Source organism: Pseudarthrobacter sp. fls2-241-R2A-127, from assembly GCF_030209355.1.
Classification (GTDB): domain Bacteria; phylum Actinomycetota; class Actinomycetes; order Actinomycetales; family Micrococcaceae; genus Arthrobacter.
Genome location: NZ_JARVSF010000013.1, coordinates 1 through 57,311, shown reverse-complemented (window position 1 = coordinate 57,311; position 57,311 = coordinate 1). Strand labels below are relative to the sequence as shown.

At 67.4% G+C, this 57,311-nt stretch carries 48 protein-coding genes and 2 tRNA genes (1 of these 50 running past the window's edge); 19 read left to right on the top strand and 31 right to left on the bottom strand.

Annotated features, from left to right (window positions below):
- From QRN53_RS10505 to ilvD, 10 genes are all read right to left on the bottom strand, one after another.
- On the bottom strand, positions 1-150 hold the start of the coding sequence (locus tag QRN53_RS10505; RefSeq protein ID WP_285243957.1) for a branched-chain amino acid aminotransferase. Its footprint begins 963 nt before the window's first position; only the first 150 of its 1,113 coding nucleotides appear in the window; the start codon lies at positions 148-150; its stop codon lies beyond the left edge, outside the window.
- Positions 151-254: 104 nt separating this feature from the next.
- On the bottom strand, positions 255-1,307 hold the full coding sequence (locus tag QRN53_RS10500) for a 3-isopropylmalate dehydrogenase (protein WP_285243956.1): 1,053 nt from the start codon (positions 1,305-1,307) through the stop codon (positions 255-257).
- A gap of 89 nt (positions 1,308-1,396) precedes the next feature.
- Entirely contained in the window at positions 1,397-2,950 is a 1,554-nt protein-coding gene (gene metG, locus QRN53_RS10495) for a methionine--tRNA ligase (RefSeq protein ID WP_285243955.1), read from the bottom strand.
- A 35-nt stretch (positions 2,951-2,985) separates the two neighbouring features.
- Positions 2,986-3,741, bottom strand: coding sequence for an ABC transporter ATP-binding protein (locus QRN53_RS10490; RefSeq protein ID WP_285243954.1), 756 nt, complete (start codon positions 3,739-3,741; stop codon positions 2,986-2,988).
- Positions 3,738-6,536 (bottom strand): ABC transporter permease, encoded by a 2,799-nt coding sequence (locus QRN53_RS10485; RefSeq protein WP_285243953.1) that lies wholly within the window; start codon positions 6,534-6,536, stop codon positions 3,738-3,740. Before QRN53_RS10485 ends, QRN53_RS10490 begins: the two co-directional genes overlap by 4 nt.
- Positions 6,537-6,754: 218 nt before the next feature.
- Entirely contained in the window at positions 6,755-8,344 is a 1,590-nt protein-coding gene (gene serA, locus QRN53_RS10480) for a phosphoglycerate dehydrogenase (RefSeq protein ID WP_285243952.1), read from the bottom strand.
- 125 nt (positions 8,345-8,469) lie between these two features.
- A complete protein-coding gene (gene ilvC / locus QRN53_RS10475; RefSeq protein WP_285243951.1) occupies positions 8,470-9,495 on the bottom strand; it encodes a ketol-acid reductoisomerase in 1,026 nt (341 codons plus the stop codon).
- A gap of 83 nt (positions 9,496-9,578) precedes the next feature.
- Positions 9,579-10,091: an acetolactate synthase small subunit gene (gene ilvN, locus QRN53_RS10470; protein WP_018760055.1), complete on the bottom strand. Its 513-nt coding sequence runs from the start codon at positions 10,089-10,091 to the stop codon at positions 9,579-9,581.
- A 2-nt stretch (positions 10,092-10,093) separates the two neighbouring features.
- Positions 10,094-12,001: an acetolactate synthase large subunit gene (locus tag QRN53_RS10465; protein ID WP_285243950.1), complete on the bottom strand. Its 1,908-nt coding sequence runs from the start codon at positions 11,999-12,001 to the stop codon at positions 10,094-10,096.
- Positions 12,002-12,407: 406 nt separating this feature from the next.
- Positions 12,408-14,126 (bottom strand): dihydroxy-acid dehydratase, encoded by a 1,719-nt coding sequence (gene ilvD / locus QRN53_RS10460; protein ID WP_285243949.1) that lies wholly within the window; start codon positions 14,124-14,126, stop codon positions 12,408-12,410.
- A gap of 254 nt (positions 14,127-14,380) precedes the next feature.
- Between ilvD and QRN53_RS10455 the strand changes: the two genes are divergently transcribed.
- From QRN53_RS10455 to QRN53_RS10445, 3 genes are all read left to right on the top strand, one after another.
- Positions 14,381-15,382, top strand: a complete 1,002-nt coding sequence (locus QRN53_RS10455) for a sunset domain-containing protein (RefSeq protein ID WP_285243948.1) — start codon at positions 14,381-14,383, stop codon at positions 15,380-15,382.
- A 337-nt stretch (positions 15,383-15,719) separates the two neighbouring features.
- Positions 15,720-15,795, top strand: a tRNA-Lys gene (locus tag QRN53_RS10450).
- A gap of 214 nt (positions 15,796-16,009) precedes the next feature.
- Positions 16,010-16,738, top strand: coding sequence for a hypothetical protein (locus QRN53_RS10445; RefSeq protein WP_285243947.1), 729 nt, complete (start codon positions 16,010-16,012; stop codon positions 16,736-16,738).
- Between the two features lie 92 nt (positions 16,739-16,830).
- Here the strand turns inward: QRN53_RS10445 and QRN53_RS10440 are convergent, their stop codons facing one another.
- The gene (locus QRN53_RS10440) at positions 16,831-17,286 is read right to left on the bottom strand and encodes a MarR family winged helix-turn-helix transcriptional regulator (protein ID WP_285244035.1); all 456 of its coding nucleotides are present in this window, start codon (positions 17,284-17,286) and stop codon (positions 16,831-16,833) included.
- 96 nt (positions 17,287-17,382) lie between these two features.
- Here QRN53_RS10440 and bcp point away from each other — a divergent pair, with 96 nt between their 5' ends.
- From bcp to QRN53_RS10400, 8 genes are all read left to right on the top strand, one after another.
- On the top strand, positions 17,383-17,856 hold the full coding sequence (gene bcp / locus QRN53_RS10435) for a thioredoxin-dependent thiol peroxidase (protein WP_285243946.1): 474 nt from the start codon (positions 17,383-17,385) through the stop codon (positions 17,854-17,856).
- A gap of 97 nt (positions 17,857-17,953) precedes the next feature.
- A tRNA-Leu gene (locus QRN53_RS10430) sits at positions 17,954-18,035 on the top strand.
- Between the two features lie 233 nt (positions 18,036-18,268).
- On the top strand, positions 18,269-18,961 hold the full coding sequence (locus QRN53_RS10425; protein ID WP_285243945.1) for a fasciclin domain-containing protein: 693 nt from the start codon (positions 18,269-18,271) through the stop codon (positions 18,959-18,961).
- Positions 18,962-19,128: 167 nt separating this feature from the next.
- Positions 19,129-20,796 (top strand): ABC transporter substrate-binding protein, encoded by a 1,668-nt coding sequence (locus QRN53_RS10420; protein WP_285243944.1) that lies wholly within the window; start codon positions 19,129-19,131, stop codon positions 20,794-20,796.
- Between the two features lie 79 nt (positions 20,797-20,875).
- Positions 20,876-22,378: a malate:quinone oxidoreductase gene (locus QRN53_RS10415; protein ID WP_285243943.1), complete on the top strand. Its 1,503-nt coding sequence runs from the start codon at positions 20,876-20,878 to the stop codon at positions 22,376-22,378.
- A 68-nt stretch (positions 22,379-22,446) separates the two neighbouring features.
- Complete coding sequence (locus QRN53_RS10410; RefSeq protein WP_285243942.1) at positions 22,447-25,680, top strand: efflux RND transporter permease subunit; 3,234 nt, start codon at positions 22,447-22,449, stop codon at positions 25,678-25,680.
- A 192-nt stretch (positions 25,681-25,872) separates the two neighbouring features.
- Positions 25,873-26,982 carry an LLM class flavin-dependent oxidoreductase gene (locus tag QRN53_RS10405; RefSeq protein WP_285243941.1) on the top strand — a complete coding sequence of 370 codons (1,110 nt, stop codon included), beginning with the start codon at positions 25,873-25,875 and terminating at the stop codon, positions 26,980-26,982.
- On the top strand, positions 26,982-27,449 hold the full coding sequence (locus tag QRN53_RS10400) for a MarR family winged helix-turn-helix transcriptional regulator (RefSeq protein WP_285244034.1): 468 nt from the start codon (positions 26,982-26,984) through the stop codon (positions 27,447-27,449). The genes QRN53_RS10405 and QRN53_RS10400 overlap by 1 nt, the downstream gene beginning before the upstream one ends.
- A gap of 28 nt (positions 27,450-27,477) precedes the next feature.
- Here QRN53_RS10400 and QRN53_RS10395 read toward each other — a convergent pair whose 3' ends face one another.
- On the bottom strand, positions 27,478-28,284 hold the full coding sequence (locus QRN53_RS10395; RefSeq protein ID WP_285243940.1) for a transglutaminase-like domain-containing protein: 807 nt from the start codon (positions 28,282-28,284) through the stop codon (positions 27,478-27,480).
- Between the two features lie 71 nt (positions 28,285-28,355).
- Positions 28,356-29,162, bottom strand: a complete 807-nt coding sequence (locus QRN53_RS10390; RefSeq protein WP_285243939.1) for a hypothetical protein — start codon at positions 29,160-29,162, stop codon at positions 28,356-28,358.
- A 148-nt stretch (positions 29,163-29,310) separates the two neighbouring features.
- Between QRN53_RS10390 and QRN53_RS10385 the strand changes: the two genes are divergently transcribed.
- Both QRN53_RS10385 and QRN53_RS10380 read left to right on the top strand, forming a co-directional pair.
- Positions 29,311-29,973: a DUF1684 domain-containing protein gene (locus QRN53_RS10385; RefSeq protein ID WP_285243938.1), complete on the top strand. Its 663-nt coding sequence runs from the start codon at positions 29,311-29,313 to the stop codon at positions 29,971-29,973.
- Positions 29,974-30,073: 100 nt separating this feature from the next.
- The gene (locus QRN53_RS10380) at positions 30,074-30,562 is read left to right on the top strand and encodes a GtrA family protein (RefSeq protein ID WP_285243937.1); all 489 of its coding nucleotides are present in this window, start codon (positions 30,074-30,076) and stop codon (positions 30,560-30,562) included.
- 15 nt (positions 30,563-30,577) lie between these two features.
- Here QRN53_RS10380 and QRN53_RS10375 read toward each other — a convergent pair whose 3' ends face one another.
- Genes QRN53_RS10375 through QRN53_RS10355 form a run of 5 tightly spaced genes read right to left on the bottom strand, consistent with a single transcriptional unit; the run spans position 30,578 to position 36,399 of the window.
- Positions 30,578-31,744 (bottom strand): cysteine desulfurase family protein, encoded by a 1,167-nt coding sequence (locus QRN53_RS10375; protein ID WP_285243936.1) that lies wholly within the window; start codon positions 31,742-31,744, stop codon positions 30,578-30,580.
- Positions 31,745-31,747: 3 nt separating this feature from the next.
- Complete coding sequence (gene nadC, locus QRN53_RS10370) at positions 31,748-32,665, bottom strand: carboxylating nicotinate-nucleotide diphosphorylase (RefSeq protein ID WP_285243935.1); 918 nt, start codon at positions 32,663-32,665, stop codon at positions 31,748-31,750.
- Entirely contained in the window at positions 32,658-34,388 is a 1,731-nt protein-coding gene (locus tag QRN53_RS10365; RefSeq protein ID WP_285243934.1) for an L-aspartate oxidase, read from the bottom strand. The genes nadC and QRN53_RS10365 overlap by 8 nt, the downstream gene beginning before the upstream one ends.
- A complete protein-coding gene (gene nadA, locus QRN53_RS10360) occupies positions 34,388-35,692 on the bottom strand; it encodes a quinolinate synthase NadA (protein ID WP_285243933.1) in 1,305 nt (434 codons plus the stop codon). The genes QRN53_RS10365 and nadA overlap by 1 nt, the downstream gene beginning before the upstream one ends.
- Positions 35,689-36,399 carry an NUDIX hydrolase gene (locus QRN53_RS10355; RefSeq protein ID WP_285244033.1) on the bottom strand — a complete coding sequence of 237 codons (711 nt, stop codon included), beginning with the start codon at positions 36,397-36,399 and terminating at the stop codon, positions 35,689-35,691. Before QRN53_RS10355 ends, nadA begins: the two co-directional genes overlap by 4 nt.
- Before the next feature lie 274 nt (positions 36,400-36,673).
- Here QRN53_RS10355 and QRN53_RS10350 point away from each other — a divergent pair, with 274 nt between their 5' ends.
- The 3 genes from QRN53_RS10350 to QRN53_RS10340 all read left to right on the top strand — a co-directional run bounded on the left by QRN53_RS10350 (position 36,674) and on the right by QRN53_RS10340 (position 39,751).
- Positions 36,674-38,071 carry an amino acid permease gene (locus QRN53_RS10350; protein WP_285243932.1) on the top strand — a complete coding sequence of 466 codons (1,398 nt, stop codon included), beginning with the start codon at positions 36,674-36,676 and terminating at the stop codon, positions 38,069-38,071.
- 79 nt (positions 38,072-38,150) lie between these two features.
- Positions 38,151-38,978, top strand: coding sequence for an alpha/beta fold hydrolase (locus QRN53_RS10345; RefSeq protein WP_285243931.1), 828 nt, complete (start codon positions 38,151-38,153; stop codon positions 38,976-38,978).
- A 68-nt stretch (positions 38,979-39,046) separates the two neighbouring features.
- Positions 39,047-39,751 carry a phosphoribosyltransferase gene (locus tag QRN53_RS10340; protein WP_285243930.1) on the top strand — a complete coding sequence of 235 codons (705 nt, stop codon included), beginning with the start codon at positions 39,047-39,049 and terminating at the stop codon, positions 39,749-39,751.
- Between the two features lie 28 nt (positions 39,752-39,779).
- On the opposite strand, the gene QRN53_RS10335 is transcribed toward QRN53_RS10340, so the two are convergent.
- Positions 39,780-41,114 (bottom strand): MFS transporter, encoded by a 1,335-nt coding sequence (locus QRN53_RS10335; protein ID WP_285243929.1) that lies wholly within the window; start codon positions 41,112-41,114, stop codon positions 39,780-39,782.
- 256 nt (positions 41,115-41,370) lie between these two features.
- Between QRN53_RS10335 and QRN53_RS10330 the strand changes: the two genes are divergently transcribed.
- Complete coding sequence (locus QRN53_RS10330) at positions 41,371-42,105, top strand: IclR family transcriptional regulator (RefSeq protein WP_285243928.1); 735 nt, start codon at positions 41,371-41,373, stop codon at positions 42,103-42,105.
- A 30-nt stretch (positions 42,106-42,135) separates the two neighbouring features.
- Here the strand turns inward: QRN53_RS10330 and QRN53_RS10325 are convergent, their stop codons facing one another.
- The 4 genes from QRN53_RS10325 to QRN53_RS10310 all read right to left on the bottom strand — a co-directional run bounded on the left by QRN53_RS10325 (position 42,136) and on the right by QRN53_RS10310 (position 48,928).
- Entirely contained in the window at positions 42,136-43,482 is a 1,347-nt protein-coding gene (locus tag QRN53_RS10325) for an MFS transporter (RefSeq protein WP_285243927.1), read from the bottom strand.
- 83 nt (positions 43,483-43,565) lie between these two features.
- Positions 43,566-46,670, bottom strand: coding sequence for an AAA family ATPase (locus QRN53_RS10320; protein ID WP_285243926.1), 3,105 nt, complete (start codon positions 46,668-46,670; stop codon positions 43,566-43,568).
- Positions 46,667-47,845 carry an exonuclease SbcCD subunit D gene (locus QRN53_RS10315; protein WP_285243925.1) on the bottom strand — a complete coding sequence of 393 codons (1,179 nt, stop codon included), beginning with the start codon at positions 47,843-47,845 and terminating at the stop codon, positions 46,667-46,669. Before QRN53_RS10315 ends, QRN53_RS10320 begins: the two co-directional genes overlap by 4 nt.
- A gap of 57 nt (positions 47,846-47,902) precedes the next feature.
- Positions 47,903-48,928 (bottom strand): MIP/aquaporin family protein, encoded by a 1,026-nt coding sequence (locus QRN53_RS10310; RefSeq protein WP_285243924.1) that lies wholly within the window; start codon positions 48,926-48,928, stop codon positions 47,903-47,905.
- Positions 48,929-49,140: 212 nt separating this feature from the next.
- Between QRN53_RS10310 and QRN53_RS10305 the strand changes: the two genes are divergently transcribed.
- A complete protein-coding gene (locus QRN53_RS10305) occupies positions 49,141-50,220 on the top strand; it encodes an ADP-ribosylglycohydrolase family protein (RefSeq protein WP_285243923.1) in 1,080 nt (359 codons plus the stop codon).
- Here the strand turns inward: QRN53_RS10305 and QRN53_RS10300 are convergent.
- Both QRN53_RS10300 and QRN53_RS10295 read right to left on the bottom strand, forming a co-directional pair.
- Positions 50,201-50,680, bottom strand: coding sequence for a DUF4395 domain-containing protein (locus QRN53_RS10300; RefSeq protein WP_285243922.1), 480 nt, complete (start codon positions 50,678-50,680; stop codon positions 50,201-50,203). The two genes, QRN53_RS10305 and QRN53_RS10300, sit on opposite strands and share 20 nt — an antisense overlap.
- Before the next feature lie 79 nt (positions 50,681-50,759).
- The gene (locus tag QRN53_RS10295) at positions 50,760-51,827 is read right to left on the bottom strand and encodes a 3'-5' exonuclease (protein ID WP_285243921.1); all 1,068 of its coding nucleotides are present in this window, start codon (positions 51,825-51,827) and stop codon (positions 50,760-50,762) included.
- A gap of 83 nt (positions 51,828-51,910) precedes the next feature.
- Between QRN53_RS10295 and QRN53_RS10290 the strand changes: the two genes are divergently transcribed.
- Positions 51,911-52,705: a DedA family protein gene (locus tag QRN53_RS10290; RefSeq protein ID WP_285244032.1), complete on the top strand. Its 795-nt coding sequence runs from the start codon at positions 51,911-51,913 to the stop codon at positions 52,703-52,705.
- 69 nt (positions 52,706-52,774) lie between these two features.
- Here the strand turns inward: QRN53_RS10290 and rdgB are convergent, their stop codons facing one another.
- From rdgB to clpS, 6 genes are all read right to left on the bottom strand, one after another.
- Entirely contained in the window at positions 52,775-53,404 is a 630-nt protein-coding gene (gene rdgB / locus QRN53_RS10285; protein ID WP_285244031.1) for an RdgB/HAM1 family non-canonical purine NTP pyrophosphatase, read from the bottom strand.
- A gap of 14 nt (positions 53,405-53,418) precedes the next feature.
- Positions 53,419-54,177, bottom strand: coding sequence for a ribonuclease PH (rph, locus tag QRN53_RS10280; RefSeq protein ID WP_285243920.1), 759 nt, complete (start codon positions 54,175-54,177; stop codon positions 53,419-53,421).
- A 29-nt stretch (positions 54,178-54,206) separates the two neighbouring features.
- The gene (locus QRN53_RS10275) at positions 54,207-55,004 is read right to left on the bottom strand and encodes an MBL fold metallo-hydrolase (RefSeq protein WP_285243919.1); all 798 of its coding nucleotides are present in this window, start codon (positions 55,002-55,004) and stop codon (positions 54,207-54,209) included.
- Positions 55,001-56,029, bottom strand: a complete 1,029-nt coding sequence (gene murI / locus QRN53_RS10270) for a glutamate racemase (RefSeq protein ID WP_285243918.1) — start codon at positions 56,027-56,029, stop codon at positions 55,001-55,003. The genes QRN53_RS10275 and murI overlap by 4 nt, the downstream gene beginning before the upstream one ends.
- Before the next feature lie 105 nt (positions 56,030-56,134).
- Positions 56,135-56,701, bottom strand: coding sequence for a DUF2017 domain-containing protein (locus QRN53_RS10265; protein ID WP_285243917.1), 567 nt, complete (start codon positions 56,699-56,701; stop codon positions 56,135-56,137).
- A complete protein-coding gene (clpS, locus tag QRN53_RS10260; protein ID WP_285243916.1) occupies positions 56,694-57,077 on the bottom strand; it encodes an ATP-dependent Clp protease adapter ClpS in 384 nt (127 codons plus the stop codon). The genes QRN53_RS10265 and clpS overlap by 8 nt, the downstream gene beginning before the upstream one ends.
- Between the last annotated feature and the right edge of the window lie 234 nt (positions 57,078-57,311).

Below are 57,311 nucleotides of genomic sequence, written 5' to 3'. Positions count from 1 at the left end.
CGCGTCAACGCTGTAGTCGACGACGGCGGTGTGGTCGGTGAAGTAGTTGCCGAATCCCGGGTTTGCCAGGATGGCTGCACGCTCTTCGGCGGACTTCGGGTTCTCCGAAGGCTGCCGGGTGAATTCGACGCCATGGGCGGTCTGAGTCATGGTTCCTCCACGATCGGCCGCCCCGTGGTTCAGCACTGAACAGCGAGGCGGCATTTGGTGATTCGAGTCAAGCTTACGCCCGATGCCGGGCCCGCCGGCGTGGGCTAGAGCCCGGCGGCGATGGCGTCGCCGACGGCGGTGGTGCTGCGGGGGGTACCGTCGCGCTTTTCGACGTCGGCCACCACGGCGGCTTCGATCCTGCGGGCGGCTTCGGCGAAGCCCAGGTGGTCCAGGAGGAGCGCGGCGGAGAGGATGGCAGCGGTGGGGTCTGCCTTGCCCTGGCCGGCGATGTCCGGCGCGGAACCGTGGACGGGCTCGAACATGGAGGGCGCGGTGCGGTCCATGTTGATGTTGCCCGATGCCGCCAGGCCGATGCCGCCGGTGACGGCGGCGGCGAGGTCGGTGAGGATGTCGCCGAACAGGTTGTCGGTGACGATCACGTCGAAGCGGGACGGGTCGGTGACCATGAAGATGGTGGCGGCGTCCACGTGCAGGTAGTCGTGCGTGACCCCCGGGAATTCCTGGGCGACAGCTTCAACCGTGCGCTTCCACAGGTGCCCGGCGAAGACCAGGACGTTGTGCTTGTGCACCAGCGTGACGTGCTTGCGTTCCCGGAGGCTGGCGCGGCGGAAGGCATCGCGGACCACGCGCTCCACGCCGTGCGCCGTGTTCAGGGACACTTCCGTGGCCACCTCGTGCGGGGTTCCCGCCCGCAGCGAACCGCCGTTGCCCACGTAGGGTCCCTCGGTTCCCTCGCGCACCACGATGAAGTCGATGGTGCCGGGGTTTGCCAGCGGGCTGCCGACGGTCCCGTAGAGCCGCGAGGGCCGCAGGTTGACGTAGTGGTCCAGGCTGAAGCGGAGCTTGAGGAGCAGCTCGCGCTCGATGATCCCGGACGGGATGCGGGTGTCGCCCGGGGCGGCACCGACAGCGCCGAAGAGAATCGCGTCGCGCGTTTTCAGGTCTGCCAGGACGTGGTCCGGCAGGGTTTCACCGGTGGCGAGCCAGTGCTCGGCTCCGAGCTCGTAATGAGTCGGCTTGAGCTGCACGCCCTCCGCGGCCACAGCCTTTTCGAGGACTTTGAGGGCCTCGGCAATGACTTCGGGGCCGATGCCGTCACCGGGAATAACTGCAAGATCGATGGAGGATGCGCTCATGTTTTCAGCGTAGCCAAAACATCCATATGCTGGTCAACCTATCCCAGAATGTGGACAAGAGCGCATCCTCGCGCTTGGGTATTGCCGTCCTATTCGGCCGGTTCCTCGAATTTGGGGAACACGGGAGCGGGAGCGGGCAGCGCCGTGCCGGGAACGATCGGTGTTGCGATCGCCGCGAACTGGCGGGCGGCCTCGGGCTGGCCCAGGGCGTCCAGGATCTTCGCCGTGGCGCCGGGCATGACCGGCTGGGCGAGGATGGCCACGATCCGCAGCACCTCCAGCGTCACGTACAGCACCGTGTTCATGCGCTCGACGTCGGTCTTCCGGAGCACCCAGGGCGCCTGCTCGGCGAAGTAGGCGTTGGTGTCCCCCAGCACCGCCCAGATGGCCTCCAGGGCGCGGCTGAATTCCTGCTTGTCAAAGGCGGCACGTGCGGTGTCCAGCAGGCCGTTGGCCTGGGCCAGGATGGCGTTGTCGGCGTCCGTGAACCCGCCGGGCGCGGGTACCGCGGCGCCGCAGTTCTTGGCCACCATGGACAGGGAGCGCTGGGCGAGGTTGCCGAAGTTGTTCGCCAGGTCCGAATTCATCCGGCCCACGATCGCCTCGTGGTTGTAACTGCCGTCCGCCCCGAACGGGACCTCGCGCAGGAAGAAGAAGCGCACCTGGTCCAGGCCGTAACGGGCCACGAAATCGGCGGGAGCCACCACGTTGCCCAGGGACTTGGACATCTTGACCCCGTTGTTGTTCAGGAATCCGTGGATCATGACGCGCTTTGGCAGCTCCAGCCCGGCACTCATCAGGAACGCGGGCCAGTAGATCGCGTGGAACCGGGAGATGTCCTTGCCGATGATGTGCACGTCGGCAGGCCAGTACTTCCGGAACTTCTCCGATTCGACATCCGGGTAGCCAACGCCGGTGAGGTAGTTGGTCAGCGCATCCACCCACACGTACATGACGTGGTTGTCGTTGCCCGGGACGGGGACACCCCAGTCGAACGTGGTCCGGCTGATGGACAGGTCCTCCAGGCCGCGCTTGACGAAGCTGATGACCTCATTGAACCGGTACTGCGGGGCGCCGAATTCCGGGTGGGATTCGTAGAGGGCCAGCAGTTTGTCCTGGTAGGCGGACAGCCGGAAGAAGTAGCTCTCCTCCGCGGTCCACGTCACCTCGGTGTCCGTCTCTTTCGAGTAGCGCACGCCGTCGTCCTTCAGCACCGTCTCATCCTCGGCGTAGAAGGCCTCGTCCCGGACGGAGTACCAGCCCTCGTACTTGTCGAGGTAGATGTCGCCGTTGGCTTCCATCTTCTTCCAGATGGCCTGGGACGCAGCGTAGTGGTCCTCGTCCGTAGTCCGGATGAACCGGTCGTAGCTGACGCCCAGGGCAGCGTGCGCCGCCTTGTAGATCTCGGCGTTCCGGTTCACCAGCTCCTTGGGCGTGATCCCTTCCTTCTCCGCCGTCTGGGCAATTTTCATGCCGTGCTCGTCAGTGCCGGTCAGGAACATCACGTCATAGCCGTCCAGCCGCTTGAAGCGCGCCATGGCGTCGGTGGCTATGTACTCGTAGGCGTGGCCGATGTGCGGCACGCCATTGGGGTAGGTGATGGCCGTGGTGATGTAAAACGGCGTTTTCTCTGAAGCAGTCACGGTGCGGACGGTTACCTTCGGTGCGGTGGAGTGGGCTAGATCAGTTCTGTCAGGGTATCGCTCAGGCGGACCAGCTCGTGGTCGTGCGAGGCCACCAGGACGGCGATGCCGTCCGAAGTGGTGTCCTTCAGGATGCTGATGATGCGGTTGGCGGAGGCACGGTCCAATGAGGCGGTGGGCTCATCCACCACCAGCACCCTGGTGCCCAGGATCAGTGCGCGGGCGATCGCCACACGCTGGCGTTCGCCGCCGGACAGCTGCGCGGGACGGTGCCTCATGCGCCGGCCCAGGCCCACCAGGTCCAGCAGGTCCTTGGCCATGTCGCGCCGCTGGTCCACCTCGCCGTCCGGGACGGCCGGCAGGAGGACGTTTTCGAGGGCGCTCATGCCGTCAATCAGGGCACCGCCCTGGTCCACGTACCCGATCAGGGCACGGCGGCGGTCTGCGATTTCGTCGTCGCCCATGCTTTCGAGCGAATCGCCTTCCCAGAAAACCCGGCCCGACGTCGGGAGGGTGAGTCCGGCGCCGACGGTCAGGATGCTGGTCTTGCCCGAGCCGCTTCGGCCGGCGACGCAGTGCATCTCCCCCGCGTGCAGGGTCAGGTCGAAACCCTCCACCACGCTGACTGCCTCGGCGCCGCCCTTTCCGCCGCCGTACCGGATGGTGATGTCGCGCATCTCCAGCGGGGTGGCGTGATCGGCAGACTTGACGATGGTGTTGGCCCGGGTCTGCAGGGGGACCTCAGTGGAGCCGCTCCGGCGGCTGCGCTGGACATTCGTCGGGTTTGTCATTGGACCACTTTCGTTGCAATCGGTATCCAGCAAAGTACAGCCACCAGCCCGGCCACGGCGGCCCAGATGGCCGCGTAGGGTGCCAGCAGCAGGCCGATGCCCAGGGCGCCCAGCACGCCCAGGGGCAGGGCCACGGTTCCCACCAGTGCGTTTTCGAACAAGCGCACCTGGCGGAGCATGTCGGGGTTCCAGCCCATGGCCTCGAGGATGCCCAGGTACTGGCGCTTGGCGTTGAGTTCGAAGCGGCCGGTCACCAGGGTGAGCACCAGCCCCACAGCCACGCCGGCCACGGCCAGCAGGATGCTTGGCAGCGTGACGCTCGCGGCAGCCAGGCCGCTGAGGGCGCTGGCGCCTGCGGCCCGGGGAATGTCGATCAGCAGGGCGATCAGGCCGCCGACAGCGGCGCCGAAGACACCCACCGCCACGGCGAGGGACAGCGTGTTGAACTTGTTGGTGCCCAGCTGCCGGTTGGCGAAGGTCAGCGGTGAATCGACCGGGATGAGCCGCTCGTCATGCTGCGGTTCCTGGTCGATGACGTCGCGGTGGCGGAGCTGCTGCGCGGCGAACAGGGCCGCACCGCAGTAGAGGACCACGACGGCGGCGCACACCAGGGCGGTGGGCAGGCTCCAGCTCAACAGGCTCAGCACGATCCCGGCGGCGGCGAGCAGCACGGCGCCGACACCGAACTCCTCGAGGACCCAAGTGCGGATCCGCCGCTGCGTCCAGCCCATGGCACGGAGTGTTCCGGCCTCGCTGCGGCGTTTCCGGATGTAGCTGACGGTTGACGCCCCGGTGAGCAGGGCCGCACCGCAGAGGGTGAGGAACAGCAGGGTGACGTTGGTGCCGGACAGGGAACCGGCCACGGCGTCGGCGGCATTCTGCCGGACCCAGGACTGCTGGACGGTTCCCAGCGGGGACTCCTTGCCCGCTCCGTCCTTGGAGTAGCCGGGCACGGCGATGCTGGTGTCCTCGCGGGCCGAGCCCGCCACGATGGTGGCGTCCAGGCCCATGTCCCGGATTTCGGCGGCGAGCTTCTCCACCTCGGGCTGGGCTTCCTTCCAGCTGCCCGGAGCCTTGGCGCGGACGCGGACGGCGTCGATCACTGCGGCGTTCTGCTTGTAGCCGCGGGCTGCGGCCAGGCCGTAGTAGTCGGTGATCGCACCGGCGGACTGACTGGCCAGGCCGGTGGCACTCAGGGACGGCTTCAGCTCCGCAGCGGGGACGTCCTTGCCTGCGGCGTCCTTGACCAGGGTGAACGGGGTGGGGTCGTAGCCACCCAGCGGCAGCTTGTTGACGTCACCGGAGGCGGCGGCCACGGCAGCGGGGTCGAACGTGCCGTAAACCATGGGCAGCGGCTGCGCCGGCTGCTGCTGGCCGGTGGACAGGTTGTCCCGGTATGAGCGCTCGTCCACAGGGTCCCGCTGGGTCTGGTCCACGGGGGCACCGTTGGCGGCCTTGTCCGGCAACCGGTTTACGGTCACCCAGTCTCCCGGAACTGCGGTCTTGTCCACGGCGCCGTTGGATGCGGTGTCACCGTCGGTGTACTTGGGGGCGCCGGCGAAGTTGGTGCTCCACTTGGCGGGCGTGTACAGGCCCTGGTTGAAGTTGCCGTTGTTGCCCAGCAGGGACGAGTGGTCGGTGGAACCGGGCCAGGACAGCACGAAAGGGTCTTTGGAAACGAACGGCAGGTAATCCTTGCCCAGCGACTTGGACACGGTGCCGACGTCCTTGACGACCTTGCCGGCGTCGTCGATTTCCTCGATCTTGACGTTGTACTTCAGGTCCAGCGAGGTGCCCGAACGGACGATCAGGGGAACGGCCTGGGAGCCGCTGGTGAGCTGGCCTGTGCGCTTGGCCTGCTGGTACTGGGTCATCAGGGGGGCCCAGTACTTGAGCTTCACGCCCAGGAAGTCCGGTCCTTCCTTGAGCTGGTCCATGCTGATGCCACTGGTGAAGAGGCCTTCCAGGTACCTTCCCACGGCACCGGCGTCACGGGCGTCTGCGGGGGGCGCCTTTTCCAGCGGGGCCAGGAAGTCGCCTGCGGAGCCCAGCAGGGCCCGTTCGGCCGCAGGGTCCACTGCCACCACGGATTCGGTGACCTCGGGGGCGAGCGGCAGCGCTACGGAGAGGTTGAACAGGTTGTGCTCGGAACCGCCGGCGGGGCTGGGGAACTTGATGCCGGTCTCCCCTGCCGGCGCGGCGATGCGGATGCTGCTGCCGCCCGGGGCCTTCTCTTCGACGAGGCGGGCCTTGCCCAGGGTTCCTTCGGCGGTGGTCTTGAAGAGGGTTTGCTCGGAGTTGCCGTCGGAGCTCACGGCGCTGGCGGTCAGACGGTACTTCTTGGCTGTGTCGCTGAGGACTGATTCGGCCGCGGGCCACTGGTTCGGGGCGGTGGCCCCGGCGGCCTGGTCGGCCGTGGCGGTACCGGCGAGCCCGGCGTTGTAGCCGAGGTAGTCCATGGCGTCGAGCCGGGGCGTCTCCAGGTTCTGGGTTACCCGTGAGACAAGGCTGATGGGTGCGGCCACGGACGTGCCGGAGAGTTTCCGGATGGAGTCCAGCTGGTCGAATCCGATGCCGCCGGCACCATTGGCGATCTCCGGCTGGAGGAGCGCTCCGGACGGCGCCTTGGCCTGGACCAGGATGTCGTAGAGCCCCCTGGAATTTTCGTCGATTGTCCGGTTGAGCGCGGCCTGTGACTGGCTTTGGACGACGACCGACAAGCACATGGCTGCGATCAAGATGGCCGCGGTCAACAGCAGCACCCTGCTTCTGATGAACCTCTGGACGGCGTTCATGGAACTCCCTGAAACCTGGATTGCGTGCGCGCACTTCCAGCCGCCCGGGGCAGACGTGGGCAATGGCGGACGGATGTGCAAAAGGTATTGGCCGGCCTGCCGGCTACGGTCCTGAATCAGGACCAAGCCATTTTAAGCAGACCGGCCAATCATACGTGGCTCCGCCGGGGCGTGCCCGCGCGGAGGAGCGGCTTCGGCGTTTCGGCCGGTGTGTCGCGTTAGTCTTCCAGGTCCACTTCCCGGACCATTTCAGCGCCGATGCCGGCCTTGATGGCGTCCAGCACCTGCTGCGGAACGGAACTGTCGATGGTCAGCAGGGCCAGGACCTGGCCGCCCTCGTTGGAGCGGGCAACCTGCATGCCGGCGATGTTGATGTTGTTCATGCCCAGGATGTGGCCAATGGTGCCAATGACGCCGGGACGGTCGGTGTAGGCCACCACCACCAGATGCTCGCTGATGGGGATCTCAACTTCGAAGCCGTTGATGCCCACCAGCTTCTCCACCTGCTTGGGACCGGTCAGGGTGCCGGCCACGGAGATCTGGGCGCCGTCGCTGAGGGCGCCGCGCAGCGTCAGGACGTTGCGGTACGACTCGGTGTCGGGGGTGGTGATCAGGCGGACGTTGATGCCGCGCTGCTCGGCGATGACGGGTGCGTTGACGTAGGACACCTGCTCGGTCACGACGTCGGCGAAGATGCCCTTCAGTGCGGCAAGTTCAAGCACCTTGACATCGAGGGTGGAGATTTCGCCGGCCACCTCGACGTCGAACTGGGTCAGGGAGGCGTGGGTCAGCGCGGTGAAGATGCGGCCCAGCTTTTCGATCAGCGGGATGCCCGGGCGGACGTCGGGTGCGATGACGCCGCCGGCAACATTGACGGCGTCCGGCACCAGTTCGCCGGCGAGGGCCAGGCGAACGGACTTGGCCACGGAGACGCCGGCCTTTTCCTGTGCTTCGTCGGTCGAGGCGCCCAGGTGCGGGGTCACCACCACGTTGTCCAGCTTGAAGAACGGCAGGTCGGTGCTGGGTTCCTTGGCGAAGACGTCGACGCCGGCGCCGGCGATCTCGCCGTCCTGCAGGGCCGTGAAGAGGGCTTCCTCGTCCACGAGGCCGCCGCGGGCCACGTTGACCACGTAGGCGGTGCTCTTCATCTTCTTGAAGGCGTCAGCGCCGAGCATGCCCACGGTCTCGGGCGTCTTGGGCATGTGGATGGTGATGAAGTCGGACTGGGCAAGGAGCTCATCCAGGGTGACCAGCTGCACGCCAAGCTGCGCCGCGCGGGCGGAGGTGATGTAGGGGTCGTAGGCCAGGATCTTGGTGTCGAAGCCCTTGAGGCGGGCTGCCACGAGCGCGCCGATCCGGCCGAGGCCGATGATGCCGATCTTCTTTTCGAACAGTTCGATGCCGGTGTACTTGGAGCGCTTCCACTCGCCGTCCTTGAGGGCGGCGCTGGCCTGCGGGATGTGGCGGGCCAGGCTGAGGATGTGGCCCACGGTCAGTTCGGCGGCCGAAACGATGTTGGACGTGGGAGCGTTGACCACCATGACGCCGGCCTGGGTGGCGGCCTTGATGTCGACGTTGTCCAGTCCCACGCCGGCGCGGGCGATGACCTTCAGGTTCTTGGCCGCGGCAATGGCTTCGGCGTCCACCTGGGTGGCGGAGCGGACCAGGATGGCATCTACGTCACTGATCGCCGAGAGCAGCTGGGAACGGTCTGCGCCGTCGGTCTGGCGGATTTCAAAGTCCGGGCCGAGGGCCTCGACGGTGGCGGGGGAAAGTTCTTCGGCGAGCAGTACTACGGGTTTTGACACGGCTGATCCTCTGCGTTGCAGTCCTGGGGATGGAAACAAGTCTAGGCCGACGGAAAGGCCGGGCTCACATTGTTAAGTGTGAACCCGGCCTCACCATTGCGGTCTATGTGGTTGGGCTGGCAGCCTTAGCGGGCTGCGGAGCCTTCCACGTAGTCCACGTCCTGCTGCTGCCAGGAGAACAGGGAACGCAGTTCGCGGCCAACGGCCTCGATGGGGTGCTGCTCGGCCTTGGCGCGCAGTTCCTTGAACTCGACGCCGCCGTTGTCCTGGTCTTCGATGAAGCGCTTGGCGAAGGCACCGGACTGGATGTCGGCCAGGACGGCCTTCATGTTTTCCTTCACCTCGGGGGTGATGACGCGCGGGCCGGAGACGTAGTCGCCGTACTCTGCGGTGTCGGAGACGCTCCAGCGCTGCTTGGCGATGCCGCCTTCCCACATGAGGTCAACGATGAGCTTGAGCTCGTGGAGCACCTCGAAGTAGGCGATCTGCGGCTGGTAGCCGGCTTCGGTGAGGGTTTCGAAGCCGTACTGGATCAGCTGGGACACGCCGCCGCAGAGGACGGACTGCTCGCCGAAGAGGTCCGTCTCGGTCTCTTCGGTGAAGGTGGTCTTGATAACGCCGGCGCGGGTGCCCCCGATGGCCTTGGCGTAGGACTTTGCCAGTTCCCAGGCGGAACCGGAAGCGTCCTGCTCGACAGCAATGATGTCCGGGATGCCGCGGCCGGCTTCGAACTCGCGGCGGACGGTGTGGCCCGGGGCCTTCGGGGCGATCAGGATGACGTCAACGCCCTCCGGAGCCTGGATGTAGCCGAAGCGGATGTTGAAGCCGTGGGCGAAGGCCAGGGCCTTGCCGGGGGTCAGCTTGTCCTTGATGGAGTCGTTGTAGATCGCGCGCTGGTGCTGGTCCGGCGCCAGGATCATGATGACGTCGGCCCATTCGGCGGCGTCGGCAACGTTCTTGACCGTGAAGCCGGCGTCCTCGGCCTTGGCGATCGACTTGGAGCCTTCCTTCAGGGCGATGACAACCTCGACGCCTGAATCGCGCAGGTTCAGCGCGTGGGCGTGGCCCTGCGAGCCGTAGCCCACAATGGCAACCTTGCGGCCCTGGATGATGGAAAGGTCGGCGTCGTCGTCGTAGAACATTTCAGTCACTTGCGTAACTCCTCTTGAGTGGTTGTAGATAGTGGTCTTGCGGTGCTGCGGTTACGGGCGCCAGGTCCCGCCAGGGCTGGTGCCTAGGCGGAACGGAGGGCCCGGTCACTCATGGAGCGGGATCCCCGTCCAACGGCCAGGGTGCCGGACTGCACGATTTCGCGGATACCGAAGGGCTCCAGCACTGAAAGCAGGGCTGTGAGCTTTTCCGGGTGGCCGGTGGCCTCAATGACGACCGAGTCGGTGGACACGTCCACCACTGAGGCGCGGAACAGGTCTGCGGCCTGGGTTACCTGCAGGCGTGTTGCGGCATCCGCCCGTACCTTGACCAGGATGTGGTCGCGCTGTACGGAAGTTTCTGGGGTGAGCTCAACGATCTTGATGACGTTCACCAGCTTGTTGAGCTGCTTGGTGACCTGTTCGATGAGGTCGCCGTCGGCGTCGACCACCACCGTCATGCGGGACACGCCCGGCACTTCGGTGGGGCCCACGGCCAGGGAGTTGATGTTGAAGGCGCGGCGGGCGAACAGGCTCGCCACGCGGGTCAGGACGCCGGGCTTGTCCTCAACCAGGACGGAAAGTGTGTGGCGGCTCATGCTCAGTCTTCCTCTTCCCATTCCGGGGTCATGTTTCGGGCGACCTGGATCTGGTCGTTGCTCACTCCGGAGGGCACCATCGGCCACACCATGGAGTTGGGGCTGACGACGAAGTCGATCACCACGGGGCGGTCGTTGATCTCAAGTGCCTTCTGGATGGTGGCGTCGATGTCCTCGTCGCGTTCGCAGCGGAACGAGGCGCAGCCGTACGCCTCACCCAGCTTGACGAAGTCCGGGATGCGGACGGTGTCGTGGCCGGTGTTGAGGTCGGTGTTGGAGTAGCGGCCTTCGTAGAAGAGGGTCTGCCACTGCCGCACCATGCCCAGCGAGGAGTTGTTGATGACGGCAACCTTGATGGGAATCTTGTTGATCGCGCAGGTGGCCAACTCCTGGTTGGTCATCTGGAAGCAGCCGTCGCCGTCGATGGCCCAGACCACACGGTCCGGCTCGCCCACCTTGGCACCCATGGCCGCGGGAACGGCGTAGCCCATGGTGCCGGCGCCGCCGGAGTTCAGCCAGGCGTGCGGGCGCTCGTACTTGATGAACTGGGCGGCCCACATCTGGTGCTGGCCAACGCCCGCCACGAACACGCCTTCGGGGCCGGTCAGCTGGCCGATCCGTTCAATGACCTTTTGCGGGGCGATGAGGCCGTCGTCCGGTTCAGTCCAGCCCAGCGGGTAGGTTTCCTTGAGGTTGTTCAGGAAGGACCACCAGGTGGTCAGGTCCGGCGTGCCGGACGCTTCGAACTGGCTGCGGACGGCCTCTGTCAGCTCCGGGATGATCTCCTTGACCGAGCCGACGATGGGGACATCGGCGGTGCGGTTCTTGGAGATCTCCGCGGGGTCGATGTCCGCGTGGATGACCTTGGCATGGGGCGCGAAGGTGCGCAGCACACCGGTGACGCGGTCATCGAAACGGGCGCCGAGGGTGATCAGGAGGTCCGACTGCTGCAGTGCCGTGACGGCCGAAACACTGCCGTGCATGCCGGGCATGCCCACATGCTGCGGGTGGGAATCCGGGAACGCGCCCTTTGCCATCAGCGTGGTCACCACGGGCGCACCCGTGGCCTCGGCGAGGGCGAGCAGTTCCGCGGAGGCGTGCGCCTTGACCACGCCGCCACCGACATACAGGACCGGCTTGGAGGCAGCGGCGATGAGTTTTGCCGCCTCGCGCACCTGCTTGTTGTGGCCGCGGGTGACCGGACGGTAGCCGGGCAGGTCGATCCGCGGCGGCCAGGAGAACGTCATCTGCCCCACCTGGGCGTCCTTGGCAACGTCCACCAGGACGGGGCCGGGACGGCCGGTGGAGGCCAGGTGGAACGCCTCCGCCATGACGTGCGGGATGTCGTTGGGGTCGGTCACCAGGAACGAGTGCTTGGTGATGGGCATGGTGATGCCAACGATGTCGGCTTCCTGGAACGCATCGGTGCCAATGACGCCGCTGGCGACCTGGCCGGTGATGGCCACCAGGGGCACGGAGTCCATGTGGGCATCCATGATGGCGGTAACGAGGTTGGTGGCGCCGGGGCCCGAGGTGGCGATGCAAACGCCAACCCGCCCGGTAACCATGGCGTAGCCTTGCGCGGCGTGGCCGGCTCCCTGTTCGTGACGGACCAGCACGTGGTTCATGGTGGAGGCCATCAAGGGGTCGTAGGTGGGCAGGATCGCGCCACCGGGCAAACCGAAAATGTCGTCGACGCCGAGTTCTTCGAGCGAACGGACGATTGCTTGCGAGCCGGTCATCACCGTCGGGGGTACGACGTTGTTCGGCCCAAGGACAGGAGAGACGGCGGCAAGGTCGGCGACGACGGCGGCATGGTCAGCCGTCCGGTCGGCGCGTTCCGGAGCTTTGGCGGCTCCAGCGGACTTGGTGGCCATCAGCGAGGGGCTGATGGGCGATCCTTTGCTCATCGGACTCTTCCTTGTGGATCTTCTCTGGTGTTGGAACTTGACTGGAAAGGCGGGAAATAAAAAAACCCCTCAGCCGGGTGGCTCTGTGAGGGGTTCGCGCGTGACGGTTCGTTACCAGTCGAGGCTAATGTGCCACGCGCTTGGTAAGGACGACGACGGTGCCGGCGGTAACGAAAGTCATGCGTTCAGTTTTCCCTCTTGGCAAGACAGGTGTCAACGAGCAACAACCCTATCTCACCATGTGGACTACGCTGTCCACTCTTTGATCCTATCTCGGCAGCGGGATGATCCGCCCCCGGCCGCCCGGCGCGAGCGTCGTCCGACCGGGGCCCCTCGGATCAGCCCTTATTAAGCCCTGCCGCCTACATTGGGCAGTTTCTCCGCGGGAGGCACTGAGGAACTCACATCAGCCGGTCCATGCACCCTGGCTGGCGCTGTGGACGAGCTTGGCGTACTTGGCGAGCACTCCCTTGGTGTAGCGGGCCGGAAGCGGCTGCCAGCCCACCTTGCGGGCGGCCAGCTCGGCGTCGTCAACGAGCAGGTCGAAGGTGCGCGCGGCTATGTCCACCCTGATCCGGTCGCCGTCCTCGACGAAGGCGATCGGGCCGCCGTCGACCGCTTCCGGCGCCACGTGGCCAATGCAGAGGCCGGTGGTTCCGCCGGAGAAGCGGCCGTCCGTCAGCAGCAGGACGTCCTTGCCCAGGCCGGCACCCTTGATGGCGCCGGTGATGGCGAGCATCTCGCGCATGCCCGGGCCGCCCTTGGGGCCCTCGTACCGGATGACGACGACGTCGCCGGCCTTGATCCCGCCCTTGTCCAGCGCGTCCAGGGCGCCCTGCTCGCGTTCGAACACGCGGGCGGTGCCCTCGAAGACGTCGGCGTCGAAGCCGGCGCTCTTGACGACGGCGCCTTCCGGAGCCATCGAGCCGTGCAGGATGGTGATGCCGCCGGTCTTGTGGATCGGGTTGTCCAGGGCGCGGAGGATCTTGCCGTCGACGTCGGGCGGGTTGATGGCTTCCAGGTTTTCCGCCACGGTCTTGCCGGTCACGGTGAGGCAGTCGCCGTGCAGCAGGCCGGCGTCGAGCAGTGCCTTCATGATCACCGGCACGCCGCCAATCTTGTCGACGTCGGTCATGACGTAGCGGCCGAAGGGCTTGAGGTCGCCCAGGTGCGGAATCTTGTCGCCAATGCGGTTGAAGTCGTCGAGGGTCAGTTCCACCTCGGCTTCGCGGGCGATGGCCAGCAGGTGCAGGACGGCATTGGTGGAGCCGCCGAAGGCCATGGTGACGGCGATGGCGTTCTCGAAGGCCTTCTTGGTCATGATGTCGCGCGCGGTGATGCCCAGGCGCAGCAGGTTCACCACGGCCTCGCCGGACTTGCGGGCAAATTCATCACGACGGCGGTCGGCCGAAGGCGGGGCGGCGGAGCCCGGGAGGGACATGCCCAGCGCCTCGCCGATGCACGCCATGGTGTTGGCCGTGTACATTCCGCCGCAGGCGCCCTCGCCGGGGCAGATGGCCTTTTCGATGCGGGTGAGGTCTTCCATGCTCATCTTGCCGGCGGCGCAGGCACCCACCGCTTCGAAGGCGTCGATCAGGGTGACTTCCTTTTCGGAGCCGTCCTCGAGCTTCACCCAGCCGGGCATGATGGAGCCTGCGTAAAGGAAGACGCTGGCCAGGTCCAGGCGCGCGGCCGCCATGAGCATGCCGGGCAGGGATTTATCGCAGCCGGCCAGCAGGACCGAACCGTCGATCCGCTCCGCCTGCATGACGGTCTCAACGGAGTCGGCGATTACTTCGCGGGAGACCAGGGAGAAATGCATGCCCTCATGACCCATGGAAATGCCGTCCGAGACCGAGATGGTGCCGAACTGCATGGGGAACCCGCCACCTGCATGGACGCCTTCCTTGGCACCCTGCGCGAGGCGGTTCAGGGACAGGTTGCACGGTGTGATCTCGTTCCACGAGCTCGCCACGCCAATCTGCGGCTTGGCGAAATCGTCGTCCCCCATGCCGACAGCCCGGAACATGCCGCGTGCGGGCGCCGCATGGATTCCATCGGTGACCACGCGGCTGCGGGGCTTGATGTCCGGCGTGTTCTCGGTTGCGGTCTGGGCATCGCTCATAGGGGAAAGTCTAGGGCTCGCACCGTGGCCGGAGTACCGCCAACCGGGGTTCCCGTTGAAATACAGGCAAATATCCGCCAAATAGTGGACTGCCATCTCACATAATGAGATGGCGGAGGTGCCGGGCGCCTCGTTCACCGCGCCGCGCCGGCGGCGTTGATGCCAGTCCCCGGCCTGTGGCGTCTCTGGACAGCAATGGCCTCCCGACGTAGCGTCGGGGACAGGACACCCCCGCTCGGATCGAGAGGCCCGCCATGGACATTCTTTTCTGGATCATTCTCATCGTCGTTGTCGTGGCAGTCGTTTGGTGGCTGCTGAACCGCAACAAGTCGGCCGGCGCGCCGGGACCATCCGGCACGAGATCGGACGGCGCCCTGGAGGGAGGCAGCGCCGCGGCTTCTGCGGAGGCCGCCGCGACCACCGGGATGCCCACGGCAGCGGGCTTCGGCCGGGCCGCCGAACCTCCAGTGCCGGCAACGGCTGAGGAACCGGTGGATTCGTCGGCATCGCCGCGGACCGCGACACCTCCGGCCGACGAAGCAGCGGACACCCCGGACCAGGACCCTTCCGGCACGGATGCCGGCACTGCCCCATCCGGCGCCGACGGTGACCGCGAGGAACGCAGGCTGCAGGATGAGGCAGAGTGGGAGACCCAATGGTCGGAGGCCGGGCCGTCCGGGTCACGGCCCGCACCGGCAGCGGCCGCCGATGGCCCGGGGATTGGTTCAGCGTCCCACGCAACCCCGGCCACGGCGGGTGCCGCAGCGGGGGAAGCTGCCACCGCACAGCAGGAACGCGGGGAGGACGACTCCCCCGCACCTGACCAGCCTGCTCCGCCTGCCCAGCCTGTCCATCACGACGAATACACGGGACCCCACGCTCCGACGCTGCCCGGCGCCGAAACCGCCGCCGTGGAGGACGCGGCTGCGGCCGAAACCGTGGACCGCACCGAACTCTCCGGTCTCCTGGAGGACGAGGCAGGCCACCACGGGGCCGCTGCCCCGTTGCACAGCGATGAGCGGGGAGAGCCGGCCGGGCACCTCGCGGCAGGGGAACCCTACGGGGCAGGCTCGGCGTCGGCAGCCGCTGACGGAAGCGGCCCGGCGGACTACAGCGTCAAAGGGGACGCCACCGCGATGGTCTACTACGAAGAAGGACATCCGGAGTATGAGCTGGCCCGGGCGGAAGTCTGGTTTGAGTCTGCAGCCCACGCCGAGGCCGCCGGCTTCCGTGCTCCGCGCCGCAAACGCCTCTAGCCGTACGACGCCACCGCACGGTACTGCGCCCGCAAAGTCCCGGGCATGGTGCCTGCCAGCAAAAGAGGCCGCCATAAAACCGGGGCAAGCAAACCTGTGGTCTAACTCACAGGGGCGCAGGAGCGCATCAGGGAGGTGATCCGCACCCCGGAAGGCGGATTATGGCCGCTGACCACCAACGAAAACCCTGATTTTGTGCCGGTTTTAGGGCCCCGGCGCGGATGGGGACCCCTTGCCGGGCGCCGATTTCACTTGCACCAAAAGTTCGTGTAGAGTTTCATGTCGTTGCGGAGATCAACGGGAAAGAAAAAGCCCGAAAGATTGACGCAAAGAAGATGCACCTCTAGCTCAATTGGCAGAGCAATTGACTCTTAATCAATGGGTTCCGGGTTCAAGTCCCGGGGGGTGCACCACTGGGAAAACAGCCTCCGGCTCGCGGCAACGCGAACCGGGGGCTGTTTTGTTTTTCCTATGCCACTTCAGTGCCATTCAGGTCCCGCGATCCTGCCGGCGCCGCGTCTTTCCGGAAAGGCGACGGAGAGGTACAACAGTAAAAGAATAGGGACGGCGGAATCAGCTGTTGTCCGCCCGGGGAAACTCTCCGGGGCCGCCGTGCACATGAGGATCATGAACTTACGCCACACCCACCTCGTCCTGCCGGCCGCCTTGGTCATTTCCGCCCTGGCCCTCACCGGCTGCCAGCCAACTTCGCACCCCGCAGCGGACACGGGGGCAGCCACTGTGGCCTCTGCCGAAGCTGCGACACAGGTGGCGTCGCCTGCCACCCAAGGGGCGCCTCCCGCGACTGCGGCCGCCGCTGCCGCACCTCGTTTTGCCGGAGCGGCGGCAGCCTCGGGACTCAAGTCCGTCCACTCCCCCGGCATCGTTGCAATCGACGAGCAGCTTTCCGCAGGGCAGTGCACGGCCAGGACCGTTGACGCCGCCTCCGGGGAGTACCTGCCGGATCCAACGTGCACGCCAGGGAGTGCCGATCCGGCCGTCACCGAAAACAACATTGCCTCGACAATCTGCACGCCCGGCTACACGGCAACGGTCCGGCCGCCGGTCTCGGACACCGACAAGGTCAAAGCCGAGAGCCTGCGCGAATACGGCCAGGCGGCTGCGAAAACGACAGAGTATGACCACCTCGTGAGCCTGGAGCTGGGCGGCTCAAATTCGGTCTCGAACCTGTGGCCCGAGCCCAACAGGGCAGGCGCCACCGGCACCACGAACCCGAAGGACGGCGTCGAGGACACCCTTCACAACGCTGTCTGCTCCCATCGGGTGGTCCTTGCCGCCGCACAAAATGCGATCGCCCGCGATTGGGTCACAGCAGTCAAAGACCTCGGGCTCTAGGCCAGGGCCAGCCTGCGGGCTGGCACAAAAAACGCGGCCCCGGCCATTCACTGCCGGGGCCGCGCTTTATAATGCGGCGCAAAAATATCGTGTTACTGAGCCGAGTCCACCAGGGCCGAGGCATTGCTGGGCGTTGTGGCGAACTGGCTGGCAAGTTCGCGGACCACGGCCTTGAGCTCCTGGCGCAGGACCTCGGGATCGATCGAGGCGGAGGCCAATACCGAACGCTCCATCTCCACGGCCTGGGCCACCGCTTCCTTGCCGCGCTCGGTCAGCGAGACCACGTGGCTGCGTCGGTCCGAGGTGCTCCGCACCCGGGCAATGTGGCCGTGGGACTCAAGCCGGCTGAGCGTCTTGCCCATGGTCTGGGCCTGGACGCGGACGTACTGGGCAAGCTGTGCCTGGGTCATGGGCCCTTGGGCAGCCAGCACTTCTATGGCGATGACACCGGCGTGGGTGAGTCCGATGGCGCCAAGTTTCTCGTTCCAGGAGTGTTCAACGAGGCGCGCAGCAGTGGACAGGAGGCGCCCTGTGGGCCAGTGATCCATATCAGGCATAGCAGCCAGTATAGCCAAGTGCCGATTAGCACTCGCCCCACCTGCTTACTAGGCTGTTGTGTCCCGCCCGCTACCAGGAGAAAAACAATGGCTGAAAGACTCGTTACCGGCGACAAAGCACCCGCGTTCACCTTGCGGGACTCAAGCGGAAAGGACGTCAGCCTGGACCAGGCTTCCGGCCGCTCCACCATCGTCTACTTCTATCCGGCAGCGTCCACTCCCGGATGCACCAAGGAGGCCTGCGACTTCCGTGACAGCCTTGCCTCCCTGCAGGCCTCCGGATACGACGTCCTGGGCATTTCGCCGGACTCCGTCGAAAAACTGGCAAAGTTTGCCGCGAACGAAGCACTGACGTTCCCCCTGCTCTCGGATGAGGACCACGCAGTAGCTGAGGCTTACGGCGCCTGGGGCGAAAAGAAGAACTACGGAAAGACCTACCAGGGCCTGATCCGGTCCACAGTGGTGGTGGATCCCGACGGCACCGTTTCACTGGCCCAATACAACGTCCGGGCCACCGGCCACGTGGCCAAGCTGCGGCGGGACCTCAACCTGGACGCCTGACCGCGCCGCGCCCGCCGGAACACGCTGCCGGCGCGACGCTACAATGGACACTGGCATCCCGCCGTCGAACGCTCTGCGTTGATGGCCGGAAGCCTGCGCGCGAGTGGTGAAATTGGCAGACACGCAGGATTTAGGTTCCTGTGCCTTCGGGCGTGGGGGTTCAAGTCCCCCCTTGCGCACACAGCGGATCCCCCGGCTTCGGCCGGGGGATCCTTTGCTTTAAGCCGCGCCTTCTCCCGCCGGTTCGTGCCCCGAATCGAAAAACTCCAAAAATCCACCCATCCGCTTCCGCGCACCGGCCGAATAGCCATTGAGACACCAGCCAAGGGCAGGTGCCTACCCCCCAAGTCAGACTGCAAGCCACGGAAACAACTCCAAGGGCAGCAGGCGAAACGATCCAAGGAGAACTGAAATGCAGACCTTCAAGCGCACCACTCTCACCGTCGCAGGCATTGCAGCAGCCACTCTGCTGAGCCTCACCGCATGTGGCGGTTCGGGCAGCACCTCCGATTCCTCGGCATCTTCTGCGCCGATGTCCTCCGCCCCGAGCACCAGCATGGCATCACCGTCCGCCAGCGCCTCGGCCAAGTCCTCCGCAGGCACCATGGACCCCGCGGCCAACCTGGTAGGCCCCGGCTGCGCCGCTTACGCCCAGCAGGTTCCCACCGGCGCAGGTTCGGTAGCGGGCATGGCCCTGGATCCGGTGGCCGTGGCAGCATCCAACAACCCGATCCTCACCACGCTCACCGCATCGGTTTCGGGCAAGCTCAACCCCAAGGTCAACCTGGTTGACACCCTCAACGGCGGCGAATTCACTGTCTTCGCACCGGTGGATGACGCGTTCAAGAAGATCGACCCCGCCACCATCGACACCCTGAAGACGGACGATGCCCTGCTGAGCAAGATCCTGACCTACCACGTTGTTCCGGGCCAGATCACCCCTGACAAGATCGCCGGCACCCACGCCACGGTCGAGGGCGGCTCCGTCACCGTCACCGGCAGCGGCAACAACCTGAAGGTCGACAACGCCAACGTCATCTGTGGCGGCGTCAAGACCAAGAACGCCACGGTCTACCTGATCGACTCTGTCCTGATGCCCAAGTAGTCCACCGACTCAGGCAACAGGCGTTCTTCGACCAAGCCGGGTTCCACTGGTTTTCCAGGGGCCCGGCATTGGCGTGTCCGGCTACCGGCAGCGTCCAGGACCTGTCCATTAGACTGGGTCCCGTTCCGCAAGCGGCGGAGCCGGCAGGATCCAGAGGTGATAGACGAGTGCCCAGCAGTACATCGCGGCGGACGGCCATCAAGGCCGGCGCCGTCCTCATGGCGCTGGGAGTGACATCCTGCACAGGCACACCGTCACCCTCGCCCACATCCGGCCCGAACAACTCCACCCCGGCCGAGCCGGAAGCCACCTTCAGCTTCGGAACCGCCGCCCAGCCGCTGGGCCTTGACCCGGCATTGTCCAACGACGTCGAATCCCAGCGCATCACGCGGCAAATCATGGAAGGCCTCGTGGGCGTGGACCAGACCACAGGCAAGCCCACTCCCCTGCTGGCCACCGAATGGAACGAATCCAACGAGGGCCGCACCTACACGTTCAAGCTGCGGACCGGTGTCACCTTCCAGGACGGCACCCCCTTCAACGCCGACGCCGTCTGCACCAACTTCAACCGCTGGTTCGCCTTTCCCGCTGAACTGCGGAAGCAGGCACCGGGTAGCTCCTTCAAGGGCGTCTTCAAAGCCCACTCGGACGAAGCCGGCCTCTCAATCTTCAAGAGCTGCACCGCCGTGTCTGCGGACACCGTGCAGATCGACCTCACCCAGCGCTTCACTGCGTTCCTCCAGGCGTTGACCCTGCCCGCCTTCGCGATGGCCTCCCCTGCCGCCCTCGCTGCCGGCAAGGCCGACGTGCTGGACCAGAACCGTGCCGGCCAGGCCTTGTCCGTTTTCGCCACCAACCCGGTCGGCACGGGCCCGTTCTCGCTCGCCGCCTGGGGCAGCGACAACGTGACCCTGTCCAGCAACAAGACCTATTGGGGCGACCGCGGCCAAATCGCCACCATCAACTTCCTGGCCTACAACTACCCGCAAACCCGCCTCCAGGCCCTCCTGGACGGAAAGATCGACGGCTACGACGCCGTGACAGTGGGGAACTTCGACCAGCTGGTCAAGCGCGGCAAGCAGATCGTCCAGCGCGACCCCTTCTCCGTGATGTACGTGGGCATGAACCAGGATGTCCCGGTGCTGCAAAACCAGAAGATCCGGCAGGCGGTGGAGCTCGCCATCGACAAGGAAACCCTGATCCGGAAATTCTTCATCGACAACACGGCCAAAGCCACTCAGTTCGTCCCGCCCAAGATCAGCGGATTCAACAACGACGCCCCGGAGCTGGGCCATGATCCGGACAAGGCCAAGAGCTACCTCAAGGACGCCGGCTACGCGGGCGAGGAACTCAAGTTCTACTATCCCTTGAACATCACCCGCCCTTACCTTCCAACCCCGGAGAAGGTCTACGCCGAGCTCAGCCGCCAGCTCACCGCCGTCGGCTTCAATATCCGGCCCGTCCCTGTGGACTGGTCGGACGGCTACCTCCAGAAGGTCCAGTCCCCCGGCGACCACGCCCTGCACATCCTCGGCTGGAACGGCTCCTACTCGGACGCCGACAACTTCGTCGGCCCGCTGTTCGGGGAAAAGAACGGCGAGTTCGGGTACCAGGATCCGCAGGTGTTCTCGAAAATCAACAGGGCCCGCGGCCTGCCCGACGGCAAGGAGCGGGATGACTTGTATCACACCATCAACGCCCAGATCGCGGCGACGGTACCGGCCGTTCCCATCGCCTTCCCCATCTCCGCCCTTGCCCTTTCAGACCGGGTGGTCAGCTACCCGGCGTCACCGGTCTTAAATGAAGTTTTTACGAAGGTCCAACTAAAGCCTTGACGGGCCGCTCCAATTTCAGTATGTCGGCTGCGCGGGGATATTCTGTGACAGCCAGAGCCGCTGCAATCGGAGACTGATCGTGACCTTCATTTCCAAGACCCCACACGCCGACGTTGTCCTGATAGGCGGCGGCATCATGAGCGCGACGCTGGGGGCATTCCTCAAGCAGCTGGAGCCGGACTGGACCATCTCGCTGTTCGAACGGCTGGACCAGCCGGGGCTCGAGAGCTCAGATCCCTGGAACAACGCAGGAACGGGCCACGCAGCCCTCTGCGAACTGAACTACTCCCCCGCAGCCAAAGACGGCTCAGTCAGCCCCAACAAGGCGCTGCTCATCAACGAACAGTTCCAGCTTTCCCGCCAGTTCTGGTCCCACCTGGTGGACAACAAGCTGATCGGCTCCCCCAAGGGCTTCATCAACACCGTCCCGCACATGAGCTTCGTGATCGGCGAGGACCACACCCGTTTCCTGAAGACGCGGTATGAGGCCTTGAAGCCGCACACCCTCTTCCGGTCCATGGAATACTCCGAGGACCATGCACAAATCGCCAAGTGGGCGCCGCTGATCGTCAAGGGCCGCGACCCCAAACAGCGCGTCGCCGCCACCCGTGCCGCCGAGGGGACAGACGTCGACTTCGGGGCGCTGACCCGTGAGCTCACCGGTTACCTGGGGAACAACGGCGTCGAAATCAACTACGGCCACGATGTCACCGGCATCTCCCGCGCGTCCGACGGCGGCTGGGACCTGACGCTGAAGCACCCGCGTTCCGGGGAGCACGGCAAGATCCACGCCAAGTTCGTCTTCGTCGGCGCCGGCGGCGGTGCCCTGCACCTGCTCCAGGCCTCGGGCATCCCCGAAAGCAAGGGGTACGGAGGCTTCCCGGTCTCCGGGCAGTTCTTCCGCTGCACCGACGAGACCATTGCCGCCCAGCACAGCGCGAAGGTGTACGGCCAGGCCTCAGTGGGCGCCCCGCCCATGTCCGTGCCGCACCTGGACACCCGCTATGTCAACGGCAAGCGCTCGCTCCTGTTCGGCCCCTACGCCGGTTTCTCCACGAACTTCCTCAAGAACGGCTCCTACCTGGACCTGCCGCTGTCCATCCGCCCGGGCAACATCATCCCGATGCTCGCCGTAGCCAAGGACAACATGGACCTCACGGCCTACCTCGTCAAGGAAGTGGCCAAACGGCACGACCAGAAGGTTGAGGCACTGCGGGAGTACTACCCCGAGGCAAAGGGCGGCGACTGGGAACTTATCACCGCCGGCCAGCGTGTGCAGATCATTAAGAAAGATCCACAAAAGGGCGGCATCCTCCAGTTCGGAACCGAAGTGATCGCCGGCCGCGACGGCTCCATCGGTGCGCTCCTGGGCGCCTCGCCCGGAGCCTCCACCGCTGTCCCCATCATGATTGAACTGCTGCAGAAGACGTTCCCCCGGAACTTCAAGGGCTGGCAGTCCAAGCTCAAGGACATGATGCCCGGCTACGGGGTCAAGCTGGATGAAAATCCGGACTTGGCAGCGGAGCTGGAACGGGCCACGGCCAAATCCCTCCAGCTGGAGAGCGTTACCGCCAGCCATTGACCCTGCCTGGGCCAGCGGCTGGCACCCCAGGGCTTGTACCAGTCACTTAGACCCCCAGGAGACCACCCATGTTTCGGCTGGCCCATCTTTCCCTGGCGAACAGGGCCCTGATCGCGCTGATCACGGTCTTCGCCTCGGTCTTCGGCGTGATCACCATGTCGTCGCTGAAGCAGGAGCTCATTCCTTCGATTGAGTTCCCGCAGATCACGGTGCTCAGCGCGATGCCCGGCGCCTCGCCGGAGGTAGTGGACAAGCAGGTCAGCGGCCCGCTGGAGAAGGCGCTGAATGGCGTGGAGGGGCTGGAATCCACCTCCTCCACGTCGCGGACCGGTGTCTCGCAGATCACCATGGTGTTCACCTACGGTTCCAATCTGGACCGGGCCCGGAACCAGATTGACCGGGCAATCTCCAACGCCAAACGGACCCTGCCAAGCGACGTGCAGCCGCAGGCCATCGCCGGAAGTGTCAGCGACTTCCCCATCGTGTTCCTCGCAGTGTCCTCGGACAAGTCCCTGAGCGACCTGAACGCCGACCTGCAGCGGCTGACCGTACCCCGCCTCCAGAAGATCGACGGCGTCCGGAGCGCCGACGTGACCGGCGGCGCCTCCCAGCACATCGAGATCCTGCCACGCAACGATGCCCTCGCTGCGGCCGGGGTGAGCCTGACCGCCATCAAGGATGCCCTCTCCAACAACGGCGCCCTGGTCCCGGCCGGAACACTGCAGGACCAGGGAAAAACCCTCTCACTGCAGATCGGCAGCCCCGTCGATTCCCTCGACGCCATCAAAGCCCTGCCGCTGTCAGGGGCCAAGAACGCTGCCACCATCGGTTCGGTCTCCGACGTCTCGGTCAAGGATGACGAACGCACCTCCATCACCCGTACCAACGGGTCGGAGACGCTGGCCATCTCGGTCACCAAGAAACCCGAAGGCGACACGGTGGGCATCTCGCACGCCGTGCGGGACGCCCTGCCTGAACTGCAGGCGGAACTGGGTTCGAACGCAAAGTTCACCCCCGTCTTCGACCAGGCGCCGTTCATCGAAAAGTCCATCAAGGACCTCACCACCGAGGGCCTGCTGGGACTCGGGTTCGCGGTCGGCGTCATCCTGCTCTTCCTGATGTCGGCCCGCTCCACCCTGGTCACCGCGGTGTCCATCCCGCTCTCGCTGCTGATCACGTTCATTGGCCTGTCCGCCACCGGCTACTCCCTTAACATCCTGACTCTCGGCGCATTGACCATCGCGATCGGCCGGGTGGTGGACGATTCCATCGTGGTCATCGAAAACATCAAGCGGCACCTGAGCTACGGCGAGGCGAAGTCCGCGGCAATCCTGACCGCCATCAGGGAGGTCGCCGGCGCCATCACGGCCTCCACGCTGACCACCGTGGCAGTCTTCCTGCCGATCGCATTCGTAGGGGACCTGGCCGGAGAACTGTTCCGGCCGTTCGCCCTGACGGTAACCATGGCGCTGATCGCCTCCCTCCTGGTCTCCCTGACCATCGTCCCCGTCCTTGCGTACTGGTTCCTCAAGAATCCCTCGGGCGCTTCGGGCGGGGTTCCTGCCGGGTCCGCGGAGGCCCGCAGGATCACGGACGAGGCAAAGGCCAAAGCCCACGACGCCGAGCAGCGCAGCCGGTTGCAGCGCGGCTACCTGCCCATCCTCCGGTCCACCCAGAAACACCCAGTCATCACCCTGGTGGCAGCCGTCCTCATCCTCGGCGGCACTGGCGCCATGACCCCGCTGCTCGCTACGAACCTCTTGGGAAATTCAGGCCAGAACAGCCTCACCGTGCGCCAGGTCCTGCCGGCCGGAACCAGCCTGGCCGATACCAGCGCCGCAGCCATCCGGCTCGAAGAGGTGCTGCGCGGAATCGACGGCGTCAAGGATGTCCAGGTGACTTCAGGCAACGCCCAGTCCGGATTCGCCGCCCTCACTTCCACCGGGTCATCAAATTCAACGTTCACGGTGGTGACGGACGAAAAGGCCGACCAGGAGCGGCTCCAGGACACGGTCCGTTCCGAACTCGCCAAAGTTCCCGACTCAGGCAAGCTGTCCGTCGGCACCCAGCAGGGCGGCTTTGGGACCTCATCCACGGTGGACATCACGCTGAAGGCCGCCACCAACGCCGACCTGCAGGCCGCCAGCGACACCATGGTGGCCGCCATGACCGGGGTTCCGGGCACCAGCGAGGTGGCCAGCAACCTGGCCGCCAGCCAGCCCGTGGTGCAGGTCAAGGTGGACAGGGCCAAGGCGGTGGCCGCCGGGCTGAATGAGGAACAGGTGGCCGGGGTCCTTGCCGCCACGATCAGCCCCATCCCCGCCGGCACCGTCCGGATCGACACCAACGACTACCCGGTCCGCATCGGCCAGGGCACCCAGTTCTCCAGCATCGACGCGGTCCGCAATATTCCGTTGCCGGCCGGCGGACGTCCGGTGACGCTGGGCAGCATCGCCTCCGTGGAGCAGGTGGACGTCCCGGTCTCGATTACCGCCAGCAACGGCGAGCGGACCGCCAAAGTGTCCATCACGCCGTCGGGCTCCAACCTGGGCGCGGTGAACACTGAAGTCCAGAAACGCCTGGCGGACGTGCAGCTTCCGGCGGGCGTTACGGCCGAGATCGGCGGCGCCACCACCCAGCAGGCTGACTCGTTCCGCCAGCTGGGCCTGGCCCTCCTGGCTGCCATCGCCATCGTCTACGTGATCATGGTGGCCACGTTCAAATCCCTCGTCCAGCCGCTGATCCTGCTGGTTTCGGTCCCGTTTGCGGCCACCGGGGCCGTGGCGCTGCTGCTGCTGACCGGCGTGCCGTTGGGCCTGCCGTCGCTGATCGGCATGCTGATGCTGGTGGGCATCGTGGTGACCAATGCAATCGTGCTGATCGACCTCATCAACCAGTACCGCCAGCCTCACGAGGGCAAGCCGGGAATGAACGTGGCGGATGCGATCACTAACGGTGCCCGGCAACGCCTGCGGCCCATCCTCATGACGGCGCTGGCCACGGTCTTTGCGCTGACCCCCATGGCGCTTGGCCTCACCGGCGGCGGAGGCTTCATCTCCCAGCCGCTGGCCGTGGTGGTGATCGGCGGCCTGGTGTCTTCCACGGCCCTGACCCTGATCCTGGTTCCCGTGCTGTACCGGTTGGTGGAGGGGCGCCGGGAGAAGAAGGCACTGCTCCGGGACCTGCAGGCCCGGCCGGCGTTCGGGCCCGCGTCCGACGTCGACGCCGAGTTCAGGGACTGGACCACAGGGCAGGTTCCCAAGGTCAGCGGCCGGCGCGCCGCTCCCGGGGGAGCCGAATAGGACCTGCCCTTCCCTCAGTGCCCGTACCGCTTCGGCGGTACGGGCACTGGTGCGTTCCGGGGTTTCCGGCGTGCTGTGGCCGCGGGAATATTCCGTGCACCTGGACGTTACAGCAGGCGATAGATGCAAATGCATCTAATTTGGTTTACACTTAAACCCAAGCCAGCAAGTCCAGGAACGGAAAGGCACATCATGCAAATCGGTGTTTTCAGCGTCAGCGACATCACCACGGATCCCACCACGGGCCGTACCCCCACCGAACACGAACGCATCAAGGCGTCAGTGGCCATCGCCAAAAAGGTCGAGGAAATCGGCATGGATGTCTACGCCCTCGGCGAGCACCACAACCGGCCCTTCTTCTCCTCCTCCCCCACCACCACGCTGGCCTACATCGCAGCGCAGACCAAGCGCATCATCCTCTCGACGGCCACCACGCTGATCACCACGAACGACCCCGTGAAAATCGCCGAAGACTTCGCCATGCTCCAGCACCTGTCCGACGGACGCGTGGACCTGGTCCTGGGCCGCGGCAACACCGCCCCCGTGTATCCCTGGTTCGGCAAGAACATCCAGGACGGCGTGGAGCTGGCCATCGAGAACTACAGCCTCCTGCGCAAGCTCTGGGACGAGGACACCGTGAACTGGTCCGGCAAGTTCCGCACCCCGCTGCAGAACTTCACGTCCACGCCCCGTCCGCTGGACGGCGTGGCCCCCTTCGTGTGGCACGGTTCCATCCGGACGCCGCAGATCGCCGAGGTGGCCGCGTACTTCGGTGACGGTTTCTTCGCCAACAACATCTTCTGGCCCAAGGAGCACTACCAGCAGCTGATCAGCCTCTACCGCGAGCGTTACGAGCACTACGGCCACGGCACGGCGGACCAGGCGATCGTCGGCCTGGGCGGCCAGTTCTTTATGCGCAAGAACTCCCAGGACGCGGTGAATGAATTCCGCCCGTACTTCGACAACGCTCCGGTGTACGGCCACGGCCCCTCGCTCGAGGACTTCACCTCGCAGACTCCGCTGACCGTGGGCAGCCCGCAGGAAGTCATCGAGAAGACCCTGACCTTCCGCGAGTACTTCGGCGACTACCAGCGCCAGCTGTTCCTGATCGACCACGCCGGGCTGCCCTTGAAAACTGTCCTGGAGCAGCTGGACCTGTTCGGCGAGGAAGTCCTGCCCACGCTGCGCAAGGAATACGCGGCACCCAAGCCCGCACAGGTTCCCGAGCCGCCCACCCACGCCGGGCGGGTCGCGGCGCTGCTGGCCGCCCCGGACGCCGAAAAAGCCACGTCGGAGGCATGATGGCCGCCAACGGATCAGAATCGCCGGTCCGGCTCGCGGCCGAAACATGGGAGTCGCTGTTCCGGGCCCAGGTTGCGGTGATGCGCAAACTGCAGTCCGGGCCGGCGTTCCGCAAGCTGGCCGTCAACGAGTACGACGTCCTCTTTACGCTGTCCCGGTGCCCCTCGGGCTGGTTAAGGCTCAACGAGCTCAACGACAACGTCCTGCTCAGCCAGTCCAGCCTCAGCAGGCTGGTGGACCGGCTCGAGAAGCGCGGACTGGTGGCCAGGATGGCCGCTCCCCAGGATGGCCGGGGCGTGCTGCTTCAGCTGACGGAAGAGGGCAGGGAGCTCCAAAAGGAAATCGGCCGCGAACACGTCCGGGACATCTCCGCCCTGGTGGGTCCCGCACTGAGCGCGGCAGAGCAAAAGGAACTCATGCGGCTCACCGACAAGCTGCGGGCCTCGTTGGGCACCCTGCCCCGTTAAGCCTGACCCTGGGCAGGCGTGCCCGGCGTCAGCCCAGCGCCACCAGCCGGGACGGCTCCTCAACGGGCAAATCGCCGTTGACCACGGCCGTGACGCGGAGCTGGGTCAGCGTCAGGCTGCCGCCCACGGTGGAAAGGAACGCCGTGTCCGACGAGTCCCGTCCCGCGGTGATCCGGAGCATCGATTCCCGCGGGGCAAGCCCGGTGGGGTCGATGACGTGCCAGGCGCAGTCCACGTAGGCTTCCGCCACCGCGTGGAAATCCATGGGGCTCAGGCCGGGGGCGTAGACGGCCGCAAGGCGGGCCGGAACGTCCTTGGAACGGAGCAGGGCGATGGCCAAATGGGCGAAGTCGCGGCATACGCCGCGGCGGCTCAGCAGGGTTTCCACTGCGCCGTCCGTGCCGCGGGAGGAGCCGCTGATATAGCGCAGCTCGCCGTTGACCCAGTTCCGGACCGCATGCAGCAGGGCGGCTCCGTGGATTCCGCCGAATTCGGCGTAGGCGGTGGGCAGCAGCCGGTCGGATTCGGCGTAGCGGCTGGGGCGGACATACCGGATCCGGTCCGCCAGCTCCGCGTCTTCGGGAACGGCGCGTCCGGCCACCGTGGCAGTGTATTCCACGGCGACCTCGGTGGGCTCGTCGAACTCCATGTAGTGGAAGCGCCCGCCGTGGTGGTCGGAAAGCTCCGTGAGCGGCACGTCCGCTCCCCCGGCCGTGACGGACAGGGATTCTTCAAAGGATGAGTAGCCGCTGTTCCTCGCCGCGGCAATGGCCATGGCCACTTTGGTGTGGGCGGTGGTCCTGAAGGCCAGGCGTGCGGAAACAGAGCGTTCCATGTCTCTCCGGGGGTGTCGGGGGCGGACGGAAAGTCGTGGTCCCCGGCACCGGGTGAGTGCGGGCAGCGGGACTAGTTTTTGACCTTCAGCGACATTAGCATCCGCTGTACGTTGGCGAAGTCGGAACTCCCATTCACGTACTGCGCGGCCTGGGCAAGAGTATCGAACGGCATCGCCGGGGCCACTTTCTCGTCCGGGGCGAAGGCCTTCAACGACACCACGTCGCCAAAGGAGTAGTCGCCGGTGCCGGCCGGCCCGCGCACCACGTTGCGCAGCTCGCACGCCTGCCCGTCGGTTCCGCCCACCAGGTTGGTGATGCCGTAGGAGCCGAAGTAGCGGTAGCCCTGGATCACCCGGTAGACCATCCGCGGCGGGATGGTTCCCTCCCCGCCCTGGGCGGCCAGGTCGAAGGGCACGCTGCTGATCACCGTGTAGGGGTGCCTGGCGTTGTCCGGGCAGTCGGCGGAGGACGCAGGCAGTCCCGTCCGCAACGCAGCGACGAACGTCCCGTCGGGCTTCTTGACCTCGATTTTCAATCCGCCGGGCAGGACGCCTGCCTCCGGCGCCACCGACTGGGCTATCCAGTCCTGTGGAAGGTCGAAGGTGACGGTCTTGGCCGGGTCCGAGAAGGTCTTCCACGATGACGCCGTGGCGGCGGACTGGGGTTCGGTGGGGGTGGCTGACGCCGTGGCGGCGGCGCTGCCGGCCGCTCCCGGCGATGCCGTGGCCGCACCCGGGCCGGTGGCTCCGGAGGCGTCCGGCTGTGCCGTCCAGCCCGGTCCGCTGCCGGCCTGCGGTCCCGAGCACCCCGCGAGCAGGAGCGCCGCGCCGACCAGGGACATTCGGGTAAGAACGGTCAATGTTGCCTTGCCTGTCATGGCAGCCAGCCTAGCTGTGCCGGGCCGCCTTCCGCGGGTGGCCCGGGCCGTGTTTCCGGGCCAACATCCCGCGTCCTCCACCCGGGCACCCGGCCGGCGTGTCGCCGTCGGACGCTTCCTGCCCTGGCCGGGGACTAGGCTGGAGGCTATGGCGGAAGAGCAGCACGGCGCAGCCGAAGAGAATCCTGCGGAAATGTCCGCCCTTGACATCGCCGACTGGCGGCTGAGGACCTTTGCCCTCTACGCCAACGTCCGCAAGATCTCCGCGGACGACCCGGCCGAGGCGCACTCTTACTGGCGCCATCAACGCGACCTCATGTTCGCCACCCACCCGGCGTCCGCCCTCACGGCGGCGGACAAGGCACGCTTCTCCGGGCTGAAGACCGCCGACTACGATCCGATCTACCGGTTCCACGTCCCGCTGACCAAGGAGGGCGCCGGCCGGCAGATGAGCGTGGAGACCGGGACCGACGGCGTGGTCCACTTCGTCCGGCTGGGCACGTTCGACCTGCCGGAGATGGGCCAGCTGGGGGTTTGGAAGATCCACGGGTACGGTGGCGGCATTTTCGTCCCGTTCCGGGATGCGACCGCCGGCCAGCCGGGCGGTACCTACGGGGCCGGCCGCTATCTCCTGGACACCATCAAGGGCGCTTTCCATGGCGTCCAGGGCACCGGCCCGGACGCCACTTTCGTGGTGGACTTCAACTTCGCCTACAACCCTTCCTGTGCCTACAACGAGGCCTGGGCTTGTCCGCTGCCCGGCCCGTCAAACCGGCTGGCAGTGGAAATTCCCGTGGGTGAGCTGTACTGACCATGGCAGGCTCCCCCGCACGCAGCCGGCACGCAGTGCGGCCGCTGAACCGCCCGCTGCCCCCGGCCTGCGGCGCTAACGGCGCCCCCGGGGGAACCGCGTGAGGGACGGGACGTCCGCCCCGGCCATCCAGGAAACGCCGACCCGCCGTTTTCCCGCCACCAGGCACTACCGCGGAGTCCTGCGCTTTCCGGTCTTCCGGCAACTGCTACGCTTCACCGGCGTCGGCGTCATCTGCACCGCGGCCTCGCTTGGGCTGTATGCGCTGCTGCGTCCGTGGCTGGGCGCGCAGTTGGCCAATGCGGTGGCGCTGGTCCTCACCTCACTGTTGAACACGGCCTTGAACCGGCGGCTGACGTTCAAGATTGCCGGCGGCCAGCGGCGGACCCGCGATCACCTCAACGGCCTGGTGGTGATCGCCGTGGCGCTGGTGATCACGGGCAGCAGCCTGGGCGTGCTGCACTGGTTCAACCCGGACGCCACCGTAGGCGATGAACTGGTGGCAACCACCCTGTCAGGCTTCCTGGCCACCGCCGTGCGGTTCAGCATGCTGCGGCACTGGATCTTCCGCCGCGCACGGCACCGCTAGGCAGTCGGCGCCCGGTCAGCGGCTGTAGCCTGCACCGAGGTTCCGGACACCGGCGACGGCGGCCTGAACCGCCGCCGCTGCTGCCTCCAGGTCTGCCTGCGTCACGGCGGCATCGAAACTGAAGCGGACGGCGGTCTGAGCCAGCTCAGCGGGGACTCCGAGGGCCGTCAGAACCGGCGAAGGAGCGTCAGAGCCGGCAGCGCAGGCCGAGCCGCTGGAGCAGACCACGCCGCGGCGTTCCAGCTCCAGGAGGACGGATTCGCCGCTGGTCCCCGGGAAGCAGAACGACGCCACCGACGGCAGCCGCTCGGTGGGATGGCCGGTAAGGACGGCGTCCGGCACGCCGTCCAGGACCGCGACGATGAACCTGTCTCGCAGGGCAGCCACCCTGTCCCGTTGCTCCTCCTGCCCCGCACGGGCCAGCGTCAGGGCGGTGGCCAGTCCCACCGCCCCGGCCACGTTTTCGGTGCCTGAACGGCGGCCCCGCTCCTGGCCCCCACCGTGGATCACCGGTTCGAGCCTGATGCGGCTGCGGACATAGAGCACCCCGCATCCCTTGGGCGCCCCCAGCTTGTGCCCGGAGATGCTCATCGCGTCCACGCCCAGCGCCCTGGCGTCCAGCGGCAGCCAGCCGGCCGCCTGGACGGCATCGGTGTGGAACGGAATGCCCTGGCTGCGGGCCAGGGCCGCCAGGGCGGCGATGGGCTGCACGGTGCCGATCTCGTTGTTGGCGTACATGATGCTAACCAGCGCGGTTTCCGGCCCGAGCACCGCGGCGAGGGCATCCGGGCTGACCAGGCCGGACGGGTCCACGGGCACCACGTCCACCGCGAACCCGTGGAACCGTTCGAGGTACCGGGCGGATTCCTCCACGGCCGGGTGCTCTACGGCGCTGATCACCACCCGGTTCAGCAGCGGGTTGGCAGCCTGCCGGGCCAGGGCAATGCCTTTGACGGCAAGGTTGTCCGCTTCCGTCCCGCCGGAGGTGAACACGGCTTCCCCCGGCCGGCAGCCCAGGACGGTGGCCACAGCGGACCGCGCCCCCGCCAGTGCCGCCGCTGCTTCCTCACCGAGCGTGTGGTGGCTGGAGGGGTTTCCGAAACCGCCCGTGAGGTAGGGCCACATGGCGTCCAGCACCTCGCGGCGGACGGGCGTGGTTGCGGCGGCGTCAAGGAAGATCACGGGTCACCCGGCAGTCAGTTCGACGTCCAGGCCCAGGTCCAGGGCGGCGACGGTGTGCGTGAGTGCCCCCACCGAGATGACGTCCACCCCGGTGGCGGCGATCGCCGCGACGGTGTCCAGGTTGACGTTGCCGCTGGCTTCCACCAGGGCGCGTCCGGCAACCAGGGCAACTCCGGCCCGCAGTTCGGGCACGGTGAAGTTGTCCAGCATGATGGTGTCCACCCCTGCCGCGAGGACCGGCTCGATCTGGTCCATCCTGTCCACCTCCACTTCGAAGTGGGTGGTGTGTCCCAGCTGTGCCTTGGCCGCCAGCAGGAGCCCGGTGAGTTTGGCCGGGTCTCCGCCGGTCATCACGGCCAGGTGGTTGTCTTTGGCCAGGACTGCGTCCGAGAGGCTGTACCGGTGGTTGGAACCGCCTCCGCACCTGACGGCGAAGCGTTCCAGGACACGCAGGCCGGGGGTGGTCTTGCGGGTGTCCGTGATGCGGGCGCGGGTGCCTTCCGTGAGCCGCACGAATTCGGCGGTCTTGGTGGCGATCGCGGACATTCGCTGGACCAGGTTGAGCGCCACGCGTTCGGCCAGCAGGACCGAGCGTGCGGTTCCGCTGACCCGGGCCAGGTGCGTGCCGGCGTCGAACGCCTGGCCGTCCGCGACGAGCAGTTCCACCCGGGTGGCGGGGTCCACAAGTTCCATGGCGTCACGGAATACGGTGGCCCCGCTGAGGATGCCGGTAACCCGGGCGCTGAGGACGGCGGTGGCGCGCGCTCCGGCGGGGATCAGGAGTTGGGACGTGATGTCCCCGGAGGGTGCGTCCTCGGCGAAGGCCCGCTCCAGGATGTCCCGCACGGGGGCCGCCGGAAGCGTCAGGTCCAGGGGTGGGCGCACGGCTGCGGCGTGGTCGATTACGGCGGGTTCAGTCATGGAGCAGGCTCGCTTTCGGGCGCGGAGGGCAAGTGTTTTCAGGTTCGGCGGCTTCGTCGCTGCGGTAGTGGGCGCCCAGCGATGCAGTGCGGTTCAGTGCGGCGGCCACCAGCAGCCGGGCGGCCAGCAGAAGGTTCCGGTCCTCGTGCGCCACGGGACCCTCCGGGGATGCGTCAGCGGGATGGACGACGCCAGCCCACCGGTCGAGCGTCCGGGCAGCCTCAGCCAGCAATTCCCCGGACCGCAGCACCCCGGCGTGCGAGGTCATGAGGCGGCGAAGAGCCTCCCGGGAAAACGGCTCAGACCCGCCCGCGCCTTCTAAAGCAGCAGGGACGGTGACGTGCGCACTCGCGTTTCGCGGCAGGGGTGCGGAAGCGTGCGTCAAGCGGAGGCCGCCCGCGGCCGAGGCAGCACGCGGAGCATCACTGACGCGGGACGCGCCCCAGCCCCTGTCACCGGAGAGGAAGCTTTCAACAGCGCGGCGGCCAAAGACGAGTCCCTCGAGGAGGGAGTTGCTGGCCAGCCGGTTTGCCCCTTGGACCCCCGTGCACGCAACCTCGCCGGCGGCGTAGAGGCCGGGGACCGTGGTCCGGCCTGAAAGGTCGGTTTCCACCCCGCCCATCCAGTAGTGGGCGGCAGGGGCGACGGGAACCAGTTCACGGGTCCAGTCGATGCCGGCTTCGAGGGTTTTCCGGGTGAGGGTGGGGAACCGCCGGCGGAGGAAGCCGACGCCTTTGGCCTGCTCGATGCCGCGGGCGTCGAGGTAGACGTGGCCGTTGGGATCGCCGAGTTTGGCCAGGTGCAGGGCGATGCTGCGTGAGACGACGTCGCGGGGCGCGAGTTCGGCGTCGGGGTGGTAGGCCTGCATGAAGCGCCGGCCGCCAGCGTCCAGCAGGGTGGCCCCTTCGCCGCGGACCGCCTCGGAGATCAGCAGTGGACCGTCCAGCCGGCCGGGGTGGGCGGTGGCGGAACTGACCAGGCAGGTGGGGTGGAACTGGAAGAATTCGAGGTCTTTCACTACCGCCCCGGCGCGGACGGCGAGCGCCAGCCCGTCCGCGGTGGCGACGCTGGGGTTGGTGGTTTGGGCGAACAGCTGGCCTGCTCCGCCGCTGGCCAGCAGGACGGCATCGGCGGCCAGGAAGGACTGCCGGCCGGCCTGGAGGTATTCGACTCCGTTTACGCTGCCGTTCGTGGTGACCAGGGCGGTTGCCTGTGCCTGGGAAAAGACGCTGAGCTTGCCCTGGTCGCGTCGGGCCAGGACGGCCTGGATGAGCGCTGCGGCCACCCGCGCACCTGTGGCGTCCCCGCCTGCGTGCAGGATCCGCGGGGCACTGTGCGCCGCTTCGAGCCCAAGCGCCGGGCCGTCGTCGTGCGTTATGCCCTTCTCCCCGGCGTCGAAGCGGACCCCGTACCGCTGGAGCCCGGCGATATCCCGGCGTGCCTGGGTGCACATCAGGCGGACGGCTGCCTCGTTGCAGTGCCCTGCGCCGGCCCGGAGGGTGTCGGCGATGTGCGCGGCAACGGTGTCTCCGGGTGACGGTGCGTCGAGCACCGCCGAGATCCCGCCCTGCGCGTACCAGGTGTTGCTGTCCTCCAGGGCGCCTTTGGTCAGCAGCGCCACGTCCGCGCCGGCGTCGGCGGCGAGCAGCGCAGCGTAGAGGCCGGCGATGCCGCTGCCGACGACAGCGAGGCGCCGGACGGGCGTGCCGGGCTGGCCGGTCATTAGGGCCTCGCAGCGAGCATGCGCTCGAGGGCCGTCCTGGCGTTGGCCTGCACGTCCTCGTCCACGGTGATGCGGTTGACGATCCGGCCGGCCACCAGTTCTTCCAGGACCCAGGCCAGGTAGCCGGGGTGGATGCGGTACATCGTGGAGCAGGGGCAGATGACCGGGTCCAGGCAGAAGATGGTGTGCTGCGGGTACTCGGCGGCGAGCCTGTTCACCATGTTTATTTCGGTGCCGATGGCGAAGGTGGTGGGCTCGGTGGCGGCCGCGATGGCTTTTTTGATGAAATCGGTGGAACCGGCGGAATCCGCGGCGTCCACCACCTCCATGGGGCACTCGGGGTGCACGATGACCTGGACGCCGGGGTAGTCGGCGCGGGCCTTCTCGATCTGCGCCACGTTGAAGCGCTTGTGGACCGAGCAGAATCCGTGCCAGAGGATGACGCGGGAGTCCAGAAGGGCCTGCTCGTCATTGCCGCCGAGGTCCTTGCGCGGGTTCCACATGGGCATCTGCTCCAGGGGGACGCCGAGCGCCTTGGCGGTGTTGCGGCCCAGGTGCTGGTCGGGGAAGAACAGGACCCGCTGGCCTCGCTGGAACGCCCACTCCAGGACGGTCCTGGCGTTGGAGGAGGTGCAGACAATGCCGCCGTGTTTGCCGCAGAACGCCTTCAGCGCTGCGGAGGAGTTCATGTAGGTGACGGGGATGACGGGCACTTTGCCGTCGGCGTCGGGCTCGGTGCCGAAGATTTCCGCGAGCTGGTCCCAGCATTCCTCGACGGAGTCCTCGTCCGCCATGTCCGCCATGGAGCAGCCGGCCGCGAGGTTGGGCAGGATGACGGCTTGTTCCTGGGTTGAGAGGATATCCGCCGTCTCGGCCATGAAGTGGACCCCGCAGAAGATGATGGCTTCGGCTTCGGGCCGGGTCAGGGCTGCGTTCGCCAGCTGGAAGGAGTCTCCCACGAAGTCCGCGTACTGGACCACTTCGTCGCGCTGGTAGAAGTGGCCCAGAATGACGGCACGTTCACCCAGTGCGGCTTTGGCCGCCCTGATGCGTTCACCGAGTTCTGCGTCGCCGGCCAGCTTGTATTCCTCCGGCAGCTGGCCCTGGCGGGGTGTGGTGGCTGGTGCGGGGTCTGCGCTGGAGGCTCCCGGGCCGTAGGCGGGAACGCCTGCCAGCGCCTCGGCCAGGTCGTAGTCCCAGGGGCCCTTGGCCAGGGCCGGGCTGCAGGTGCTGCGTTCCGCGGCCGCGCCCTTTTCGGCTTGTTCGCGCGTGATCAGCTGGATGGCCGTGTTGACGCTGCTCATGGTGTGCTCCTGTTGTCTGGGTCAAGGCCTGGCCGGCCGGTGTAGCGGTAGAGGCGTGGCGGACGGTGCTTGCCGCCCTGGAGGTATTCCCCGGTGTCTTCGATTTCCGGGGTGGATTTGAGTTGCCGGCGGAAGTTGGCCGGATCCAGCTGGCGGTCCAGGACGGCTTCATAGACTTCGCGGACCTGGGCCAGGGTGAAGTACTCCCCCAGCAGGTGGTAGGCAATGGAGCCGTAGGCGAGCTTGTTGCGCAGGCGCCAGAGGGCATAGTCAACGATCGCGTTGTGGTCGAACGCCAGGTCTCCCAGGCGGTCGGCCCGGAACCACCGGACGTTCTCCGATTCGTCCGCGAGCGCCGCCTCGGTGGGCTGGACCAGGGCCCAGTAGACGATCGAGACCACGCGCTGGGCAGGCGAGCGGTGCAGGCCGCCAAACGCATACAGCTGCTCAAGGTAGCTGGGGCTCAGGCCGGTGGTTTCCCGCAGGTTCCTGGACGCGGCGTCCTGCAGCGACTCGTGGTGGCTCAGGGGGCCGCCCGGCAACGCCCAGAGGCCTTTGAACGGTTCCCTGATGCGGCGGACCAGCGGCAGCCACAGGGTGGGCCGGCCCGAGGTGGCGCTGGGACGCAGGGCGAAGATGACCGTGGAGATGGCCAGCGACGGCGGCGCGGCCTGCCGCTCGGACACGTTGGCTGAGCTGTAGTACACCGTCACACCGCCTTTCACACCCCGCCATCGGGACGCCCGCCCTAGTTATAGTCACTTTGACCAAAACTAATTTTACGGCCAGGCGGACGGAAAAGGAAATGTTTCCGCGGCAGCTGCCAAGCGCAGCCGCGGCAACGGGAAGCCCCCTATGGATGCCGGGAACGTGCACGCGTTTTTTGCCGGCTGCCGGAAGCGGTAAATTCAAGTGGTCCCACAAGGACCTCCGGCCTCCCGGACCGGACCACGAACCAACCCCAAGAAGGTTTACCGCCCCATGACGATGAAGTCCGCCCCGACCACATCCACCACAGCACCGCGCAAGGCTTCAGCGGGCCACACCATGAAGTCGCGCCAGCTCACCATGATGGGGCTCGGCAGCGCCATCGGTGCCGGCTTGTTCCTGGGTTCGGGCGCCGGGGTGCAGGCTGCGGGCCCTGCAGTCCTCGTCTCGTACCTTGTAGCGGGGACGCTCATCATCCTGGTGATGTGGGCCCTTGGTGAGATGGCAGCCGCGAACCCGAACAGCGGAGCGTTTTCGGTCTACGCCGCGCGCGCCCTGGGCCGGACCGCGGGAGCAACCATCGGATGGCTGTGGTGGCTGCAACTGGTGGTGGTGATCGCCGCCGAGGCCCTGGGCGCGGCCGGCCTGCTGTTCTCCGTCTGGTCCGTGGTACCGGTCTGGGCCCTGGCACTGCTGTTCATGGTGGTGTTCACCGGAATCAACCTGGCCGGCGTCCGGAATTTCGGCGAGTTCGAGTTCTGGTTCGCCATCCTCAAGGTGGCCGTCATTGTCCTGTTCCTGGCAGTCGGCGCCGCCTTGCTCCTGGGCCTGCTGCCCGGCGTCGACTCCCCCGGAGCGTCAAACCTCACCACCAATTTTGCGCCGCATGGCCTGGGCGGGGTGGCCGCGGCCCTCTTCGTGGTGATCTTCGCGTTCGGCGGCACCGAAATCGTCTCGGTCGCCGCGGCCGAGACCGAGGATCCTGAGCGCAGCGTCGGCAAGGCCATCCGGACCGTGGTGTGGCGGATCCTGGTGTTCTACATCGGCTCGGTCTTTGTCATCGCTGCGGTCCTTCCGGCCACTTCCGCGGGCCTCGCCTCGCCCTTCGCCGGAGTCCTCGACGCCGCCCGGATCCCCGGCGCCTCCACTGCCATTACCCTGGTGGCCGTCGTCGCCCTCCTCTCGGCGCTGAACGCGAACCTCTATGGCGCTTCCCGCATGGCGTACTCGCTGGCCCAGCGTGGCGAGGCGCCGCGCGTCCTTGCCCGCCTCAACGGTGCCGGCGTCCCCATGCTTGCCGTTGCGGTCTCGGTGGCCTTCGGTTTCATCGCCACCGTCCTGGAGCTGCTGTTCCCGGACCGGGTCCTGCCCGCACTGTTCCAGCTGGTGGGCTCAACGTGCCTGGTGGTGTGGGGCAGCGCGCTGGTGTCCCAGCTGATCCTCCGGCGCCGCGCCGACCGGGACGGGGTTCCGTTGCCGCTGCGGATGAAGGGTTTCCCCGGCTTGACCATCCTGGGCCTGATCCTGCTGGGCCTGATCTTCGCCGTCGGCTTCAGCGCGGAGGCCAGCCGCGTGCAGCTCCTGAGCACCTTGGGCCTGATCGCCGGCATCGCCCTGGCGTGCGCCGCCGCCGCCCGGCTCACCAGCCGGAACCGGCCTGCCAACAGGTAGAGTGAAGCTACCTTTCCAAGGAAGACGCACCGACGCGCCGGGTCCGCCTGGGCGCCGTACCTGATGAGGATCTGACACCATGAGCGGCAGGCACACCGGACAGCAGCAGGCGCACACCGTCGAGGGCACCGACCCGCAACTCTACGTGGCGGTGCACGAGCCCGCCGAGGACGCCGGGCTCCGGCCGGTGCTCCTGCTGCACGGGTTCTCCTCCTCGTCCAAACTCAACTGGGAGGACACCGGCTGGGTGGCCGCCCTGCTCGAAGCCGGGCGGCGGGTCATCACCGTGGACCTGCCCGGCCACGGCCGCAGCGGCGCCCCGGAAGACCGGGACTCCTACTCCCCCAGCAGGATCAGGGCGGATATGCTCCAGGCAGCGTTCGACGCCGGCGCGCGCCCGCTGCACGACGGCGATCCTTCCAGCGGGCTGGACGTGGTGGGATATTCCCTGGGTTCCCGGCTCGCCTGGGAGTTTGCCGCAACCCAGCCCGAACTCGTGCACAGGCTGGTGCTGGGCGGACCCAACACCGCCGACCCGCTGGCGGCGTTCGATCTTCGGGCCGCCCAGGACTACCTGGCGGACGGCACACCGATCGCCGACGAATCGACCGCCCAGCTGCTGAAGATGGCGCTGCTGCTGCCGAGCAACAACATCTTCGCGCTGCTGTCGCTGGTGGAAGCCATCAAGGCAGAGCCCTACGACCCCGCCGAGGCGGTGCCGCATGTTCCCATGCTCCTGGTTGCCGGCGACAAGGATGAACGGGCCGGCACGTTGCCGGACCTCGCCGAGCTTGCGCGCGGCGCCGGGTCCATGGCCGAGCAGTTGCTCCTCCCGGGCCGAAACCACACCAACGCCATCACCAGCAGGGCCTTTAAGCAGGCCGCCATCTCCTTCCTGGGTGTCTAGGGGCCGGCGGCGCCCGGCCGCGCCACGGGCTTTCGTTGACGTCGGGCCTGACCGCCGGGGAGGGACACATGGCCACGCGCTTTGAGGACCGCACGGAGGCCGGGTTGCGCCTGGCCGCCGCGCTTTCAGCGTTCCATGGGCGGCCGGACACCGTGGTCCTTGGCCTGGCCCGGGGCGGCATCCCGGTAGCGGCGGCCACCGCACAAGCCCTTCGCCTCCCCCTGGGCGCCGTGCTGGTGCGGAAGCTGGGAATCCCCGGCTACGAGGAAACCGCCTACGGCGCCCTGGCATGGGCGCACGGACGGATTGTCCGCCTGATCAACAAGCCCCTGCTGGAGCGGGTCCTCCAGCACGGCGTGAGCCCGGAGCGGCTGGACGAGGTGGAGAACCGCGAACGCACCGAAATCCTGCGCCGGGCCGGTTTGTACCCGGGAACCCTGATGGGCGTGGACGGCAAGACAGTCCTGCTGGTGGATGATGGCCTGGCCACCGGCGCCACGATGCGGGCCGCCGTCGAGGCCGTGCGCGCCGGCGGTGCCGCTACCGTGGTGGCCGCTGCTCCGGTGGGTTCCGTTGATGCCGAAGCCTCGCTGGAGCGCGTGTGCGACGCCGTCGTATGCCTGCACCTGCCGGGCAAGTTCCGGGCCGTGGGCAGCTTCTACCGGCACTTCGGCCAACTGACCGACGACGACGCCATCACCCTGCTGCACCCACAGCAACAGCCCTTGCCGCACGGCGCAGGCCCGGAGCGGAGTCCGGGCCTGCGGGGCTGAGAACCGGAGTGCCGGTTCTGCGGTGGCGCTAGTGGTGGCTGCTGACGCCCAGCGGCCGTCCCTTGGTTTCCTTGGCCAGCACGACGCCGACGGCGGAGATGACGCAGAGGATCATGATGTAGATACCGATCGAGCCGGTCCACTTGGTGCCCTGCAGCAGGGCCTCGGCGATGGTGGCCGCGAAGGCGCCGCCCAGGATCGCGCCGAAGGCGTAGCCGATGGAGATGCCCGAGTAGCGGACGTTGGCCGGGAACATCTCGGCGTACATCGCGGACATCGGGCCGTAGGACAAGCCGAGGCCGACGGTCAGCACGAACAGCGCGACCCCGTAAAGCATGATGTCCTTGGTGTCGATCAGCGCGAACATCGGGATCATCCAGGCGAAAACGATCGCGTAGCCGATCTGGAAGGTCTTGACCCGGCCGATCTTGTCCGAGAGCCAGCCTCCCACCAGCGTGAAGACCAGCCAGCCGAAGGATGCCAGCGTGGTGGCCAGGAGGATCTGCGGGGTCGGCATCTTCAGGGTTTTGGTGGCGTAGGAGATGAAGAAGGCGATCAGCAGGTAGCCGGCGGCGTTGTTTCCGATGAAGATCAGCGTCGAGTAGAGGACGGCCTTTTTGTGCTTGCGGACCAGCTCGCCCAGCGGGGCCTTGCTTTCCTCCTTGCGCTCCTGCATCTCTTGGAAGACTGGGCTTTCGGCCACGGCACGGCGGATCAGGTAGCCGACGACGATCAGGACGATGGAGAGCAGGAACGGCACCCGCCAGCCCCAGCTGGCGAAGTCTTCCTTGGACATGCCGGTGTTGAGGAAATACAGCAGGCCGGTGGCGAGGATCATGCCGACCGGGACACCGATCTGCGGGTAGGCGCCGAACAGGCCGCGGCGGCTGACCGGGGCGTGCTCGACGGCCATCAGGGCTGCGCCGCCCCATTCGCCGCCGGCGGAGAAGCCCTGGATGACGCGCAGCAGGATCAGCAGGACCGGAGCCCAGAAGCCGATCTGCGCGTACGTGGGCAGCACGCCGATCAATGCCGTGGCTGCACCCATCATCACGAGGGTGAAGACCAGCATGGCCTTGCGTCCCAGGCGGTCACCGAGGTGCCCGGCAATAACGGCGCCGAGGGGGCGGAACAGGAAGCTGATGCCGATGAGGGCGAAGGAGAGGATCTGTGCCAGGCCCGGATTGGACTCGTTCAGTGGTGCCAGGAACAGGGGTGAGAGCAGCGTTGCTGTCAGTTGGGCGAAGATGAAGAAGTCGTACCACTCGATGGTGGTGCCCACGAGGGTGCCTGCGAGGACCTTGCGCTCCTCGGTCCGGCTGCTGGGGCCGGCGGGTGTGTCCACCTTGGAAGGTGTGGTCATTTAAACTCCATTGTTTTGATGGGGCAGCGGTGCTGCCCGGACGCCTTCAGGATTACCGACAGAACGGTCAGTTAGTTAGTAGGGTACTACGACGGTGTGATGCGGAACACGAATTGGTCGGAATTTGCGGTGAACGGCTGGGGAAGCCCCTGGTTCTACTACTGAACTGCATGTTCACTTAGGGGACACGGAGTGCCGTTCGTGGGTGGAGGCAAGAGTCGCGGCATCACAGTGCCGCCCACCTAGGATGGACTTCATGACTCCTCCAGCCGCCGCAGCCCGGACGGGAGCGGTTCCGCAGGCTTCGCCCTCCCAGACCCTTTCGCGCGGTATCCGTGCCCTTGAGATCCTGGCGGCCGCGCCGGGACCCTTGACCATCGCCGAGCTTGCCGACGCCATGGGCGTGCACCGCTCCGTCGCCTACCGGATCCTGCGTACCCTGGAGGACCATTCACTGCTGGTGCGTGATGACGCGGGCCGGGTGCAGCCCGGACCGGGCCTTGCCGTCCTGGCCCGCGGCGTGTCGCGCAACTTGCAGAGCGCCGCCCTTCCGGAGCTGACCCAGCTGGCAAACTCGCTGAACATGACGGCGTTCGTGGCCGTCTGGGACCACCACGACTGCATCACTCTGGTCACGGTGGAGCCGCGTCACTCCGGAGCCACCGTTGCCCAGCACCCGGGTACCCGGCATCCCATCAACGCCGGGGCGCCCGGAATCGCCATCCAGTCTGCCCTGACGGAGGCGGAGTGGAACCGGCTGGAGACCGGGATCCCCTACCGTCCGGAGGCCGCCGAGGCGCGCCGGAAGGGATACTCCGCCAGCCATGACGAGGTCATTGCCGGCGTCTCCTCCCTGGCAGCGCCTGTGCGGGTTCCCGGCGGGCGGCCGGCCGCCCTTGCCGTCGTCTACATCCGGTCGGCCCACGATCCCGATGCCGTGGGCACCGCCATCGCCGAGAGCGCGGCCCGGATCGAGAGCCAGCTGGCCTGAGGCGGCGGCCCGCCGGCACCGGTGCGGGCGTCAGCGCCTCCGGCGGAGTACGACGGCGGCTCCCGCACCGAGCAGCGCCAGCGCAGCAGCCGCGCACACCGGGACAAGGAACGCCGCGCCGGCCCCATGGAGCTGGGCCAACTGGCCGCCAACGGCTGAGCCGACCGCCGTTCCAGCGACAATGCCGCTGGCAAGGCCGGTCATCACGGTACCCAGCCGGCCGGCGGGAGCCAGGGTGCCGCCAACAGCAAACACGGTGACCATGACCGGTCCCACCGGAAGTCCAAGGACCAGCAGGACTGCCGCCATCATGGGCAGGGTAGACGGCAACAGCAACAGGACAGCAAGGGCTGCCATGAGCACCGCACACAGCACCCAGCGCAGAGCCAGGCCTGCCCTGCGCGGCCAGTAGGCAACCGAGAGCGCAGCGGCAGCGGAGCTCAAACCCATGACCGCGTAAAGCAATCCCGCGATCTCCGTGCCCGCCAGGTCCGCGGAGAAGGCACTGAGGGCTGCCTGGGTGGAACCGAAGAACGTGCCCATGCAGACCATCGCCACCACGGGCAGTGCCACGGCCACGGGCAACTTTCGGGATGTCGCAGCACCGGCGCCTGCCCTGCCCCGCACGTGCCGGGTGACCGGCACGGCCCGGTGGGTAGGGTGGACGGCGAAGGCGGGGACCAGCGTGATAGTCATGGCTGCGGCCAAGGCAAGCGGCAGCCAGGGCGCCACCAGGCTGGCCAGCATTCCCACCAGCGCGGGCCCCAGCACAAAGGTGACTTCGTCGGCCGTACTTTCATAGGAGAGGGCGGTGTCAAGGTCTCGTTGGGCCAGGACGGCGGAGGAGCCGGCACCGTCCGCAGCAGCTGTCAGCGACATCCACCGCACCCTGGCCAGCGGGCCAACCTGCGGGCACGTCGCTCCGGCAGCAAAGGCCGCGGCCAGGACTGCCAGCGGGAAGCCGCCGGTCCTTCCCGTGGCAAGGGCAGCCAGTAGCAGTACCAGCACAGCTACCGTGTTAAGCGCTGCCGATACCAGCAGCACGGGGCGTTGTCCCCGCCTGTCGGCCAGCGACCCTAGCATGGGCGCCCCCAGCGCCGAGCCGATGCCGACCGCGCCCGCGGCCGTCCCGCCAACGGCAAAGGAGCCGCTGACGGAGGTGACAAGGGTAAGAGTGCCGACGGTCAGCATGGCCAGCGGCAGCCGCGCGAAGAGTCCCAGCGGGAGGAATGCCGTGCCCGCGAGTTCGGGGAGGCGCGCGAAGCGGCCTGCTGTTGCCGTTGCGCCGGAATCCGGGGCAGCGTCTTCGCGGGCGGAAGGATCCGTGCCGCCGGCCGGGACGTCGTGGGAGGTTGAAGGGGTGGTATGCGATGTCAATTCCGGGCTCGTTCAGTCAGTGCGCATCGTCCCTCCTCCCGATGCGCGCAACCCGGTAACGCGGTCAAGTATAGCGGCCGGGTTCAGGAGAGCGCGTCCATGCTTACAGAAATCCGCAGGGTTGAGCCGTTCCGGCTCTTCAGCACCTGAAGCTGGGTGCCGATCCGCTGCTTCATCTCGGCCACGTGGCTGACCAGTCCCACCACCCTGCCGCCGTCGCGGAGGCCTTCCAAGGCGTCCATGACTTGTTCCAGGGACTGTTCGTCGAGGCTGCCAAAACCCTCATCAACGAACAGGGTCTCGATTTCCACCCCGCCGGACTCTTGTTGCACCACATCCGCCAGGCCCAAGGCAAGTGACAGCGAGGCCATGAAGGATTCACCGCCGGAGAGCGTGGAGGTGTCGCGGCGATAGCCGGTCCATTGGTCCACCACTTCAAGGCCCAGCCCCGATTTGGCGCCGCGCGCCGCCTTGGCGTCGGTATGCTGCAGCAGGTAGCGGCCATCGCTCATGGCCACCAGGCGCTCCGAGGCGGCGAGGGCCACCTGTTCCAGCCGGGCGGCCAGGACATAGCTGTTCAGGCTCATCCGGTAGGTGTTTTCGCCCCTGCCGGCTGCGGCTTCGGCGAGTCCGGCGAGCATCTGTGCCCGCTCTGCTGGCTCCCGGGACGAAGACAGCAGGTCCTCATATTCCGCTGCAATGGAAGCAAGTGATGCCAGGCACCGGCGTGCCAGGCCCGCTGCGAGATCGGCCTCCCGTGCATCATGGTGCGCGGCGGCAGCTGCGGTGCGAAGTCCTTCCAGCCGTTCATCATCGGCTGCAAAGCCGTCCGCGGCTTCAGCCATGGCCAGCACCAGGTCTTCCGACTCGAACAGCCCGGCAACCCGGGCAGCCTCATCCCTGGCAGCGCGGACGGCAGCTTCCAGCGCTGCCACGTCCGCGGCTTCCAGGAGTTGGCTGCGGACGTCGCCGGCTGCGGCGAAACCCGCCCCCGGGAGGGCCAGCTCAAGGTTCTCCTGCGCTTCCGCGGCCTGCGACCTGGCGGTGTCCAGCCGTGCTTGCGCTTCAACGGCTTTGTCCAGCACCGCCACGGCGTCCTCGAGCACCCGCAGCCGCCGGCCCAGGCTCCGGTGGTCCCCCCGCAGGCCGGCGAGGGCGGTGTCCAATGTGTCAGCCTGTTCGGCGAGGTCGGTCAGCAGGACAGCGGTGTGGGACAGCTCAGCCTCCGCGTCCGACAGCGCTGCGCGGGCTTGTTCGATGCCGGCATCGAGTGCGTCCAGCCGTTGCCGCTTTTCCTGGAGCTCCTCCGCTGCCTGCTCGGCAGCCCCTGCCGCAGCCAGCGCCTCCCCAGCCATTGCGCGAGCCTCGGCCACGGGGGTGGTGCCGCCCTGTCCGGCGAGCACGGCCACCGCTTGGTCGGCCTCGGCACGTTCGGCGCTGGCCGTGGCGTGTGCTGCCTCGGCCGCCTCATAGGCGGCGTGGGCGTCTTCCTCGGCTTGGGCCAAAGCCGGGCCGCCTGTGCCGGATTCTGCCGGCCCCGGATGATCCCCGCTTCCGCACACCGGACACGGCTGGCCGGACACCAGCTGGGCAGCAAGCTCGGATGCGGCATTGGCGAGCCGAGCCTCCCGCAGGTCCAGCCAACGGCCCTTCGCATCCAGCAGGTTTTCCCGCGACTCTTCACAGCTGGCGTTGACGAGGTCCCGGACCTCCACGGCCGCCACGTACCGCTGGACCACGTCGAGCAGTTCCGCGGCCGCATTTGCTTCCTTGCGGCGGAGCGCGGCTTCGGCAGCGCGGGACTCCAGCTGGTCCAAGGTTCCTGCCAGCAGTCCCCGGTCCGCCAGCAGCTGCGATGCCCGGCTTCGCAGTGTCTCCACCTGGAGCCTGAGTTCGTCCTGCCTGCCGGCCAGGCTGCGGTGCCGCCCCCGCAGGTCCTGCAGCCTCTGCTCATCCGGCAGCCGCGCCTCGACGACGGCCAGGAGCGAGCGGAGCCGGCCCAGCTCCGCCGCGGCTCCGGGCACAATTTCCCCCGCGGCGGCGCCGGTCCCGGCACGGCCGGCCTGGCCCGGCCCGGCGGCGGCAGCTTCTGCCTCGCCGAAGCCGAGCCGGGAGAGTTCGGCACCGTCCGCTGCAGCCATCCTCAGGAGGGTCATGGCGGACTCAGCGGCGGCCTGGGCGCTGCGAACCTTGCCGGCCGCGGCGTCCACTGCCTGCAGCTGCCCCTGGAGGACCTCGGCGTCGCGGTGCCGGCCGAGCCGGGCGGCAAGTTCTTCGTACCGGGGTGCGCCGTCCGTCACGGCCTGCTGCCGCGCGGTGGCGGCCTGGAGTTTCCGGGCCCGCTCGTGCCGCGCGGTTTCCCGCTCCACTTCACCGCGGCGGTCCTGGCTGAGGGAGGCCGCCTTCGCAGCGTGGTCCGTGAGCTCCGCCAGGCGCGCCGCAACAGCAGCCTGCAACCAGACAAGCCGGCCGGGGGCATCTTCCGCCGCCGGGGACCCGTCCTGCGAAAGCTGGAGCGGGACGGTCTCGGCTTCGGCGCGCGCAGCAAGGATGCCCAGCTGCCCGTCCAGGGCCGCGACGTCCTCCTTGGCCGCGGCGGCCTGCCGGGACAGCTCCTGTTCGAGCGCTTCAAACCGCTGCGTCCCGAAAAGCCTCTGCAGCAGGTCAAGGCGGTCGGCAGCCTTGGACCTGAGGAAGGCAGCGAAATCGCCCTGCGGCAGCATGACCACCCGGGTGAACTGCTCACGGTCCATGCCCAGCAAAGCCATGATCTCGGCGCCTGCTTCGTCATTCCGGGCAGATTTTTCCACCCAGGTCCCGCCGACCCGTTCACGGAGCAGTGTTTTGGCCTGCTGGGTGGTGAAGCCGTTCCTCCCGCGTGCACTGGGCTTGTCCCATGCGGGCGAACGGGTCACCTCGAAATGGCGGCCTTGGGCCGAGAACTCACAGGTAACGGCCGGTTCCTGGCCTGGCTCCGCATGGTCGCTTCGGAGCCGTTTGCCGTCCTGCCGGGCACCGGGAACGGATCCGTAGAGGGCAAAGCAGATGGCATCGAGGACGCTGGTCTTGCCGGCGCCCGTGGGACCGTTCAGCAGGAACAGACCGTGCGCGCTGAGGCGGTCGAAATCGATGGATTCGGTTCCGGCGAACGGGCCGAAGCCGGAGATGCGAAGATGATGGATCCTCACCGCGAGGCCTCCAGCAGCCGGACATTTTCCAAGGCGGCGGCGAGCGCCGCCTTCTCGACCTGGTCAGCGCTGCGTCCACGCACATGTTCCAGGAAGCCGCAGCACACCGCGAGGTCGTCCGGGGCGTCTGCGAGCCTGCTGCTGTAGCTGGCCTGGGCCGTGTCACTCCCGCCCTGTGGGTCGAAGGCCAGGACCAGGGTGCCAGGGAACCGTGCGCGGAGTCGGTCCATCGCCCGCAAGGGACGCTGGGCATCGGTAAGGGTGACCTGGCAATAGGCGGCTTCGGCCCCGGCATGCCCGGGATCTTCAAGGAGTTCGTCCAGGGTGCCGCGCAGCACGGCAAGGGTTCGCGGGGCATCCCACACGACCTCCTGCACCGACGTGACTCCGTCCGGCCCCAGGTCCACGAGCCAGGCACCTTTTCGGTGCGTGGCTTCGGAGAAGGAGTAGGCCAGCGGGGACCCCGAATAGCGGACGCGGTCAGACAGCGCCTGCCGTCCGTGAAGGTGCCCAAGTGCGGTGTAGCTGAATCCGTCGAACAGGTCCAGGGGAACGGCACCCACGCCGCCGATGCTGAGGTCCCGTTCGCTGTCAGAGCTGATGCCGCCGCTGGCGAAAGTGTGGGCCAGCACTACCGAATGGATGGTGGCGCCACCGGTCCGCCGTGCGATATCGGCCCGGATACGGCCGGTGGCTGCCCGGGTCACCTCGAAGTGGCTTGCAGTCTCCACGCCCAGTTGGTCGGCAACGAGCCGGGGCTCAAGCCAGGGAATGCCGTACAGGGCCAGGATTGCTTCGTCTCCGGCGGCGTCCGTGCCGAGCGGCAGCAGCAGCGGTTCGTCGAGCTCGGACACCTTGGTGCGAACGTGGACTCCCCCGCGTTCCAGCAGCCGGGAGGCGAAACCCAGCCGGATCGCGGAATCGTGGTTGCCACTGGTGAGGACCACCTTGGCCCCGGCGGAGGTGAGCCTGACCAAGGCGTCATCGAGCAGGTGTACGACGTCCACCCCGGGCAGTGCCCGGTCATAGACGTCGCCGGCGATCAGGACGACGTCGATGCCCGCCCGTTCCACCATTGCCACCAGCTGGTCGACGAAGGCCCGCTGGGCATCCAGCATGCCAACGCCGTGGAAGGATCGGCCCAGGTGCCAGTCCGAGGTATGAAGTAACCGCATATTCCTACGCTATCGGCAGCCACTGACAGTGGCGGAAAACGCCGCGGCGCGGACCGCTCAGGATCGCTTGCCCTCGAAAAACTCCTGGGCCTCGCTGACGTTGCCCGCCTGCTTGTCCGGTGCGGCGCCAGGGGCCTCAGGGAGGTGCGGTTCCGCTTCCGAAGGCTCACCGGCGTCGTCATCCCCGGCCTGGACCGCCGATGCCCCAGCCCCCGGTCCGGCGGTCCCGGCTGCTTCCGCGCCCGCGGCGTCCGGGTCCTGCGCGGCGTCGTCCGCCGCTGCGGCGCTCTGGGTGGCGTCGGCCGTGCCTGAAATCCGGAACACCAGGCCTGCGATGGCCGCGCCGGCCAGCGGAGCCACCAGGAAGATCCATACCTGTCCCAAGGCCGCGCCGGAGCTGAAAACGGCCGCGGCGAGAGCCCGGGCCGGGTTGAACGGCAGGTTTCCAACGGACTGGCCTACCTGGAGAAGCGCTGCGAAGGACAGGCCCACGGCAACGGCAGCCACCGTCCGGCTGCCGGTGTCCGTGCCGGCATTGCCCTGCAGGCCGCCGTTGTCGCGGCCGGAAGCGCCCAGGACGATGGCCACGACGATTGCGGCTCCCAGCAGTTCCAGGAGCACCACTGCGGCAAGGGGCGCCTGGATGATGGAATGTTCGCCAAAGCCGGCGGCCACCGTATCGAAGGCGGTGCGGCTGTCGGGAATGCCGGGCAGCGTGCGCAGGATTCCAAACAGGGCAACGGCACCCACCAGGGATCCCACGACCTGGGCAGCGGCGTATGCTGCCGCCGCCCCCGCCCGGATCCGTCCGGCCAGGAGGTGCCCCAGGGTGATGGCCGGGTTGAAGTGGCCACCGGAGATATGCCCGAAGGCGAGCATGGCGGCCGTGACAGCGAGGCCGGCAGCCAAGGCGGCGGGCATGGGGCTGGACTGCGGGATGCTGAACAGCGGTACGCCCAGCCCGACTACCGCAAGGAAGAGGCTGCCAAACGCCTCCGCTGCCAGGCGGGGCATCAGTCCGCTGCGGGCGGGATCCGCGCCGCCGGGCTGCAGTGCGTCGCGGGCTGGGACAGGGGTGCTCATGGTGGGACCTTTGCTCGTCGGGTGCTCTGTTGGGTTTCCGAGCCGCCCCGGCCGGCAGGTCCGGCGGGCAGCGCCAGGCAACCCGAGCAGTATTCCAGCCCAGGCTGGGCGTTTGCTGGACACCTGCTGTCCGCACCCGTCTTGCCCCGCCTTCCCCGAGCAGGCCGCCGCCGCAACCGGGCCGGGCGCGTCCGGACGGTAAATTTGTCTCCATGAGCATCGACCACGCCACCCCCACTCCCAAATCCCGGATCCATGGCTCCCTCCTGGGCGGGGCGCTGGGCGATGCGCTGGGCTACGCCGTGGAGTTCGATTCCATCGAGGAGATCCGCCGGCGGTTCGGTGCCCGCGGCCTGACGGGCTTTGAAGACCTCTCCGGCCCCTGCCACTTCTCTGACGACACGCAATTGACCCTGTACACCGTGGACGGGCTGGTGGAGGCTCTGGAGTGGGCCAACTCCGGCGTGGGCGCGGACGTAAATGCGTGTGTATGGCTGGCCTACCTGCGCTGGCTGGCCACCCAGGGCACTGACGCGGGGCCGTCCGCACCGGCTCCCCAGCCCCGCTGGATCGACGGCAATGAAGTGCTGCGGCAGCGTCGGCACCCTGAGCAGGACTGCATCAGCGCACTGGCCACCGGGGAGATGGGAACCTCGGTGCGCCCCGTCAACCCGGACTCGAAAGGTACCGGCACGGTGATGCGCTCAGCGCCGTTCGGGCTGATCCCGCATATCTCGCCCGAGGCCGCCTACAAGCTGAGCTCCGATGCCGCGTCACTGACGCACGGCCACCCGGCAGCACGCCAGAGCTCCGGTGTCTTCAGCCTCCTGATCCACCGGCTGGTCGCCGGAGAGGACCTGCGGGAAGCCGCCGCCGCCGTGACCGCCCATGCGGCCACCCTTCCGCACGTGGCACCGGAGCTGCCCGACCGGCTTGGGGCTGCCCTGCGGCTCGCGGACACCGCGGGCGTTCCACCCGAGGAACTGATCCCGGCGCTGGGCGGAGGCTGGCTCGCGGAGGAGGCACTCGCCGTCGCACTTTACGCCGTCCTCGCGACGCTTCCGGCTGACGCGGCGGGGGTGCTGCCGGAGCAGCACTTCCGGGACGCCATGGCTGTGGCGGTGAATCACAGCGGTGGCAGCGACACCGCCGGGTCCCTGGCGGGCAACATCCTTGGCGCCTGCTACGGAGAGGACTGCCTGCCCGCACCCTGGCTCGCAGCCCTGGAAGGCCATGACGTGGTCCGCGGGATGGCGGATCAGCTGGTGCGGGTCACGACCGGCGAAGGCTGATGTTGTTGCAGGCCTCGCAAACGTCTTCCGGGATGACGCCGCGGCGCTGCAGGAAGCCGAAAATCGTGCAGCCAAGGCAGAATCCGGCAAAAGCCTCGAGCGATGCCGCCACCACCAGAATCCCCAGCAGCAGCCAGGCTGCCAGCCCCATGCCGGACGCGAGCAGCAACAGCGCGGTGGTGGACACGGCGGCGCCGATGCCCTGGGCAAAGCGCTTCGGCGGGCCGGGAACGAGCTTCACCTTTCCCAGCCGCGGGGTGATGACCTTAACGGAGAGGACCGCCAAGGGTGAGATCCGCGGGCCAAAGAGGAGGCGGAGCCAGAACCCGACGGCGATGGCAACCAGGCCCCACAGAGAACCGGTCACGGCGGTAACCACAGCGAGCAAGACCACCAGGGCTGCCGTGGTGCGGGCCGCGTACTCGTTGACGGGGTTGGGGAAGGCGAACAAGGAGCTCATCACGCAAGGCTAAGAGCGTCGGGCCCGCCGGCCAAGATTTGTTGCGCCGGATTAACCGGACAGGGCCTGCGGGGCCGCCTCAGGCATTGACGGCGGGCGCGAAGGCAGCCCTGCCGGCCGGTGCGGTGAAGGGCCGGGGTTCGGTGGAAGGCACAGCCGCACTGCCCACCATTTGCAGGAACTCGCCTTCGGACAACACCTCGATGGCCTGTCCGCGCTCATGGAGTTCCAGGACGCGCCGCGCCTTCCCGGTCAGCCGTCCCGAGCGCAGGTCCGAGGCCACGAAGCCGTCCCCCACCACCAGGACGGTGGTGCGGCCGGTCACCCGGCTTTCGGTGCGGGCACCGTGGTGCGCCGAGCGGAGCTTGGCGTCCGGGCGGCCGATGGAGAGCTGTCCGGTGAACACGACAGTCTGGCCGTACAGCGGGTGGCCGGGCTCGGCGTCGGCGTTGGGTTCGGGATTGATCCCTTCCTCCGGCCAGCCGGACTGGAAACGGCGCACCAGCGCCGCGCCGTTGCCGGAGGCGCCGGACATGGCCGCCAGGCTGGGCTTCGACAATTCACCCGCGGCCGGATCAAACGCCTGCTGCCGCGACATGGCCAGGCCCAGGGAGAGATACAGTTCGGCGATACTGTTTGCACCGTTGCGGGCGGCGATGTCGATGAGGATCCCGGCGCAGGCGCGGGCATCCTCCGCGGCGTCGTGGTGGTTCACCAGCGGCACACCCGCTTCCTCCGCGGCAAAGGGAAGGGAGTTGGAGACCAGCGAGTAGCAGCGGCGCGACAACATCACCGTGCAGACGTAGTCGTAGGCCGGCCCGGGCAGCCCGGAGACTTCGAGCGCGGAACGGATCACGCCGAGGTCGAACGCCGCATTGTGGGCGACCAGAATGTCCTCGCCGATAAACGCCCCGATTTCCGGGAACAGGTCACCGAATCGCGGCTGCACCGCGACGTCGGCAGGGGTGATTCCGTGGATCCGGACGTTGTGGTGGTCAAAGTGGTCGTAGCCGGCCGGTGGCTTCATCAGCCAGGAGGCCTCGGCAACAATTTTCCCGCCCCTTACCTTCGTCAGGCCCACGGAGCACGGGGAGCCCCGGAAGCCGTTGGCTGTTTCGAAGTCGATCGCCGTAAAGTCCAAACCCACGGCCCCCACCTTACCGCCGCCGGCCGCCCGGGCCCGGGAAAGACAGGCCCGTCCAGTACGCTTGGGGGGTGAACTTTCCTGTGATGAACCACCTCGCTGTGTCCATGCTGGGCGGCGCGGGTCCGGTGCAGCCGCCCATGGCTTCCTTCCTGCCCGACTGGCTGAACCCCCAGGTCTTCCTGGCCGATCCGGCGCTCGCCCCGTGGGTAGTCCTGCTGGTGTGCGGCATCATCTTCGCCGAGACCGGCCTGCTCATCGGTTTCTTCCTGCCCGGCGATTCCATGCTGTTCACGGCGGGCCTGCTGGTGGCCACGGGCACCATCAAATTCAACATCTTCGCGTTCGCCGCGTTGATCGTGGTGTCCGCGATCATTGGAAACCAGGCCGGCTACCTGATCGGCTCCAAGGCGGGGCCGGCCATCTTCAACAGGCCCGACTCCAAACTGTTCAAACGCGAGAACATCGAGAGCGCCCACGCATTCTTCGAAAAGCACGGCGGCAAGGCGCTCATCCTGGCCCGCTTCGTTCCCATCATCCGGACCTTTGTCCCCGTGATTGTCGGCGTTGCGCAGATGAGCAAGCGCAAGTTCTTCATCTACAACGTCATCGGCGCGGCCCTGTGGGGCGGCGGCGTGACCTTGCTCGGATTCCTGCTGGGCGACACCGTTCCCTGGGTCCGGGACAACCTGGACATCATCTTCATCGCCATCGTTCTCGTCTCGGTAGTGCCCATCGGCATTGAACTCCTCCGCGGCATGTCGGCGAGGCGCCAGGCGCAGGACTACGGCACCGACAGCGTCGACGAATTCATCGAAGAGCACGAACCGGAGGCCGAGCAGAAGACGCCGCGCAGGTTCCGCGGCGGCCGGCAGGAATAGTCCGGCCCCACACACGAAAGAGGTCCGCACCCCGCCGGGGTGCGGACCTCTTCTGTTCTGCCGCTTCCGTCAGTCTGTTGCTTCCAACGCAGCCACGATGGAGGGAAGCAGGGCACGGAAAGCCTTGCCGCGGTGGCTGATGGCGTTCTTTTCATCGGCGGACAGTTCGGCGCAGCTGCGGTTCTCGCCGGCAGGCTGCAGGACGGGATCGTAGCCAAAGCCGCCGGCTCCGCGGGGTTCGCGCAGGAGCATACCCTCGAGCTGGCCGTACTCCACCACTTCGCGGCCCGCTGCGGCACCGCCGGCGGGGACCGCCAGGGCGGCCGCACAGACGAACGCCGCGCCGCGATGCTCGTCGGGAACGTCGGACAGCTGGTTCAGCAGCAGTTTCAGGTTGGCGGCGTCGTCGCCGTGCCGTCCCGCCCACCGGGCGGAGAAGATTCCGGGCGCCCCGCCCATGACATCCACGGCCAGCCCGGAATCGTCGGCAATGGCCACCAGGCCGGTGGCCCCGGCCACCGCCCGGGCCTTCAGCAGCGAATTCTCGGCGAAGGTCACGCCGGTTTCGACGACGTCCGGCGCACCTGCCGCCGCCGCATCCACCACCTGGGTGTCGACGTCGAGCCCGGGCACCTGCCCGCGCAGCAGTTCACGGAGTTCACGCAATTTCCCGGCGTTGTGCGTAGCGAGCACGAGCATGGGTGCGGGTGCACTCACAGGGCGTCCGCCAGGGTTTCGCGCTGGATGGCGGCCAGCTGCGTGGTGCCCAGCAGGGCCAGGTCCAGGAGCTGGTTCAGCTCCTCCCGGTCAAACGGGGCGCCTTCGGCGGTGCCTTGGACCTCGACGAACTTGCCGGAGCCGGTGACCACGACGTTCATGTCGGTTTCGGCCCGCACGTCCTCCACGTACGGCAGGTCCAGCATGGGAACGCCGTCGATAATACCGACCGAGACGGCGGCAATGGTGTCGAGGAGGGGCTGGGCGTTCTTGGTGATCAGCTTGGTGTCGCGGGCGAACCGGATGGCGTCCGCCAGCGCCACGTAGGCCCCGGTGATCGCGGCGGTGCGTGTCCCGCCGTCGGCCTGCAGCACGTCGCAGTCCAGCACGATGGTGTTCTCGCCCAGCGCTTTGGTGTCGATGATGGAGCGCAGCGAACGCCCGATCAAGCGCGAGATTTCGTGGGTGCGGCCGCCGATCTTGCCCTTGACCGATTCCCGGTCCGAGCGCGTGTTGGTTGCGCGGGGCAGCATGGCGTACTCGGCGGTGACCCAGCCGCGGCCTTCGCCTTTGAGCCAGCGGGGAACGCCGGCAGTCAGGGAGGCCGTGCACAGCACCCGGGTGTTGCCGAACTCGATCAGTGCCGATCCCTCAGCCTGGTTGGACCATCCGCGGGTAATGCTGATGGGCCGGAGCTGGTCGGGGGCACGGCCGTCGGCGCGCACGATGGGCACTGCAGTTGCTTCAGATGTCATGCCTTTAGCTTATCGAGTGCGGCCCGCCGCTAGATCGTGTAGTGGACACCGGCCACGGCCACGGCCACATCGCCGGGAAAAACCGGCCGGGCCTCGGACATGACGGTGGTGGGCGATGTCCATACCGGAATGTGGGTCAGCAGGAGCCGGCGGGCCCCGGCAACGGCTGCGGTCTCCCCCGCCCGCTTTCCGGTCAGGTGCACGTCCTTGATGCCGTCGTCGCGGCCCTCTTCGAAGGCCGCCTCACACAGGAAGAGGTCCGCGTCCTTGGCGGCTTCCTCAAGCCCGGCACAGGAGTCGGTGTCGCCGGAATACGTCAGCGTCCGGGTGACGGGGACGCCGTCTTTACCGGGTTCCACCACCTCCACCCGCAGTGCATAGGCCTCCTCGATGGGGTGGTTGACGGCGAAGGGCGTGACGGTAAACGGCCCCACGGTCACGGGTTCGCGTTCGGTCCAGTTGCTGAAGTCGAATTCTTCATTCATGCCGGGATCCGGGTCCAGGCCGTAGGCGGTGGCCATCCGGTTGGCCGTCGCGGCCGGGCCCCAGACCGGGATGCGGCCGCGGCCCCAGCCGCCGGGCTTCCAGCGGATGGCGACGTGCAGCCCGCACAGGTCCATGCAGTGGTCCGGGTGCAGGTGGGTGAGGAAGATGGCGTCGATGTCCTCCAGGTCGGTGTACCGCTGGATGGCGCCCAGCGCACCGCTGCCGAGGTCCATCACCACCTTCCAGGTCCGGTCGCCGTCGGTGGCGGTCAGCAGGTAGCACGACGCCGGGGAGCCGGGCCCGGGGAAGGAACCCGTGCACCCCACGATGGTCAGCTTCACAGGCGGGGTCCTCCGGCTCGGCCGGCGTCGGCGAGTCCGCCGCCCACGAAATTGGAGATCCGGGGGCGTCCCCGCGCGGCCTGGGCGGCGGCGATCATTTCCGGCGTGATGCGGGCCAGGCTGCCGGTGGGGTATTGCGCGGCGACGTGGTCCACGTGCCGGACCGAGAGCACCTCGGGGCCCAGGAACCTCCGCGCCAGCGCCTCGAACTGGCCGGCATCGCCGGTGGCCACGAAGTGGTGCTCGGGCGGGGTGCCGGACGGGCGCTGCAGGTTGTGGGTGGCCAGCGCGCGGTAGACGTCCTTGGCCGTCTCCTCGGCGCTGGAAACCAGGGTGACGTCCGCGCCCATCACGTAGGAGATGACGCCGGTCAGCAGCGGATAGTGCGTGCAGCCCAAAACCACCGTGTCCACCCCGGCGGCCTTGAGGGGCGCCAGGTATTCCTCTGCGACGGCCAAGAGCGCGGGCCCGGTGGTGATGCCGGCCTCGACATAGCTGACGAATTCGGGGCATGCCACGGACGTGATGTCCAGGTCCGGCGCGGCGGCGAAGGTGTCCTCGTACGCGCGCGAGCCCACCGTGGCGGAGGTGCCGATCACTCCGACTTTCCCGCTGCGGGTGGCGGCGACGGCGCGCCGCACTGCAGGCTGGATGACCTCAATGACTGGGATGCCGTATTTGGCGGTGTACCGCTCGCGGGCGTCCCGAAGGACCGCGGCCGACGCCGAGTTGCAGGCGATGGTGAGCAGCTTGACACCGGAGTCCACCAGTTCGTCCATCACGCCCAGGGCGTTGGCGCGCACCTCGGCGATGGGCAGCGGACCGTACGGTCCGTGGGCGGTATCGCCGACGTAGAGGATCGATTCGTTGGGCAGCTGGTCAATGATGGAGCGGGCCACGGTGAGTCCGCCAACACCGGAGTCGAAGACGCCGATGGGCCGGGTTTCCGGTGCGGCGGCCGGGAGGTCGCCGGCGCCGGCAGGCTGCGCGTCCAACGTCGGGTCCGTGCTCGAGGCTGTTGTCATGATTATTCGAGGATAGGTCTTCCCGGAAGGCTCAGCCATCATCTTGTGTCCAGCGACTCATGTCGAATGTGTCACAACCAACGGCCTCCCCCTGGCCGCCGCAGCTCACCGGCGGGTTTCCAGGGACTGCAGCATGGCCTGGACCACGGACTCTTGAAGCCAGGTGGTGAAGTTGTAAACCAGCGCCAGGTAGCTTTCCACATCCTCGGCCTGGGACCAGTCCTGCATGCGGTGGACGTGTTCGGCGTCGGCCTCGTCCCGGATGTCCAGCCGCTCTGCCAGGACGAGCCGGACGTCATTGAGCGCCATGGACCAGTACTTGGCCCCCTCCGGCGTCAGGACGATCTCGTCCTTGTCCAGGTCCAACGCCGCCGCACGGAGCGCGCCGATCTTTGTTTCCCGCAGCGAGCGCTCGGTGAGCTGGCGGAACTCCAGGGACGCGGCGTCGTCGTTCTTCGAGATGTTGGGAAGGAGCCGCTTGACCGCGCGGTCCGTAGGTTCGGCAACGTCCATGTCCAGGCCAATGAGGGCAGCCAGCGGATCCTGTCCGTCGCGTTCCTCCGGCTGGAGCATGGAGATGACATCATCGATCAGGCTGCGCAGCAGGTCCCGTTCGGCAGGTTCCAGGAACCCGGTGATGCCCTTGAGGCCGTATTTGAATGCCTTAGCCACGCTTCCCCTTACCCTGGCCCGGACCGCCGGACTTCCCGGCTTTGCCGCCGTGGCCGCCGCTGGCCTTTTCCACCGTGGCCCACAGCCCGAACCCGTGCATGGCCACCGCGTGGCGTTCCACCTGTTCCTTGCTGCCTGCGGCGACGATCGAGCGGCCCTTCTTGTGGACCTCCATCATGAGCTTGTTGGCCTTGGTCTCGGAGTAGCCGAAGTAGCTTTGGAAGACGTAGCTCACGTAGCTCATGAGATTGACGGGATCGTTCCAGATCACCAGGTTCCAGGGGATGTCCGGAGCGATGAGGGAGTCGGTGGACTCCGCTGTGCCGGTCCGGACGCCCTCCCGTGTATCGGGGCCGGGCGCAACGCTTATGGTCATCTGTCCATTCTATGTGGGGGTTGGACTCGTGCCGGCGAGGGCCCCGCGGCGAAGCGAAGCAAGACGAGGGAGCCGGTGGGTGGGGCCACGCCGGCGAGGGCCCCGCGGCGAAGCGAAGCAAGACGAGGGAGCCGGTGGGTGGGGCCACGCCGGCGAGGGCCCCGCGGCGAAGCGGAGCGAGACGAGGGAGCCGGTGGGTGGGGCCACGCCGGCGAGGGCCCCGCGGCGAAGCGG

Excerpts from the sequence above, each read along its gene's own strand:
- QRN53_RS10500 (WP_285243956.1), bottom strand. The coding sequence starts at position 1,307 with ATGAGCGCATCCTCCATCGATCTTGCAGTTATTCCCGGTGACGGCATC.
- QRN53_RS10490 (WP_285243954.1), bottom strand. The coding sequence starts at position 3,741 with ATGACAAACCCGACGAATGTCCAGCGCAGCCGCCGGAGCGGCTCCACT.
- QRN53_RS10485 (WP_285243953.1), bottom strand. The coding sequence starts at position 6,536 with ATGAACGCCGTCCAGAGGTTCATCAGAAGCAGGGTGCTGCTGTTGACC.
- ilvN (WP_018760055.1), bottom strand. The coding sequence starts at position 10,091 with ATGAGCCGCCACACACTTTCCGTCCTGGTTGAGGACAAGCCCGGCGTC.
- QRN53_RS10465 (WP_285243950.1), bottom strand. The coding sequence starts at position 12,001 with ATGAGCAAAGGATCGCCCATCAGCCCCTCGCTGATGGCCACCAAGTCC.
- ilvD (WP_285243949.1), bottom strand. The coding sequence starts at position 14,126 with ATGAGCGATGCCCAGACCGCAACCGAGAACACGCCGGACATCAAGCCC.
- QRN53_RS10455 (WP_285243948.1), top strand. The coding sequence starts at position 14,381 with ATGGACATTCTTTTCTGGATCATTCTCATCGTCGTTGTCGTGGCAGTC.
- QRN53_RS10445 (WP_285243947.1), top strand. The coding sequence starts at position 16,010 with ATGAACTTACGCCACACCCACCTCGTCCTGCCGGCCGCCTTGGTCATT.
- QRN53_RS10440 (WP_285244035.1), bottom strand. The coding sequence starts at position 17,286 with ATGGATCACTGGCCCACAGGGCGCCTCCTGTCCACTGCTGCGCGCCTC.
- bcp (WP_285243946.1), top strand. The coding sequence starts at position 17,383 with ATGGCTGAAAGACTCGTTACCGGCGACAAAGCACCCGCGTTCACCTTG.
- QRN53_RS10425 (WP_285243945.1), top strand. The coding sequence starts at position 18,269 with ATGCAGACCTTCAAGCGCACCACTCTCACCGTCGCAGGCATTGCAGCA.
- QRN53_RS10410 (WP_285243942.1), top strand. The coding sequence starts at position 22,447 with ATGTTTCGGCTGGCCCATCTTTCCCTGGCGAACAGGGCCCTGATCGCG.
- QRN53_RS10405 (WP_285243941.1), top strand. The coding sequence starts at position 25,873 with ATGCAAATCGGTGTTTTCAGCGTCAGCGACATCACCACGGATCCCACC.
- QRN53_RS10400 (WP_285244034.1), top strand. The coding sequence starts at position 26,982 with ATGGCCGCCAACGGATCAGAATCGCCGGTCCGGCTCGCGGCCGAAACA.
- QRN53_RS10395 (WP_285243940.1), bottom strand. The coding sequence starts at position 28,284 with ATGGAACGCTCTGTTTCCGCACGCCTGGCCTTCAGGACCACCGCCCAC.
- QRN53_RS10390 (WP_285243939.1), bottom strand. The coding sequence starts at position 29,162 with ATGACAGGCAAGGCAACATTGACCGTTCTTACCCGAATGTCCCTGGTC.
- QRN53_RS10385 (WP_285243938.1), top strand. The coding sequence starts at position 29,311 with ATGGCGGAAGAGCAGCACGGCGCAGCCGAAGAGAATCCTGCGGAAATG.
- nadC (WP_285243935.1), bottom strand. The coding sequence starts at position 32,665 with ATGACTGAACCCGCCGTAATCGACCACGCCGCAGCCGTGCGCCCACCC.
- QRN53_RS10365 (WP_285243934.1), bottom strand. The coding sequence starts at position 34,388 with ATGACCGGCCAGCCCGGCACGCCCGTCCGGCGCCTCGCTGTCGTCGGC.
- nadA (WP_285243933.1), bottom strand. The coding sequence starts at position 35,692 with ATGAGCAGCGTCAACACGGCCATCCAGCTGATCACGCGCGAACAAGCC.
- QRN53_RS10350 (WP_285243932.1), top strand. The coding sequence starts at position 36,674 with ATGACGATGAAGTCCGCCCCGACCACATCCACCACAGCACCGCGCAAG.
- QRN53_RS10345 (WP_285243931.1), top strand. The coding sequence starts at position 38,151 with ATGAGCGGCAGGCACACCGGACAGCAGCAGGCGCACACCGTCGAGGGC.
- QRN53_RS10340 (WP_285243930.1), top strand. The coding sequence starts at position 39,047 with ATGGCCACGCGCTTTGAGGACCGCACGGAGGCCGGGTTGCGCCTGGCC.
- QRN53_RS10335 (WP_285243929.1), bottom strand. The coding sequence starts at position 41,114 with ATGACCACACCTTCCAAGGTGGACACACCCGCCGGCCCCAGCAGCCGG.
- QRN53_RS10330 (WP_285243928.1), top strand. The coding sequence starts at position 41,371 with ATGACTCCTCCAGCCGCCGCAGCCCGGACGGGAGCGGTTCCGCAGGCT.
- QRN53_RS10315 (WP_285243925.1), bottom strand. The coding sequence starts at position 47,845 with ATGCGGTTACTTCATACCTCGGACTGGCACCTGGGCCGATCCTTCCAC.
- QRN53_RS10310 (WP_285243924.1), bottom strand. The coding sequence starts at position 48,928 with ATGAGCACCCCTGTCCCAGCCCGCGACGCACTGCAGCCCGGCGGCGCG.
- QRN53_RS10305 (WP_285243923.1), top strand. The coding sequence starts at position 49,141 with ATGAGCATCGACCACGCCACCCCCACTCCCAAATCCCGGATCCATGGC.
- QRN53_RS10300 (WP_285243922.1), bottom strand. The coding sequence starts at position 50,680 with ATGAGCTCCTTGTTCGCCTTCCCCAACCCCGTCAACGAGTACGCGGCC.
- QRN53_RS10290 (WP_285244032.1), top strand. The coding sequence starts at position 51,911 with ATGAACCACCTCGCTGTGTCCATGCTGGGCGGCGCGGGTCCGGTGCAG.
- rdgB (WP_285244031.1), bottom strand. The coding sequence starts at position 53,404 with ATGCTCGTGCTCGCTACGCACAACGCCGGGAAATTGCGTGAACTCCGT.
- rph (WP_285243920.1), bottom strand. The coding sequence starts at position 54,177 with ATGACATCTGAAGCAACTGCAGTGCCCATCGTGCGCGCCGACGGCCGT.
- murI (WP_285243918.1), bottom strand. The coding sequence starts at position 56,029 with ATGACAACAGCCTCGAGCACGGACCCGACGTTGGACGCGCAGCCTGCC.
- clpS (WP_285243916.1), bottom strand. The coding sequence starts at position 57,077 with ATGACCATAAGCGTTGCGCCCGGCCCCGATACACGGGAGGGCGTCCGG.